Source organism: Micromonospora palomenae (assembly GCF_007829925.1).
In the GTDB taxonomy this organism is placed as follows: Bacteria; Actinomycetota; Actinomycetes; order Mycobacteriales; family Micromonosporaceae; genus Micromonospora; species Micromonospora purpureochromogenes.
In genome coordinates this window covers 287885-345555 of sequence record NZ_VIXA01000001.1, presented here as the reverse complement: position 1 = coordinate 345555, position 57671 = coordinate 287885, and the positions used below count along the sequence as shown (strand labels likewise).

At 71.0% G+C, this 57671-nt stretch carries 50 protein-coding genes (2 of these 50 running past the window's edge); 27 read left to right on the top strand and 23 right to left on the bottom strand.

Annotated features, from left to right (window positions below; all coding sequences use genetic code 11):
• A protein-coding gene (locus FHX75_RS01510) for a glycosyltransferase family 39 protein (RefSeq protein ID WP_154936291.1) crosses the window boundary here: on the bottom strand, positions 1–1082 show its 5' portion. Its footprint begins 82 nt before the window's first position; 1082 of the gene's 1164 nt are visible here — the first part of the coding sequence; the start codon lies at positions 1080–1082; the stop codon falls past the left edge of the window.
• Between the two features lie 284 nt (positions 1083–1366).
• Positions 1367–1879: a MarR family winged helix-turn-helix transcriptional regulator gene (locus tag FHX75_RS01505; protein WP_154936290.1), complete on the bottom strand. Its 513-nt coding sequence runs from the start codon at positions 1877–1879 to the stop codon at positions 1367–1369.
• 112 nt (positions 1880–1991) lie between these two features.
• On the opposite strand from FHX75_RS01505, the gene FHX75_RS01500 reads away from it, so the two are divergent.
• The 3 genes from FHX75_RS01500 to FHX75_RS01490 are packed head-to-tail and all read left to right on the top strand — an operon-like array spanning position 1992 to position 4819.
• Entirely contained in the window at positions 1992–3041 is a 1050-nt protein-coding gene (locus tag FHX75_RS01500) for an LLM class flavin-dependent oxidoreductase (RefSeq protein ID WP_154936289.1), read from the top strand.
• Complete coding sequence (locus tag FHX75_RS01495) at positions 3034–4065, top strand: LLM class flavin-dependent oxidoreductase (RefSeq protein ID WP_154936288.1); 1032 nt, start codon at positions 3034–3036, stop codon at positions 4063–4065. The genes FHX75_RS01500 and FHX75_RS01495 overlap by 8 nt, the downstream gene beginning before the upstream one ends.
• Before the next feature lie 40 nt (positions 4066–4105).
• A complete protein-coding gene (locus tag FHX75_RS01490) occupies positions 4106–4819 on the top strand; it encodes an NADPH-dependent F420 reductase (protein ID WP_154936287.1) in 714 nt (237 codons plus the stop codon).
• A gap of 80 nt (positions 4820–4899) precedes the next feature.
• On the opposite strand, the gene FHX75_RS01485 is transcribed toward FHX75_RS01490, so the two are convergent.
• From FHX75_RS01485 to FHX75_RS01475, 3 genes are all read right to left on the bottom strand, one after another.
• A complete protein-coding gene (locus FHX75_RS01485) occupies positions 4900–5337 on the bottom strand; it encodes a hypothetical protein (protein WP_154936286.1) in 438 nt (145 codons plus the stop codon).
• Between the two features lie 310 nt (positions 5338–5647).
• Positions 5648–5992: a hypothetical protein gene (locus FHX75_RS01480; protein ID WP_154936285.1), complete on the bottom strand. Its 345-nt coding sequence runs from the start codon at positions 5990–5992 to the stop codon at positions 5648–5650.
• Between the two features lie 124 nt (positions 5993–6116).
• Positions 6117–7088, bottom strand: a complete 972-nt coding sequence (locus FHX75_RS01475) for a quinone oxidoreductase family protein (RefSeq protein ID WP_211364288.1) — start codon at positions 7086–7088, stop codon at positions 6117–6119.
• 441 nt (positions 7089–7529) lie between these two features.
• Between FHX75_RS01475 and FHX75_RS01470 the strand changes: the two genes are divergently transcribed.
• On the top strand, positions 7530–8390 hold the full coding sequence (locus tag FHX75_RS01470) for an exonuclease/endonuclease/phosphatase family protein (protein ID WP_246157512.1): 861 nt from the start codon (positions 7530–7532) through the stop codon (positions 8388–8390).
• On the opposite strand, the gene FHX75_RS01465 is transcribed toward FHX75_RS01470, so the two are convergent.
• Positions 8377–8736 carry an MmcQ/YjbR family DNA-binding protein gene (locus FHX75_RS01465; protein ID WP_154936284.1) on the bottom strand — a complete coding sequence of 120 codons (360 nt, stop codon included), beginning with the start codon at positions 8734–8736 and terminating at the stop codon, positions 8377–8379. The two genes, FHX75_RS01470 and FHX75_RS01465, sit on opposite strands and share 14 nt — an antisense overlap.
• A 183-nt stretch (positions 8737–8919) precedes the next feature.
• Between FHX75_RS01465 and FHX75_RS01460 the strand changes: the two genes are divergently transcribed.
• Both FHX75_RS01460 and FHX75_RS01455 read left to right on the top strand, forming a co-directional pair.
• Positions 8920–9396: a heme-degrading domain-containing protein gene (locus FHX75_RS01460; protein WP_154936283.1), complete on the top strand. Its 477-nt coding sequence runs from the start codon at positions 8920–8922 to the stop codon at positions 9394–9396.
• A gap of 173 nt (positions 9397–9569) precedes the next feature.
• Positions 9570–10988, top strand: a complete 1419-nt coding sequence (locus tag FHX75_RS01455; RefSeq protein ID WP_154936282.1) for a WGR domain-containing protein — start codon at positions 9570–9572, stop codon at positions 10986–10988.
• A gap of 13 nt (positions 10989–11001) precedes the next feature.
• Here the strand turns inward: FHX75_RS01455 and FHX75_RS01450 are convergent, their stop codons facing one another.
• The 4 genes from FHX75_RS01450 to FHX75_RS01435 are packed head-to-tail and all read right to left on the bottom strand — an operon-like array spanning position 11002 to position 16362.
• The gene (locus tag FHX75_RS01450; protein WP_154936281.1) at positions 11002–11349 is read right to left on the bottom strand and encodes a nuclear transport factor 2 family protein; all 348 of its coding nucleotides are present in this window, start codon (positions 11347–11349) and stop codon (positions 11002–11004) included.
• Between the two features lie 39 nt (positions 11350–11388).
• Positions 11389–13212 (bottom strand): serine hydrolase domain-containing protein, encoded by a 1824-nt coding sequence (locus FHX75_RS01445; protein ID WP_154936280.1) that lies wholly within the window; start codon positions 13210–13212, stop codon positions 11389–11391.
• A gap of 11 nt (positions 13213–13223) precedes the next feature.
• Positions 13224–14531: an exo-beta-N-acetylmuramidase NamZ family protein gene (locus FHX75_RS01440; RefSeq protein WP_154936279.1), complete on the bottom strand. Its 1308-nt coding sequence runs from the start codon at positions 14529–14531 to the stop codon at positions 13224–13226.
• A 10-nt stretch (positions 14532–14541) separates the two neighbouring features.
• A complete protein-coding gene (locus tag FHX75_RS01435; RefSeq protein WP_154936278.1) occupies positions 14542–16362 on the bottom strand; it encodes a glycoside hydrolase family 3 protein in 1821 nt (606 codons plus the stop codon).
• Positions 16363–16749: 387 nt separating this feature from the next.
• Between FHX75_RS01435 and FHX75_RS01430 the strand changes: the two genes are divergently transcribed.
• Complete coding sequence (locus tag FHX75_RS01430; RefSeq protein ID WP_154936277.1) at positions 16750–17526, top strand: aldo/keto reductase; 777 nt, start codon at positions 16750–16752, stop codon at positions 17524–17526.
• A gap of 2 nt (positions 17527–17528) precedes the next feature.
• A complete protein-coding gene (locus FHX75_RS01425; protein ID WP_154936276.1) occupies positions 17529–18665 on the top strand; it encodes a carboxylate-amine ligase in 1137 nt (378 codons plus the stop codon).
• Positions 18666–18710: 45 nt separating this feature from the next.
• Here the strand turns inward: FHX75_RS01425 and FHX75_RS01420 are convergent, their stop codons facing one another.
• The 4 genes from FHX75_RS01420 to FHX75_RS01405 form a co-directional block, all read right to left on the bottom strand.
• Positions 18711–20495: an N-acetylglutaminylglutamine amidotransferase gene (locus FHX75_RS01420; RefSeq protein WP_154936275.1), complete on the bottom strand. Its 1785-nt coding sequence runs from the start codon at positions 20493–20495 to the stop codon at positions 18711–18713.
• 369 nt (positions 20496–20864) lie between these two features.
• A complete protein-coding gene (locus FHX75_RS01415; RefSeq protein ID WP_154936274.1) occupies positions 20865–21605 on the bottom strand; it encodes an SDR family oxidoreductase in 741 nt (246 codons plus the stop codon).
• 296 nt (positions 21606–21901) lie between these two features.
• Entirely contained in the window at positions 21902–22141 is a 240-nt protein-coding gene (locus FHX75_RS01410) for a tautomerase family protein (RefSeq protein ID WP_154936273.1), read from the bottom strand.
• Positions 22142–22176: 35 nt separating this feature from the next.
• Complete coding sequence (locus FHX75_RS01405) at positions 22177–22893, bottom strand: SDR family NAD(P)-dependent oxidoreductase (RefSeq protein WP_154936272.1); 717 nt, start codon at positions 22891–22893, stop codon at positions 22177–22179.
• Positions 22894–23032: 139 nt separating this feature from the next.
• Between FHX75_RS01405 and FHX75_RS01400 the strand changes: the two genes are divergently transcribed.
• From FHX75_RS01400 to FHX75_RS01350, 11 genes are all read left to right on the top strand, one after another.
• On the top strand, positions 23033–23650 hold the full coding sequence (locus tag FHX75_RS01400) for a TetR/AcrR family transcriptional regulator (protein ID WP_154936271.1): 618 nt from the start codon (positions 23033–23035) through the stop codon (positions 23648–23650).
• Positions 23651–23850: 200 nt separating this feature from the next.
• Complete coding sequence (locus tag FHX75_RS01395; protein WP_154936270.1) at positions 23851–24822, top strand: MBL fold metallo-hydrolase; 972 nt, start codon at positions 23851–23853, stop codon at positions 24820–24822.
• A 251-nt stretch (positions 24823–25073) separates the two neighbouring features.
• Positions 25074–27191 carry an amylo-alpha-1,6-glucosidase gene (locus tag FHX75_RS01390; protein ID WP_154936269.1) on the top strand — a complete coding sequence of 706 codons (2118 nt, stop codon included), beginning with the start codon at positions 25074–25076 and terminating at the stop codon, positions 27189–27191.
• 64 nt (positions 27192–27255) lie between these two features.
• Positions 27256–27438 (top strand): hypothetical protein, encoded by a 183-nt coding sequence (locus tag FHX75_RS01385; protein WP_154936268.1) that lies wholly within the window; start codon positions 27256–27258, stop codon positions 27436–27438.
• A 187-nt stretch (positions 27439–27625) separates the two neighbouring features.
• Positions 27626–28576, top strand: coding sequence for an NADP-dependent oxidoreductase (locus FHX75_RS01380; protein ID WP_211364287.1), 951 nt, complete (start codon positions 27626–27628; stop codon positions 28574–28576).
• Between the two features lie 372 nt (positions 28577–28948).
• A complete protein-coding gene (locus FHX75_RS01375) occupies positions 28949–30328 on the top strand; it encodes a ferredoxin reductase family protein (RefSeq protein ID WP_246157510.1) in 1380 nt (459 codons plus the stop codon).
• A 51-nt stretch (positions 30329–30379) separates the two neighbouring features.
• A complete protein-coding gene (locus FHX75_RS01370; protein WP_154936266.1) occupies positions 30380–30865 on the top strand; it encodes an FMN-binding protein in 486 nt (161 codons plus the stop codon).
• Positions 30862–31596 (top strand): FAD:protein FMN transferase, encoded by a 735-nt coding sequence (locus tag FHX75_RS01365; protein ID WP_211364286.1) that lies wholly within the window; start codon positions 30862–30864, stop codon positions 31594–31596. The genes FHX75_RS01370 and FHX75_RS01365 overlap by 4 nt, the downstream gene beginning before the upstream one ends.
• A gap of 123 nt (positions 31597–31719) precedes the next feature.
• A complete protein-coding gene (locus FHX75_RS01360) occupies positions 31720–34122 on the top strand; it encodes a PEP/pyruvate-binding domain-containing protein (RefSeq protein WP_154936265.1) in 2403 nt (800 codons plus the stop codon).
• A 28-nt stretch (positions 34123–34150) separates the two neighbouring features.
• Positions 34151–34816, top strand: a complete 666-nt coding sequence (locus FHX75_RS01355; protein ID WP_154936264.1) for a hypothetical protein — start codon at positions 34151–34153, stop codon at positions 34814–34816.
• A gap of 52 nt (positions 34817–34868) precedes the next feature.
• Entirely contained in the window at positions 34869–35450 is a 582-nt protein-coding gene (locus FHX75_RS01350) for a TetR/AcrR family transcriptional regulator (RefSeq protein ID WP_154936263.1), read from the top strand.
• 90 nt (positions 35451–35540) lie between these two features.
• Here the strand turns inward: FHX75_RS01350 and helR are convergent, their stop codons facing one another.
• Complete coding sequence (gene helR, locus FHX75_RS01345) at positions 35541–38096, bottom strand: RNA polymerase recycling motor ATPase HelR (RefSeq protein WP_425463463.1); 2556 nt, start codon at positions 38094–38096, stop codon at positions 35541–35543.
• Positions 38097–38220: 124 nt separating this feature from the next.
• Here helR and FHX75_RS01340 point away from each other — a divergent pair, with 124 nt between their 5' ends.
• On the top strand, positions 38221–38838 hold the full coding sequence (locus tag FHX75_RS01340) for a class I SAM-dependent methyltransferase (RefSeq protein ID WP_154936262.1): 618 nt from the start codon (positions 38221–38223) through the stop codon (positions 38836–38838).
• Complete coding sequence (gene yidD / locus FHX75_RS32150; RefSeq protein ID WP_154936261.1) at positions 38748–38996, top strand: membrane protein insertion efficiency factor YidD; 249 nt, start codon at positions 38748–38750, stop codon at positions 38994–38996. The genes FHX75_RS01340 and yidD overlap by 91 nt, the downstream gene beginning before the upstream one ends.
• Before the next feature lie 18 nt (positions 38997–39014).
• On the opposite strand, the gene FHX75_RS01330 is transcribed toward yidD, so the two are convergent.
• Positions 39015–40568 carry a glycerol-3-phosphate dehydrogenase/oxidase gene (locus FHX75_RS01330; protein WP_154936260.1) on the bottom strand — a complete coding sequence of 518 codons (1554 nt, stop codon included), beginning with the start codon at positions 40566–40568 and terminating at the stop codon, positions 39015–39017.
• Positions 40569–40614: 46 nt separating this feature from the next.
• Here FHX75_RS01330 and FHX75_RS01325 point away from each other — a divergent pair, with 46 nt between their 5' ends.
• Together FHX75_RS01325 and FHX75_RS01320 are read left to right on the top strand one after the other, a co-directional pair.
• Positions 40615–42177, top strand: coding sequence for an FAD-binding oxidoreductase (locus FHX75_RS01325; RefSeq protein ID WP_154936259.1), 1563 nt, complete (start codon positions 40615–40617; stop codon positions 42175–42177).
• Entirely contained in the window at positions 42178–43041 is an 864-nt protein-coding gene (locus tag FHX75_RS01320) for a diacylglycerol/lipid kinase family protein (RefSeq protein WP_154936258.1), read from the top strand.
• A 31-nt stretch (positions 43042–43072) separates the two neighbouring features.
• On the opposite strand, the gene FHX75_RS01315 is transcribed toward FHX75_RS01320, so the two are convergent.
• The 3 genes from FHX75_RS01315 to FHX75_RS01305 form a co-directional block, all read right to left on the bottom strand.
• Entirely contained in the window at positions 43073–43666 is a 594-nt protein-coding gene (locus FHX75_RS01315) for a TetR/AcrR family transcriptional regulator (RefSeq protein WP_154936257.1), read from the bottom strand.
• Between the two features lie 92 nt (positions 43667–43758).
• Complete coding sequence (locus FHX75_RS01310; protein WP_170285267.1) at positions 43759–44964, bottom strand: chitosanase; 1206 nt, start codon at positions 44962–44964, stop codon at positions 43759–43761.
• A gap of 196 nt (positions 44965–45160) precedes the next feature.
• Complete coding sequence (locus FHX75_RS01305; RefSeq protein ID WP_154936256.1) at positions 45161–46390, bottom strand: trypsin-like serine peptidase; 1230 nt, start codon at positions 46388–46390, stop codon at positions 45161–45163.
• A gap of 158 nt (positions 46391–46548) precedes the next feature.
• On the opposite strand from FHX75_RS01305, the gene FHX75_RS01300 reads away from it, so the two are divergent.
• From FHX75_RS01300 to galE, 3 genes are all read left to right on the top strand, one after another.
• The gene (locus FHX75_RS01300) at positions 46549–47532 is read left to right on the top strand and encodes a 2-dehydropantoate 2-reductase (RefSeq protein WP_211364284.1); all 984 of its coding nucleotides are present in this window, start codon (positions 46549–46551) and stop codon (positions 47530–47532) included.
• A gap of 475 nt (positions 47533–48007) precedes the next feature.
• Positions 48008–49831, top strand: a complete 1824-nt coding sequence (locus tag FHX75_RS01295; protein ID WP_154936254.1) for a glycosyltransferase family 2 protein — start codon at positions 48008–48010, stop codon at positions 49829–49831.
• Positions 49832–49867: 36 nt separating this feature from the next.
• Positions 49868–50980: a UDP-glucose 4-epimerase GalE gene (galE, locus tag FHX75_RS01290; RefSeq protein WP_154936253.1), complete on the top strand. Its 1113-nt coding sequence runs from the start codon at positions 49868–49870 to the stop codon at positions 50978–50980.
• Between the two features lie 37 nt (positions 50981–51017).
• On the opposite strand, the gene FHX75_RS01285 is transcribed toward galE, so the two are convergent.
• Both FHX75_RS01285 and FHX75_RS01280 read right to left on the bottom strand, forming a co-directional pair.
• On the bottom strand, positions 51018–51605 hold the full coding sequence (locus FHX75_RS01285) for a DinB family protein (protein WP_154936252.1): 588 nt from the start codon (positions 51603–51605) through the stop codon (positions 51018–51020).
• Between the two features lie 149 nt (positions 51606–51754).
• A complete protein-coding gene (locus FHX75_RS01280) occupies positions 51755–53380 on the bottom strand; it encodes a right-handed parallel beta-helix repeat-containing protein (RefSeq protein WP_154936251.1) in 1626 nt (541 codons plus the stop codon).
• A gap of 394 nt (positions 53381–53774) precedes the next feature.
• On the opposite strand from FHX75_RS01280, the gene FHX75_RS01275 reads away from it, so the two are divergent.
• A complete protein-coding gene (locus FHX75_RS01275) occupies positions 53775–56048 on the top strand; it encodes a hypothetical protein (RefSeq protein WP_154936250.1) in 2274 nt (757 codons plus the stop codon).
• Positions 56049–56153: 105 nt separating this feature from the next.
• On the opposite strand, the gene FHX75_RS01270 is transcribed toward FHX75_RS01275, so the two are convergent.
• On the bottom strand, positions 56154–57275 hold the full coding sequence (locus FHX75_RS01270) for an FUSC family protein (protein ID WP_246157509.1): 1122 nt from the start codon (positions 57273–57275) through the stop codon (positions 56154–56156).
• Positions 57276–57557: 282 nt separating this feature from the next.
• Positions 57558–57671: the 3' portion of a hypothetical protein gene (locus FHX75_RS01265; protein WP_154936248.1), read on the bottom strand. It continues 825 nt past the right edge of the window; the window shows 114 of its 939 coding nt (coding positions 826–939); the start codon falls outside the window, past its right edge; it ends in the stop codon at positions 57558–57560.

Genomic DNA, 57671 nt, shown 5'->3' with positions numbered 1-57671 from the left:
AGATCGCCGGTCGCCTGCTCGCGGCCCTCCGGCGCCGGCCGGGCCAGCTGTGCCGGCGCACCGAGCACCGCGATCGCCACCAGGGCGACCGCACACCATCGGGCACGCACCCGGGCGAGGGCGACCGCCCCGAGCGTCGCCCACGCCGGAAGCGTGAAGAGCAATACCTCCGGCAGCCAGATCGGCGTCGCCTGCGCGACGAGCAGCAACCCCAGCGGGGGCACCACCGCCCACGCGGTGTAGACGGCGGCGGAACGCCGCAACGGAAGGCTGAACAGCGCCAACCCGAGCAGCACGATCCCCAGGGCGGTGACGCCGAACAGTTCCCGGGGGGTCGCGGCCAACACGTCCGGGGTGAGCTTCGATCCCGCGATCGGCGCGCCGGGTTGCCCGCCGAACAGTCCCAGCGCGGCGGCCGCGGGTAGCGCACCCAGGAGCGCCACCGCCGACCAACGGCCGGCCACGCCGCGCCGGAAGGCGAAAACGGTCCAGCCGTGTCCGGCCAGCAACAGCAGCGCGAGACCGTGGGAGAGGCCCAGCAGCAGCACCGCGGCGCCGTAGCCGGCGAAGCGGCCGAACGTCGGCCGGTCGACGGCCAGCACGAGCAGGAACGTGGCGAGCACGGCGGCGAACACCGTCAGCGCGTACGGCTGGACCTCCTGCGCGTACCGGGTCGATGTCGGCAGCAGCGCGAAGATCACTCCGGCCAGCAGGCCGACCCGCGGCGTGAACAGTCGGGCCGCCAACAGCCCGACGAGGGCCGCCGCGGCGGTGATGGCCACCATCGACACCGCCCGCACCGCCGGGCCCGGCGTGCCGAGGAACTCCGCCCACCAGCGCATCAGCGCTGAGCCGGCGATGCCCCAGGTCGGGGCGTCCTCGGTGGGCGGGACGGGCGCGCCGGCCCGGACGAGGCAGAGCGCGACCGTCAGCAGTGCCGGTACCAGCCAGGCGGCGACCCGCCACCGGACGGGGTGGGTCGCCGGCTGGGGGGCCACGTCGTGGCCTTCGCCCCAGGGATCCTCGACGTCGACCTCGGTCGACGCCAGCCTGGGCAGGACAATGGTGTCCGCGTCCTTCATCGTGTCTCACGCATCTCTGTCGGAACCGGCGGTCGCGAGCCGTGGCAGGGGCGTGCTGCGAGGCGACGCCAGGCCAGCGGTCCGTGGCGCGGGCAGGACGCGGCGCAGGACCGGCCGGAGTCCTGGATCGAGTAGGAATGTCACCTGGAGCATAAGGAACATCGGCGGACAGATATCCCGGATGCGTCATAAGCACCGAATCGGGAATCAACCACCGCTTAGCGGCTGCGCTCAGCCGCTGGATGCTTGGTCCCAGCATCACCAGTGCGACGAGAGCTCTGGGCTCACGGGACGTTTCGCGGCGCCTGAGGAATCTGGTGCGTGTCGAGGTGCGCGCGCAGCGCTGCGGCGATCTCGCCCGCCGCGACGAGCTGATCCGGCGTGAGAGCGTCGACGAAGAGTTCGCGGATGGCGCGCAGGTGCGGAACGGTGGAGCGCCGGAACGCGTCGGCTCCGGCCGGCGTGAGCAGGACCTCCGCCCCGCCGCGATCGGTGGCGCACTCCTGGCGTCGGATGAGCCCGCGCCGCTCCATCCGCCCCAGGTGGTGGGAGAGCCGGCTGCGCTCCCAGCCGATGTGGGCCGCGAGTTCGGAGGAGCGCATCTGCCGTTCCTGCGCCTCGGTGAGAGCGAGCAGCACGGCGTAGTCGCCCGGGGAGAGGGAAGACTCGGTCTGGAGGCGGGACGCGAGCTGGGACCTGAGTGCTTCCGCCGTCTCGATGTAGTCGCGCCAGGCCCGCAGCTCCGCCGCGCTCGGGAGCTGTCGTCCCTTCCGCCGGTCAGGTGTGGCTTTCGTCATCTCCCGCTCCTGGTTGACATGTCAATCCTGAGGCTAGCATGGTTGACGTGTCAATCGTCGAGGGCTTCCTGCGGCGAGATCGCCGCCGGGGAGCGAGCGTGAGGAGGAGGCGATGACAGCTCAGGGCTTTGAACTGGGGCTCAACTCGTTCGGGGAGGTCGCCACCGACGGCGGCCGGGTCCTGAGCGACGCCGAGACGGTGCGGCTGCTCATCGACGAGGCACGGCTCGCGGAGTCGGTCGGCCTCGACGTGTTCAGCGTGGGCGAGCACTACCGGGAGGGCCACACCGACTCGGCGACGCCGGTGTTGCTCGCGGCGATCGCGACGGCGACCGAGCGGATCCGCCTCGGGACCTCGGTGACGGTGCTCAGCACCAACGACCCGGTCCGGCTCTACCACGAGTTCGCAACCCTGGACGCGGTGTCGAACGGCCGGGCCCAGCTGGTTCTCGGGCGGGCGTCGGCGACCGAGTCGTTCCCGCTGTTCGGCTACGACCTGGCGGACTACGAGCGCTTGTTCGAGGAGAAGCTCGACCTCTTCGTCCGGCTTCAGCGGGACGAAAAGGTCACCTGGTCGGGCACCGTACGCAGCCCGCTGGTCGAGCAGCGCCTGCATCCGCGGATGCCGGCGGGTGGCATCCCGACGTGGATCGGTGTCGGCGGGAGCCCGAACTCGGTGGTCCGCGCCGCTCGCTACGGCCTTCCGCTCATGCTCGCGATCATCGGCGGGCGCCCGCAGCGGTTCGCCGGCCACGTCGACCTCTACCTCCGGGCGCTCGAACAGTTCGGGCATCCAGTGCAGCCGATCGGGCAGCATTCGCTCGGCCTGGTCGCGGACACCGACGAGGAGGCGGTGGAGACCTGGTGGCGGTACTGGCAGCCGGTGGTGGCGCAGATCGCTGCGGAACGCGGCTTCTACAAGCCGGACCGCAAGCGCTACGAGGCCGAGCTCGACGGCGGCGCGCTCTTCGTCGGGTCACCCGAAACCGTCGCGCAGAAGATCGCCACCATGGCCCGTGACCTGCGGCTGAGCCGCTTCGACCTCAAGTACGACATCATGCACCTGCCCCGCGAGGCACGCGCGCGCACCATCGAACTGCTGGGCAGTGAGGTTGCGCCGCGGGTCCGGGAGCTGCTGGCGAAGGAGCCCACCCATGTCTGATCTGGAATTCGGCCTCGACACCTTCGGCGACGTGCCGGAGGACGACTCCGGCAAGCTCGTCTCCTACGCCGCGGCGATCCGCCAGGTCGTCGACGAGGCGGTGCTGGCGGACGACCTGGGGGTCGACGTCATCGCCCTCGGCGAGCACCACCGGCCGGAGTATTCGGTGTCCACGCCGGAGACCGTGCTGGCCGGGATCGCCACGCGTACCTCGCGGATCCGGCTCGCCTCCGGGGTGACCGTGCTGAGTTCGGACGACCCGGTCCGGGTGTTCCAGCGCTTCGCCACGGTGGACGCGCTGTCGCACGGCCGGGCCGAGGTCATCCTCGGGCGCGGGTCGTTCACCGAGTCCTTCCCGCTGTTCGGCTACGACCTGCGCGACTACGACGTGCTCTTCGAGGAGAAGATCGAGCTGTTCGTGAAGCTGCTGGACGAGAAGCCGGTCACCTGGAGCGGCACCAAGCGCGCCCCGCTCGAGCGCGCCGACGTCTTCCCGAAGACCGAATCGGGACGCCTCACCACCTGGGTGGGTGTCGGCGGCTCGCCGCAGTCGGTGGTGCGTACCGCCCGGTACGGCCTGCCGCTCATGCTCGCCATCATCGGCGGCGCTCCCGAGCGCTTCGCGCCCTACATCGACCTCTACCGCCGGGCCGCCGAGCAGCTGGGCACGACGGCGCACCCGGTCGGGATGCACTCGCCCGGCTTCATCGCCGACACCGACGAGGAGGCGAAGGAGCTGTACTGGCCGTACTACCGGGTCATGCGGGACCGGATCGGCGCGCTGCGCGGTTGGCCGCCGATCCGTCGCGCCGAGTTCGATGCCGAGGTGGAGCACGGGTCCCTCTACATCGGCTCCCCGGAGACCGTCGCCCGCCGGGTGGCCCGCGCGATCCGCAGTCTCGGCGTCGGCCGGTTCGACCTCATCTACACCGCCGGAGCGCAGCCGATCAGCGCCCGGATGCGCGCGGTGGAGCTGTACGGCACCAAGGTGATCCCCATGGTCCGTGACATCCTGGCCAGTTGATCGGGCCCACGGACGCCCGATCGGAGAGCGGAAGGACGACATGAACGACAGCGCCCGGAGCGAGCCCCGGACCCTCGGCATCCTCGGTGCCGGCAAGGTGGGCACCGTGCTCGCTCGACTCGCCCTCGCCGCCGGTTACCGGGTGCTGATCGCCGGCTCCGGCGACCCGGAGAAGATCGCCCTCACCATCGAGGTGCTCACGCCCGGCGCGGTCGCCACCACCGCGGTCGACGCCGTGGCCGGCGCCGACATCGTCATCCTCGCCCTTCCGCTGGGCAAGTACCGGAGCATCCCCGTCGAGGCGCTGCGCGGCAAGCTCGTCGTCGACGCGATGAACTACTGGTGGGAGATCGACGGCATCCGCGACGACCTTACCGACCCGCGCACCTCGTCGAGCGAGACCGTCCAGGCGTTCCTGGCCGGCTCCCGCGTCGTCAAGGCGTTCAACCACATGGGCTACCACGATCTCGAGGACGGGGCGCGGCCGAGCGGCACACCCGACCGTAAGGCCATCGCCATCGCCGGCGACGACCCCGCTGATCTCGACGTCGTCGCGTCCCTGGTCGACCGGCTCGGCTTCGATCCGGTCGTCGCCGCCCCCCTCGCCGAGGGCGTACGACTGGAACCGGGCAGCGAGTTGTTCGGCGCCAACGTGAGCGCCGACGAGGTGCGGGCCATGCTCGACCGCTTCGCGGAGTCGGAGCGTGGGCGGGTCGTCGCCCTGGCCCGGGCGGCCACGCCGAAGGCGGGGTGAGCCTGGCTTCATCGCCCGGCAGCCCGCACGTGCCCGGGCCACGCTGGTCGCGCGGCCCGGGCCGTGCTGCGCGGTCCGGGTCAGTCGACCGGAGGGGTGTACGTGTCGCAGACCCGGCCACGCTCCGCCCGGGCCACCGTGGTGCCGACGCACAGCCGGAGCCGTGGCTTGAAACCGCCCCACAGCAACTCGGAACGGGTCTGGGCGGTCGTCTTACCAGGAGTGCACAGCGCGGCGAAGGTCCGCCAGACGAGCTCGTCAGCCGGCCCGTTGGTGGCGATCTGGACCACGCCGCACCGCCCGGGAGCGTTGACCGCGAGCGTCCCGTTGACCGCCACCGGCGGTACCGGCCGCTCCGGGATGCTCATCATCATGTCGTAGCTGCCGTAGGCGCTGACCCCGGCGCTCTCCAGTGCGAAGTCGCTGTCGGCGGAGGCCGTGGCGGGTGAGGCGCCGGCCGCGAGAGCGATACCGGTGACGGCGACCGCACCGAGCATCTTGACACCGAGTGACGTCATTGTGCACTCCCTTTCGAAAGGGCCCACCGATCGGGTGGGCGAAATGGGCAGCGTCCACCATGGTCGCGGGCCAAGGGTGAATGGCACGACCACGATGACGGGACGCCGGACGGCGCCGGCCGTTTGATGATTCGTCGGCGCCGGCCCCGATGAGATCGCATCACGGATACGCCGTCAAGAAGGCCCGGGAGATTTCCGGCGGCGCGGCAACTGGCGCGACGCGACCCTTTCGCTGTTCAGCGTCGGCGCCGCCGACAAAACAGCGCCCACGGATGTGTCCTGCTTCACTTCGGCGCCGCTCCGCACGATTTCACGATTGTCGCAGCGAATTCTTCTCATCCACATATTCGCTGCCGGCGACGTTGACGACCGCCTCCCGGCGGCGCACCGAGGGCGGGCTCGGCGAGTTCCGACCCATCCGTCTGCTCACCCACACCTGCAGCACGTCCGACGCGATCGCCGCCACCGGCGGCCGCACGGCAATGAATGGCGAGGCGGCAGCTACACCGAAATCGCCGACGGACGGACGAGCCGACCCGGCGAACTCGGCGATGAAAGGAAATGCTCTCTTCCTGCTGACGAAATAATGGCGATCGTTACGCGGGGACCCGCCCCGCTCGGCCTCGGGCAGCTCCCGAAGCCAGTCCCCGCTCACCGCAGGGTGGAAATGTTCTCGACCTCGCCATTAATAGCTGGGCTACCCCGGTCTGCGCAGGCTCGACTATTTCCGGAACCACCTGCTGTCGCCAGCATCAGTCGGTCGGTGCCGCGGCCGGCGGTCAGACCACCGTGAGCAGCAGCCTGCCCGAGAAGGAGGTCTGCAGGCGACGGTGCGCCTCCGCCGCCTGCCCCAGCGGGAACTTCTCGGCGACGTGCACCTCGAACGGTCCCGCCTCGATGAGCTCGTTGAGGCGCTGCAACTGCCGGGGCCCGGTCTCGCCGTCGTACGCCCGCACCGTCACGCCGGGCCGCTCGCTCGGTTCCGGCTGCACCCCGTGGGGGTACCCGAGCACACCGCCGTCGCGCAGCGCCTCGGTGAGCTTGTCCAGCGTCTTCCCACCGGCCATCGCCAACAGGCCGTCCATGCCGTCCGGCGCCACCTCCCGGATCCGGGCGAGCACCTCGGCGAGGTCACCGTGACCGTCGACGGCCAGATCGGCGCCGAGCCGGCTCACCAGCGCCACGCCCTCCGCCCCGGACGCCACGGCGACCACGTTGAGCCCCTGCCGCTTGGCCAACTGCACGGCCAGGTGACCCTGTCCCCCACTCGCCCCGAAGATCAGCAACCACGCGCCGGCGGACAGGTCCAGCACGTCCAGGCCCGTCAAGGCGGTCAGCGCGTCGGTGGGCATGGCCCCCGCGTGCTCCACCGGCAGGCCCGCCGGCAGCTTCGCGACGTACTCGGCCCTGGTCGCCGCGTACTCGGCGTAGAAGCCGCCCTTGGGCCGGGTGTAGCCGTACACGTAGATCACGTCGCCCACGGCGACGTTGGTCACCTGCTTTCCGACTGCGGCGACGCTGCCGGCGGCCTCGGCGCCGGGCACCATCGGGAAGGTGGATCCCTCGGGCACCAGCGTGCCCTCCCGTGTCATGGCGTCCCAGACCCCGACGCCGGCGCTCCACACCTTGATCAGCACCTCGTCGTCGGCGATCTGCGGCACCGGCAGGATGCACGGGGTGATCACCTCCGGACCGCCGAACTCGTCGAAGGCCGCGGCCTGCATCTGCTCCGGCACGTCGCCGTCTGCCATCTGGAATCCTCTCCACCCCGGTGTCGTGCGGGCACCGCCTCGTCGAAGGCAGCATGCCGGTGCACCCGTCGCCGGGGGTCCCCGCGCGAGCGCCGTTCACCCGGTCGGGCTACCGGCCGCGAGCCCACCGCGCCTGCGCCCCGGACCAACTCCGCGCTCCTGGCGCCCGGAACACCTCGGCCTGCACAGCGTCCGGCGACCGATCGGCAGCAGTAAGATCGCTGCCACCCGGCGAAGACACGTCCTCCTCCACCCGGAGTCCGCATGTCCGAGCAGCCCGCCACCGACGTCACCCGCCCCCGCGGGTGCCGTCGTCTGCGTGGTGCGGCCCTGGTCGGACTCCTGCGCCGGAGCGGGGCTGCTCGTTCGTACCGAAGTTTCCGCCCGGCCCTGGTCGTGGTGTGCCTGATCGCCGTGGCCGGCTTGCCGGCCGGATCGTCGGTGGCCGACTCCACCGGATCCACCGCCCTGCGGGTGCTCCAGCTGAACCTCTGCAACAGCGGCCGGGCCGGCTGCTACACGGGCCGATCGGTGACCGAGGCCGCGGAGGTGATCCGGGCCGAGTTGCCCGACCTGGTCACCCTCAACGAGATCTGTCAGGACGACGTGGCCGCGCTGGAGCACGTGTTCGCGGCCGTCCACGGCGGCGGCACGGTCGTCTCCGCCTTCAAGGCTGCCGGTGACCGCCCTACCGGCGCCGTCACGGAGTGCCGCAACGGGCAGCCGTACGGCGTCGGGCTGCTGACCCACCTTGCCGCGCCGTACCCGGGACACACGGTGCACAGCGGGATCCACCCGACGCAGGATGTCACGGACCCCGAGGAACGCGCCTGGCTCTGCGTCCACGTCGCCGGCCTGCTGCACGCCTGCACCACACACCTGGCGGCCACCAGTGCCACCGTCGCGCTCGCCCAGTGCGCCCACCTGCTCGCCACGGTCGTACCGATGATCCGCAGGAGCACCGGATACGCGCCCACCGTGCTGAGCGGCGACCTCAACCTCCGGCACGGCGGCTCCCCCGACGTGCGGTCCTGTGTGCCGCCGGGCTACCTGCGGATCGACGACGGCGCGGTGCAACAGATCATGGCGACAACCGACGTCACGATCTGTTGCAGCAGGTCGATAGGCATGCGCGGGGCGACCGACCACCCCGGGCTGTTGGCCACCCTCACGATCGACGACGACCAACGCCCCGCCTGGGCCGCCACCGCGCCGGGCCGGGCACCCGCCCGCGTCGCCCCGCTCCGGCGAGCGCGGTGGGCGCGGCACCGCGCCGGTCAGGCAGCCGTCAACGGTCGCTGACCAGCGCGTCCGGGGCCCGCATCCGCCACGCGTCGGTCACCAGCTCCCGAAGGCGCTCGACATCGACCTCGGCCAGGCGCAGCATCACCAGCGGCCACCCCTCGTAGCCGGGTGTGGTGAAGAAGAGGTCCGGCTCGCCGAGGAGGAGAGCCTGCTTCTCGGCCTCGTCGCCGACGAACAGCACCGCGACGTCGGTCCGGATCACCCGTGCCTTCCCCGGCACGCGCTCGGGATAGGACCAGACGAATCCCTTGTCGGCGACCCGGAAGTCGAAGCCCTCGCTGTCGATCTCCGCCACGTGCGGCAGGGCCAGGGCTATCCGGCGGACATCATCGGCGTCAGCCATCGGGGTCCCTCCCGGGTCGGATCCTCACCGGGCCGAGGTTACGCCTCGGCACCGACATTGATCATGTACGCACGTGTCGCCGGCGTCTGGCCCATCGCGGAGGAGGCACCCATCCGGTTTGCGACAATCAACCTGCACGGAACACCCCGGCGCAGTCCGCCACTCGACCAAGAAGAGGTACGTATGCCACTTGACCATGACGCGTGGCCGACGCTGGAGGAGCTGCTGCGCGAGGAGGGCGAGTTGGAGCTGCCGGCTCTCTCGGAGTCGGACGCGTACGAGTTGGGGATGCGGGCGGTCGCCGCCGCGAGGGAGCGGGACCTGCCGATCTCCGTGGGTGTGTGGCGGACCGGGCGCCAGTTGTTCCACTGTGGCCTGCCCGGTTCGACGCTGGACAACGACGGGTGGCTGCGTCGCAAGGGACGAGTGGTGATGCGGTTCGAGCACTCGTCGCTGTACATGGCACGGCTGTGCCAGGACAAGCAGGTGACCCTGGCGGACAGATTCGGACTGCCGGCCGCGAAGTACGCGGCCGCCGGGGGCGCGGTGCCACTGCGCGTGCGCGGCACCGGCGTGGTCGGCTGGTTCGGCGTCTCCGGACTTCCGCAACTGGACGACCACCGCTTCGTCGTCGAGGTGCTTCGCGGGACCTCGCGATAGTCGTGCACCGGGGCGGTGAGTGACCCGAGTCTTAGCGGGCACGGATCGGGGTTGACGGGCCGCCACCAGCGGCTCGTCAACCCCGACGATCTTGTCGGGGGTAGCGGTTAGCGTGTGGTCACTGTCGCCGCGCCGGCCACGTCGGGCCGGTCGCTGACCCCTCGGAGGCCCCCATGTCGCAGGAGACGACCTACCTCGAACTGTCCGAAGTGGACGGTGCGCACAAGTTCTACGAGGTCGTCGTCGAGGACGCCACGCTGACCGTGCGCTACGGCCGGATCGGCGACCAGGGGCAGGTCAAGGCGAGTGCCTATCCGGACAACGCGCGGGCCCGGGCGGCCGCGGCGAAGAAGATCGGAGAGAAGGTCCGCAAGGGGTACGCCCCGGCGGTCCCCGGCGTCAGAAAGAAGCGCAGCGTCTCCCGACGGCAGATCGTCAGCACCCGCTCCACCGCCCGCACCGCCCCGGTGCTGTGGCGCTACGACTCCGGTGCCCCCGCCTTCGGCATCTTCGTCGACGGGCAGCACTGCATGGTGGGCAACGAGCACGGCGTGATCACCACCCTCGGCCACGACGCCCAGGTGCGCAGCCAGGTCCGCCTCCCCGACGGGGTGAAGTGCATCGTCGCCGACGACGCCTGGATCTACGCCGGCTGCGACGACGGCAACGTCTACGACCTCTCCGGCAAGGTGCCCCGGGTGGCGTACGCGATCGCCCCGGAGATCGACATCTACTGGCTGGACATCCACGACGGCGTCCTGGGCGTCTCGGACGCCGACGGCGGGATCGCCGCCATCGACCACGAGGACGAGTTCCTCTGGCGCCGGCCCGGGCGGGGCCGCTCCGCCTGGATGGTGCGCTGCGACACCGACGCGCTCTACCACGGCCATTCCCAGGGGGTGACCGGCTACGACTGGCGTACCGGCCGCGAGCTCTGGCACACCAGCACCGGCTCGGTGCTCTTCGGGTGGCAGGAGCGCGGCAGCGTGTTCGCCGGGACGAGCACCCGCGAGGTGGTGCGGCTGGCCAAGGACGGTCGGGTCGAACGCCGCTACCGGTGCGACGCCCCGGTCTTCTCCTGCGCGACCGCGCAGGGCGGCCGGTACGTCTTCGCCGGCGACAGCCAGTCCTCGATCTACTGCTTCGACGCGGCGGGCACCCGGCTGTGGAAGCTCGGCACCGGCTGCGGCTCGGCGTACTCCATGCAGTACCACGACGATCGGCTCTATGTCGTCACCACCGGCGGCCATCTGGCCTGCATCGACGCCAGCGAGCCGGCGATCCGGGCGGCCCAGGTCGGCGACGTGCCGCAGGTGCTGGACGTCAAGGCGCCCCGCCAGGCACCGCGGACGGTGGAGCCGACGGTGGTCGAGGTGACCAGCGACGCCGGCGCGGGCGTCGTCGTGCAGTGCCTGGACGATCGGGGGCGGCTGCGGGTCCAGGTGGTTTCCGACGGCTACCGGCGCGACTGGTCGGTGCAGTTCCCCAAGGGCATCCGCGAGCCGGGCGCCCGCTACCTGGTGACCGAGGTCCGCGAGTCCGGCCGAGGTGGGTTCTACCGGGCGTACGGCGACATCCGCCGGCTGCGCTGAGCAGGGCGCGTGGTCAGGTCGGTCGCACCTGCCCGCCGAAGAAGACCTGGATCTCGACGATCTGGCCATCGCGCACCGTGATGTATTCCGTATTGCGGTGCCGGTCGCCGGTCTTCAGCTCGTACTCGTACAGGATGAAGACACCGTCTCCGTCGCCGTCCACGACCTCCAGGATCTCCTGGGAGTTGAGCCGGCCCGCCGTGGGAAAGCACCGTTCGAAGTACGCGGTCCGGTCGATGTGGTCGTCCTGCGGGCTCGTGAACACCAGGTCGTCCGCGTACAGCTGGTTCGCCGCGTCGCGGTCCTGCGCGAGGTAGGCGTCGAACGCCGCGCGGACGGTGTCGACGTTGGAGAGTGGCACCGTGGCCTCCTTGAAGGCGTCGAGGCGAGGAATGGCCGGTCAGCTGCGGGCGGGTGACCACCCGTCGGCGACGAGGAGGAAGGCGTCGACGCCCTCGCCGTCGAAGAGCACCCCGTCCCGGTCCCCCGCGACGACCCGGTCGACGTACACGCCACGACCCTGGCCGGAGCCGTCGGTGCTGCTGCTCCACCGCAGGTGGGTCGCCTGGTCGGGCAGCGCCACCGAGGTTTGCCACCAGACCCGGTCGCCGTAGCCGGTGACCGTGCCGTCGCTGGTCCAGCGTCGGTCCCCGTGCCGCAGCAGCATCCGCGCCGGAGCCCACGTCTGCCCTCCGTCGGTGGAGACATCGAACCGCATGCTGTCGTAGCGGGGCTCGGTGTCGTACCAGAGCAGGAAGCTCGCGGCGCCGCCGCCTTGCGCCGCCCGGCGCAGCGGGGCGGTGAGGGTGACCGTCGCGAGGTCGCGCGGGTCGGCCCGCCAGGCCTCCCGCGACCGGGGCCGCACCGGCATCGCCTCGGCGAGGTCACGCGCGACCGCGCGCCGGGCGACGTTGTTGCTGCCCCAGCCGCGGTCGGGGTGCACCCGGTTGCTCAGCAGGATGACGAACGAGTGGGAGAGCGGGTCGATGACGATGGACGTGCCGGTGAAGCCGGTGTGCCCGAACGCCACCGGGGAGGAGAGCCCCATCATGTACCAGTGCTTGTTGAGCTCGAAGCCGAGCCCGCGATCGCTCTCCGGGTAGGCCGCCTCCAGCGGCGCGTTGTAGTTGACCAGCATCGCGCGCACCGTGTCCGCCCGGAGGATCCGTCGCCCGCGGTACTCGCCCCCGTTGAGCAGTGACTGGCAGAGCAGCGACAGGTCGGCCGCGGTGGAGAAGACCCCGGCGTGCCCGGCCACGCCCCCGAGCGACCAGGCGTTCTCGTCGTGCACCTCGCCCCAGACCATGCCGCGCCCGGCGTACGGCTGGTACTCGGTGGCGGCGATCCGCGACCGCAGCTCCGGCCCCGGGTTGTAGCCGGTGTCGGTCATGCCCAGTGGCGCGGTGACGCCGTCGCGGACCAGGTCGGCCAACGGCCGCCCGGTGACCCGTTCCACCAGCACGCCCAGCGCGATCAGGCCGAGGTCCGAGTAGACGTAGCGGGTGCCGGGCGTGGCCCCGGCCGCCAGCGGCGTGGCCAGCGCGGCGGCGAACCGCTCGGCCGGCGTCGGGTATCTGCTCCACAGTGGCGTGAAGGCGGGCAGACCCGAGGTGTGGGTCAGCAGCATCCGTACCGTGACCGCCTCCTTGCCGCCGGCCGCGAACTCCGGGACGTAGCGGGCGACCGGGGCGTCCAGGTCCACCCGCCCCCGCTCGACCTGCTGCATGGTGACGATCGTGGTGAACAGCTTCGACACCGACGCCAGGTCGAAGACGGTGTCGGGCCGCATCGGGATCTGCTGATCGGCGGGAAGCTCCACCCCGACCAGCCCGGGCGGCGGTCCGACGGCGGCGTACCGCACCGCGGTGCCCACGGCGGCGTGCTGCACGACCACGCCGTCCTTGGCCGCCAGGACCACCGCGCCCGCGTACGCCGGATATCCGGGGTGGTCCGGCGTCGGCTGGAGATAGGCCGCCAGGTCGGCGGGAAGGCGATCCACGTGCGCGGGGAGCAGACCGACCTCGCGGGCGCTGCCGGGCCGCAGCGTGTCGTGCCGGAAGTGGATGTCGGCGGGGGTTACTGCCGGCGGCCCCGACTCGTCGCGCGGCGGCGCGCCGGCCGCCCCGGCGGCCGGCGCGATCGTACCGAGGATGGCCACGGCCAGGCCGAGCGCGAGCCGGCGGAGCGCGGCCGGGCGGTGCAGCGGGCGGGACGACGTGGTCATGACCACACTCCTCAGTAGAGCAGGTAGGGCTGACGCTGGCGGTCGAACGCGGCCAGCTCGTCGGCCCAGGCGCCGACGACGTCGTCCACGTCGGCCCCGGCGTCGATCTGGGTACGCAGCCGGGGCGACCCGGTGAGCTTGTCGATCCAGTACGGGCGGACGGCGTCCCAGGAGTCGCGCCGCCAGGCGAAAGCCGGGTACTTGTGCGCCTCCACCAGCATCGCCACCGCGGTACGGATCGGGTCGTACACCGCCCGGTCGACGACCTTGACCTCGACGCCGGCGCAGAGCTTGTTCAACAGCGCCGGCTTCTGCCCGGCCGAGGTCGGTGCGAAGTACGCCTCGCGGAACTCGACTCCCGGCAGGTCGCGGGCGTTGAGGCGGTCACTCCAGTGGTGGTCGAAGTCGGTCGCCAGCCCGCCGATCAGCTCGAACGGACGGCAGGTGCCGCGGCCTTCGGTGATCGACGCGACGCCCTCGAAGAGGCCGGTGCCCGGGTAGACCAGCGCAGTGTCCGGGGTGGGCATGTTCGGACTGGGCATCACCCAGGGCACGTCGGTGTCGGCGGCGAGGCGGTCCCGCTTCCAGTGCTCACACCGCACCACGTGCAGGTCCACCGGTCGCCCGGCTTCGACGGGTAGGAACGTGCCGTTGAAGAACCGGGCCAGCTCCCCGACGGTCATTCCGTGCTGCTGGACGATCTCCTTGAGGCCGACCCCGGAGGTGTACGGCGCGGTCATCATCGGCCCGTAGGCCCGCCCGCCGATCGGGTTCGGGCGGTCCAGCACGACGTAGCGTTTGCCGACCCGGGCCGCGGCGACCATCGAGGTGTACATGGTCCAGATGTAGGTGTAGAAGCGGACGCCGACGTCCTGGATGTCGAAGACGACCGTGTCCACGCCCGCCTCGGTGAACATGCTCTCCCACCGGGCCAACGAGGCGCCGTACGCGTCGTAGACGGGGATGCCGGTGCGCGCGTCGACGCCGGTGCCCTCGCTGCCTCCGGCCTGGGCCGAGCCACGGAAGCCGTGCTCGGGGCCGAACGCCGCGGTCAGCCGGACCTGGCCCGAGCCGTGCATCAGGTCGACGAGGTGGCGGTAGGCCCCGTCGACGCCGGTCGGGTTCGAGACGACGCCGACCCGCTGGCCGGCGAGCACGGCGAAGTCGGAGGCCACCAGTTGGTCCAGGCCGGTGCGGACCCGGCGGACACCGGGGCTGCCCGCCGCGGGCGCCAGGGCCGCGCCGACGCCGAGCGCCCCCGCGCCGGCTCCGAGCGCTCCCGCGCCGACCGCGCCGGCGAGGAAATTCCTACGCTGCATGGGTTGCCTCCTACCAGGTCAGGCCGTGGCCGTAGGGGTAGAGCACGGTGCCCGCACCCTCGGCCGTGGGGATCGTGACGGGCAGCCGCCCCCGGGGGGACAGCTCGCCGTGCAGCGCGCGGACGAGCGCGTCCATCGCCGCCCGGGTGTACGAGTAGGTCGCCAGATAGGTGGTCACGCCCGGCAGGTGGGCGATGTCGTAGGGGTCCCGCACCGCCACCACCACCACGGGCTTTCCGGTGGCGACCAGCGCCGCGACGAGGCGCTGCTGGGTGGCCCGCGGATCGGTGACGGTGGTGTCCCACGCCTTGTTGACCAGGACGACGGTGAGGTCGTGCTGGGCCGCCTGGGTGGCCGTCGCGGCGATCACCGCGTCGGACGGCAGCGTCGCCGGCCGGGCGGTGGCCCGGGCGCCCCGGGCGGTGAACCCGTCGGCGACCGTCGCGACCGGAGCGAAGGCGGCGCTGTTCCAGCCGGTGACCAGCACCGACCGGTTGGTGCCGGCCAGCGGCAGCAGGCCGGCGTCGTTGCGTACCGCGGTGAGCGTCGGGTCGGTGACCTGGGTGACGGCGGCGAGGTGCTCGGGCGCTCCGACCGTCCGTACCGCCTCCTCGACGTCGACCAGCGGCGACCGGGCCAGCCCCTGCCGGTACTTCACGCCGAGGATGCGCCGCACCGACTCGTCGATCCGCCGCTCGGTCAGCTCGCCCGTGGCGACGGCCCGCAGCACCGCGTCCCGCGCCAGCGCGAGGTTCGGCGGCATCAGCAACTGGTCGGCGCCGGCCTTGATCGCCAGTACGGGCACCCGCTCGTCGCCGTACTTCTGCCGCACGCCGGCCATGTTCAGCGCGTCCGTGACGATGACTCCCCGGAAGCCGAGTTCACCGCGCAGCACGCCGGTGAGGATCGTCGGCGACAACGTCGCCGGGTCGCCGGACGGGTCGAGCGCGGGCACCACGATGTGCGCGGTCATGATCGATTCGACGCCCGCGCTGATCGCCTGCCGGAACGGCGGTGCGTCGATCCGGTCCCACTCCGCCCGACTGTGGTTGATCACCGGGAGGCCGGTGTGGCTGTCGGTGGCCGTGTCGCCGTGGCCGGGGAAGTGCTTCGCCACCGCGGTCACGCCGGCGCCGTCCTGGAACCCGGCGACCTGCGCGGCGGTCAGCTCGGCCACCAGCGTGGGGTCGGCGCCGAAGGACCGTACCCCGATGACGGGGTTGCCCGCGTTGACGTTGACGTCGGCGATCGGCGCGTACGGCTGGTGGATGCCCACCGCGCGCAGCTCCCGCCCGGTGACGTCCGCCGACGTGCGCGCGTCCCGGGGTGAGCGCCCGGCGCCCAGCGCCATCGCGCCGGGGAACTGCGCGGCGGGAGCGGGCATGCGCAGCACCGTGCCCTGCTCCTGGTCGGTGGAGATGAGCAGGGGAACGCGCCCCTTGCTGCCGTCGCCGAGGGCGGCCCGCTGGAGACCGTTGGAGAGGCCGGCGATCTGACGGGGACTGTCCAGGTTGTGGGACCAGGAGAAGTAGCAGACGCCGCCGAGGTGGAACCGGTCGATGACCTCGGCCGGAGTCTCGACGCCGAACGCGGCGCGGTTCGCGGCGCGGTCGGCGGCCGTGGGCTCGGTGGCGTCACTGCCGTAGACGTAGGTGGAGAAGAGCTGCCCGACCTTCTGCTCCAGGCTCATGTGCCGCAGCGTCGAGGTGACCCAGCCCTGCTCGGCGGTGGGCGGGCGCGCGGGCTCGGCCGAGGCGTGGACGGGGAGCGGCGCGAGGGTGGCCACCAGGGTGGCCACCAGGACGGTCACGGTGACGGATCGGGTCTTCATAGACGACGACCTCTCAGTCCGGGTGGCTGAAACTTAGCTACATATGAGTGAGCAGTCAAGAAGGTTAGCTACGAAGCGTCGGGACTGAGTCGACGCGGCCGGCCCAGCCCGCCTGGGAGGTTCTGGCAGTACCGGTCTCAGCAGGCACTGGCACGACGCGAGCGGTGGGGGTTGTCTGGGTGGTGCCCGGCGCCGGGCACGCGGTCGCCGATCGCGTGTCCGCCGCCCTCCACCGTCGGCACCGGGATGCCGGCGCCTCGCCCTCGTCCTGGCCGGCCACGCTCGTCCCGCGCGACCGCCGGAGCGCCGACGTCACCGACCTGCGTCCCGCCGCCCGCCCCTTGAAGCAGCCCGCACGACACGTTCGCCTACGGAAGGATCACGACTGTGGACAAGCGCATCCTCGGCACCGGCCTTGAGGTGTCGGCCCTCGGGTTCGGCTGCATGGGCATCAGTTCCGGCCTCGGCCCCGCCGCAGACCGGGAGGACGGCATCGCCGTCATCCGCGCCGCCGGGGAACACGGCGTCACGCTCTTCGACACCGCCGAGGTGTACGGCCCGTTCGTCAACGAGGAACTCGTCGGCGAGGCCCTCGCCCCGTTCCGCGGCCAGGTCGCGATCGCCACCAAGTTCGGGTTCGCGTTCGACGCCGACGGCCGGCAGGCCGGTCTGAACAGTCGGCCCGAGCACATCAGGCAGGTCGCCGACGCCTCCCTGCGGCGGCTCGGCGTGGAGTCGATCGATCTGTTCTACCAGCACCGCGTCGACCCGGACGTGCCCATCGAGGACGTCGCCGGAGCGGTCAGGGACCTGATCCAGGCCGGAAAGGTGAAGCACTTCGGCCTGTCCGAAGCCGGTGTGCGGACCATCCGCCGGGCCCACGCCGTGCAGCCGGTCACGGCCCTGCAGAGCGAGTACTCCCTGTGGTGGCGCGAGTCCGAGGCCGAGATCCTCCCGACGCTGGAGGAACTCGGCATCGGCTTCGTCCCGTTCAGCCCGCTCGGCAGGGGATTCCTCACCGGCACGATCGAGCAGGGCGCGACGTTCGCCGGCTCGGACATTCGCAGCAGCATCCCCCGGTTCGCGCCCGAGGCGCGGCAGGCCAACCAGGCGGCAGCACGCCGCCCCGCGGTACTCCAGCACACTGCCCACGATCGGAGGTGACCATGAAGCCACACCGAGTGGCCGCCCCCGCCGCACCCACTCCCACCATCCTCACCCTGGGCGTGGAGGAGGAGTTCCTGCTCCTGGACCCGGCGACCGGGGAGAGCCTGCCGGTCGCCGACCGGGTGTTGCAGACGCTGTCGGGGACCGCTCGGGAGCAGAGCCGGCAGGAGTTCCGGCACAGCATGGTGGAGATGGTCACCCCGGTCTGCACCGACCTGGCAGAGCTGCGCGAACACCTGGTCGCGCTGCGCGGTGCCGCCGCCCGGGCGGCGGAGGCGGCCGGGGCACGCCTCGTCGCGGTAGGGGCCACCCCGGTGTGCGAAGCCCACCGTACGGTGCCGGACGAGCACCGCTACCACGCCATGTCCCGCCGGTTCGGTCCGGTGGCCCACGACCCCGCGGTCTGCGGCTGCCACATCCACGTCGGTGTGCCGGACCGGGAGCTGGCCGTGCAGGTGTGCAACCACCTGCGCCCGTGGCTGCCGGTGGTGCAGGCGCTCACCGCCAACTCCCCCCTGCACGACGGAAGGGACACCGGGCACGCCAGCTGGCGGTCCGTGCAGCTGGAACGCTGGCCGAGCATCGGACCCACCCCGCACTTCGAGTCGGTCGCCGACTACGACGCCACCGTGCAGGAGTTGATCGCCGCAGGGATCATGCTCGACGCGGCGATGGTCTACTGGTACGCCCGCCCGTCCGCCGCGTACCCGACGGTGGAGATCCGGGTCGGCGACGTCTGCCCCACCGTTGACGACACGGTGCTGGTCGCCGCGCTGGTCAGGGCGCTGGTCGCCACCATGGCCGACGAGGTCCGCGCCGGGGTCCGCGCCACTCCGATCCGGGACTGCCTGGTGGCCGCCGCGCACTGGCGAGCCGCCCACAACGGGGTCGACGGTGACCTCGTCGACCTGCGCGGCGGCGGCGCCCGTCCCGCCTGGGACCTGATCGACGAGCTCGTCGTCACCGTCGCGTCCGCGTTGACCCGGCACGGCGATCTCGACCCGGTGCTGCGCCAGCTCGACCGGATCCGCCGGGACGGCACCGGCGCGACCCGGCAGCGGCGAATCATGGCCCGCACCGACGGCGACGTCCAGGCCGTTCTGGATCACCTGACCGCCCAGACCACCGCCCACTGAACCGGCGGCCGGGCCGACTGGCCGGACGAGCAAGCGCGCCGGGAGTCAGTAAATGTCGTGGGCTTGGAGCCAGAGTTCCAGCAGGCCTAGCTGCCAGAGTTTGTTGCTCCCGGCGGCGGCCTGCGCCTGGGCCGGTTCGGCGAGCAGGTCGGCGACGTACCCGGGCCGGAACAGGCCGCGCTCCCGTGCGGCCGGCGCGGTCAGGGCCTCCTCGACGAGGTGTCGCACCGGCCCGTCGACGTTGCGCAGGGCAGGCACCGGGAAGTAGCCCTTGGGCCGGTCGATCACCTCGGCGGGCAGCACGTCCCGGGCCACCTCCTTGAGCAACCCCTTGCCGCCCTGTGCCACCTTGTGCTCCGGCGGGCAGGCCGCGGCGAGGGCGACGAGGTCCTGGTCCAGGAACGGAGTGCGCACCTCCAGGCCCCACGCCATGCTCATGCTGTCCACCCGCTTCACCGGGTCGTCCGACAGCATCAGGTGGGTGTCCAGGCGCAGCACCGCGTCCAGCGCGGTGTCCGCGCCGGGCGCGGCCAGGTGCGCGTCGAGCAGTTCGCGGCTGGCGTCGTGGTCGCACGCGTACGCCGGGTCGACCACCCGGTCCAGTTCCGCGTGGTCATGGTCGAAGAACGCGGCGGCGAACGCCTCGGCGGCGCCGTCGCGGGGTACCCGCGTGAGGGGCTGGTGGTAGGCGTAGCCGGCGAAGACCTCGTCGGCGCCCTGACCCGACTGGGCCACCTTGACCTGGCGGGCCACCTGCTCGCAGAGCAGGTGGAAGGCGACCACGTCGTGGCTGCCCATCGGCTCGGTCATCGCCTCGATCGTCCGGCGGACCGCCGGCACCAGGTCGTCGTTGCCGAGTTGGATGCGCTGGTGGTCGGTGCCGAAGGTCGCGGCGACCAGGTCGGAGTAGTGGAACTCGTCGCCCACCTCGCCGCCGCGGCTGTCGAAGCCGATGCTGAACGTCTGGAGGTGGTGCTGCCCGGCCTCGGCGAGCAACGCCACGATCATGCTGGAGTCCAGGCCGCCGGAGAGGAGCACCCCGACCGGTACGTCCGCCACCAGCCGCCGCCGCACGGCCGTGCGCAGCGCGTCGCCGGCCGCGGCCTGCCAGTCCCGCGCGTTCATGCCGGCGTGTGCCGGGTCCCGTTGGTAGTCGGGCCGCCAGTAGACGCGCTCGCGGCTGCGCCCGTCGGACTCCACCACCCGCACCGTGGCCGGGGGGAGCTTGCGCACCCCGCGCAGGATGGTCCGGGGTGCCGGCACGATCGAATGCCAGGAGAGGTAGTGGTGCAGTGCCACCGGGTCGATGCCGGTGTCCACGTCACCGGCGGCCAGTAGCGCCGGCAGGGTGGAGGCGAACCGCAGCCGCCCGGGCGACTCCGCCAGGTAGAGCGGCTTGATACCCAGCCGGTCCCGGGCCAGCACCAGCCGGCGCCGCCGCCGGTCCACGAGCACGGCGGCGAACATGCCGACCAGGTGGTCGACGAAACGTTCACCCCACTGCGCGTACGCCACGAGGATGACCTCGGTGTCGCTGGTGGAGTGGAAGGTGTGCCCGGCCTCCCGTAGCTCGTCGCGCAGCTGGGGGTAGTTGTAGACGCATCCGTTGAACACGAGCCCCAGCCCCAGGTCCTCGCGCACCATGGGCTGGCCGCCCGCCTCGGACAGGTCGATGACGGTCAGCCGACGGTGTCCCAGGGTGACCCAGCCGTCGTTCCACAACCCTTCGCCGTCGGGGCCCCGGGAGCGCATCGCCTCGGTCATCCGGGTCACCGCGCCGGCGTCGGGGGTCGCGCCGTCGAACCTCGCCTCGCCGCTGATCCCGCACATCTCAGCGGGACCCGACCGCTCGACGTGCACGCAACACGGCAACACTCCTGCCACCGTCGTCTGCCGGTCGGAGATCGGCCGGCGGTACCGGAGCCGGCGACTACCCGATGCCCACCCCGGGAAACCGACCGCCGACCTCGCGTTCTTCGGCGCGCGCCGCCGCACGGCGGCCGATGGGCGGTTGCCCCTCCGTGAGGCCCGGTCGTCGACCGGGTCCGCGGCGCGCTTCGCAAACCGTCCGACGGCTGAGGAACCACGCGCCGACGCAGCCCGGCTGACCGGGAAGCGGGCGGTGAGCATCGGGGGCGACTCCGGCACGGGCCGGGGCGCCCCCGATGTTTGTCGCTGCTCCTGACGGCTGCGCACCCCTCAGCGGGCGGACTGGATCCAGTCCTGGTAGTGGGTGGGTGCCAGGTGGGCGTCCGGGCCCGCGATGAGCACGTCGCCGGTGACGGCCGCGAACATGCCGGCCGTGTCGTCCGTGACGACCTTGCGGTTGTCCTGCTGTGCGGCCAGGGTGACCCGGCCGAGGTCGTCGAGGGCGAAGACGTCCGGGCCGGCGACGTTGCGGATGCCCTGCAGCGGCGCCCCGGTGGCGACGTCGACGACGGCGTCGACGACGTCCGCGGCGGCCATCGGCTGAAGCCGGGTGGCGGGCAGCCGGACGGTGGTGTCGTCGGAGGTCCAGGACAGGATCGCGTTGACGAATTCGAAGAACTGGGTGGCCCGCACGATGGAGTACGGCGTGGGCCCCTGCCGGAGCAGGTCTTCCTGCAGGGCCTTGGCGCGGTAGTAGTCGAGCTCGGGTACCTGATCGACGCCGACGATCGAGAGGACCACCTGGTGCCGGACACCGGCGCGCTCCCCGGCGGCCAGCAGGTTGCCCATGGTGGTGCGGAAGAAGCCGAGCGAGGCCTCGTCGAAGGTCGGCGAGTTGGAAACGTTGACGACGACGTCGGCGCCCTCCAGCGCCTGGTCCAGGCCGTCTCCCGTGAGCAGGTCGACGCCGGTCGACGGCGCCGCGGGGACGGCCTCGTGTCCGGCTGCCCTCAGCTTCTGGACCACCTGCGAGCCGATCATTCCGGTACCGCCGATGACTGTGAGCTTCATGGCTCTCACCCTTCCACGCGCGCCGCGCAGGCACGCCAGATTTGTCGAGGACCCCGCCTCAGCGGAGGTGTGCTCACGTCGGAGCCCCGACCGGCAGCCGGCTCAGCCGGCGCGGTGAGCCCGGTCGCACGGCCGGAGACGATGATCGGCCGGTGGGCGAAGCGCTGGCTTCGCCCACCGGCCGATTGCCTCCCCTTGGTGGGGAAAGCTGCCATCGGTCCTGTCGGTTCAGGTTCACGACGACGTCACCCACTGCCGCTGTCCGCAGCGCACGCCGCGGTACGGCGCAGGCGGTCCTATTCGCTGGCGCGTGACCGCTGCTGTTCGCGGAACTGCTCGACCGGCAGGCCGCCCCGGCCCCAGTTCTCGGTCTCCACCTCGTCGATGACGACGAAGGTCGAGTCCAACGGCTTGTTGAGGACGTCGCGCAGCAGTTCGCTCACGCCCTTGATCAGCGCGGCCTTCTCCTCGGCGGTCGCCGCCGACGCGCCGGGCGTGCTGCCCTCGCGGGTGATCTGGATGTTGACGATCGGCATCGGATGCTCCTGTCTACAGGTTGTGGTGACGGCGGTCAGCGCCCGGCGTTCTGGCCGCCGTCGACGTGCAGGATCTCGCCGGTGACGAAGGGCGCGGATTCGAGGTAGACGACGGCGTCGACCACATCGCTGGTCTCGCCGATCCGGCCGACCGGGTGCAGGCCGGCGAGCGCCTCGTGGGTCTCGACCGGGTGCATCGGGGTCTTGATGATCCCGGGCGCGACAGCGTTGACCCGGACTCCACGACTGGCGTACTCGATGGCCAGCGACTTGGTCGCGGAGCTGAGGCCACCCTTGGTCAACGACGCGAGCGCGGACGGGACGTGCGAGCTGGGCTGGTCCACCAGGCTGGTCGTGATGCTGACGATGTGACCGCCGCCGACTGCCAGCAGGTGCGGCAGGACCCGCCGGGTGAGGTGGAAGAATCCGAGGAGGTTGACCTTGGTGACCTGGTCGAGATCCTCGTCGGTGTAGTCGGTGAACGGCTTGGCGACGAAGATGCCGGCGTTGTTGACCAGGCTGTCGATGCGGCCGAAACGCTCCAACGCCGCGTCGACCACCCGCTGCGCGGTGTCCGGGTCGGCGATGTCGCCCCGGATGGTGACGATGTCCGGATCATGGGCATCGCCGATCGAGCGTGAGGTTGCCACGACGCCGTATCCGAGCTTGCGGTACGCGTCCACGAGGCCGGCGCCGATGCCCTGCGAGGCACCGGTGATCACGGCGACTTTCTGACCCTGACTGCTGCTCATGACGAACCACTTCCTGACTGGCCGAGGCCCTGGTAGGACGGCGGCTGACGGGGCCGGGAGCCGCGATCGCGGCAGCCCGGATGACCACTAGACGACTGGTCGACTAAAAGCTAGCCGACCGGTCGTGTATCGTCAAAGCATGGGTCGGACCAGTGACGCGCGGAACAAACTTCTCGACGCGGCCGCCACGCTGATCGAGCAGCGCGGCTACGCGGCGCTGGGGGTCGCCGAGATCTGCGCGACCGCCGGCGTGCCGAAGGGCAGCTTCTACTACTTCTTCGAGTCCAAGCAGGCGCTCGCCCTCACCGTCATCGACGAGCACTGGGCGACCCAGCGCCGCCAGTGGGAGGAGTTGCTCGGCAGCGGACACGACCCGCTGCGCCGCCTGCGGGACCTGTTCGAGGCCACCGAGGAGGTGCAGCGCGCCGGGCAGCAGCAGGTCGGGCTGGTCGCCGGCTGCCTCTTCGGCAACCTCGCCCTAGAACTCAGCAACCAGGCGGAGGAGATCCGCCGTCGGCTCCAGGAGATCTTCGAGGCCCAGATCGACCTGATCGAGCAGGTGGTCCTCGAGGCGAAGAAGCAGGGCCAGGCCGGTCCGTCGGTCGAATCCCGGGAGGCCGCCCGGTCCATCGTCGCGCAGATCGAGGGGCGGGTCCTGCTCGCGAAGCTGCTCAACGATCCGGGGCAGCTGGAGACGCTGTGGCGCAACTGCCTGGACCTGCTCCAGGTGCCGGCGCACGCGCGGCCGACCGACTGAGCGACCCGGCCGAACTGGGTGGTGCGGAGCCCCCGAGCCATCGGGTGTCCCCTTGCGGATGAGCATCGGGCGATACGGCTGCCGGCCCGAACCCCCGCCGAGGACGATCGAGCGAGCGCCCGGCGGTTCGTCACCCAGCGACCGCGGCGGACGGGGCGGGCACAGCTGGTCAGTGCGGTTGGCGAGGCAGGGAGCCACACGTGTCGGAAACGCCGTACTCGGACCTGGCCGAGCGAGCGCGAGAGCTACCGACGGCCCCGGTGCCGCAGGCCGCCCTGGGCCCCGAGATCCCCGAGGCCGGGTACGTCCTGGAGGAGATCGCCGACGGGGTGTTCTGGCTCAGTGAGGGCATGTACCAGATGATGTTCGTGGTCACGGACGAAGGCGTCATCGCCGTCGACGCGCCACCCACCCTCGGCCACAACATTCTCCGCGCAATCCGCAGCGTGACCAGCCGATCCATCACCCAGGTCGTCTACAGCCACCAGCACTCCGACCACGTCGGAGCGATGTCGGTCTACCCCGAGGACGTACCGCGCTACGCGCACCGCATCACGGCGGAACGACTCGCGCTGCTCCGCGACCCCCACCGCCCGCTGCCGACCCACGTCTTCGACGACACGCTGACCATCGAAGCGGGAGACCACAGCCTCCAGCTCGACTACAAGGGCCCCAACCACGCCGAGGGAAACATCTTCGTCTACGCCCCGACGCAACGCGTGCTGATGCTCGTGGACGTGATCTTCCCCGGCCGGGTCCCGTTCTCCAACCTCGCCGTCTCCGCGAACATCCCCGGCTTCGTCAACGCTCAGGAACAGGCGCTCGCATACCCCTTCGACAAGCTCGTCGGCGGACACGTGACGCGGCCCGGCACCCCGGACGATGTCAGGACGCAGATCGAATACCTGAGAGACCTGCGCTCCACCACCGAGGCAGCGCTCTCCTCGGTCGACGTGCAGAAGATCCTGGCCCCGGTCGACGCCACCAACGCCTGGGCCATCTTCAAGGCCTACCTCGACGCCGTGGCCGCCCGGGCCGCCGATGAACTCGTTCCGCGGTGGAGCCAGCGGCTGGGCGGGGCCGACATGTTCACCCTGCCGAACGCATGGGCGATGGCCGAAGCCCTCCGGCTGGACTACGGCAGCATGGGTCCGTTCGGCATCGCGCCCTGAGCCGTCCGCGGACCCCGCACCGGCAGCGCGACACGAACCCCGATGACGCCGCCCGCGGGTGCCGGGCATGACCCCGAGGCCTCGCGGTCCAGCCCCCAAGGCCGTAGCCAGACAGATGCGCCGATCTGCCTGCAGGACGTGAGGAGCGCTCATAGGCTGCGGACACGCGCCCGCCTTGACGCGAGCCCACCTCGCAGCGGAAGGAGGTGTCGGTGTCGGCAACATCCGGGCGTCCCACACCCGCGGATCCGATGGTCACCGGAACCGCCCGGCGCGTGCCGAGCGGCGCATGCCGTGACCTCCCGCCCGAGTTGGGGCCGGATGCGATCGGCGTGTTGGAAGGGCGCACCTTCATGTTCTCCGACGCCGTGGGAAACGTGCCGGACGGGTCCATCGGCGGGCTCGTGCACGACGACACCCGCTTCGTGAGCAGGTGGGTGCTGACGATCGGCGACGCACCGCTGCTGGTGCTCTCCTCCGGCACCGTCGACCCGTACTCGGCGGCCTTCTTCCTGGCCAACTCGGAGCTACCCGGGCTGCCGGCGAACCGGGTCGGCGTGCGGCGGCAACGGTTCGTCGGCGACGGGCTCTACGAGCGCGTCGAGCTGCGCTACTTCGGCATCGAGCCGGCACAGGTGCGGCTGCGGCTCGCGGTGGGCACCGATTTCGCGGACCTGTTCGAGATCAAGGAGTCCGGCCGGGACCGCAGCCCGCACATCGTCCGTCGGCACGCGCCGGACGGGTCGGCCCTCGAGTTCGCGTACCGCAACGGCGACTACGCGGCGACGGTGCGGATCGAAGCTGATCCGCCGGCCGACCAGGTGGACGGAGACACACTGGAATGGAACTTGAGGCTGGCGCGCGGACAGCAGTGGGGCTGTGAGCTGTGGGTACCGCTGCGCTGCGGCGAGGAGGACTACCGCCCCACGCCCCGCGAGTTCGGACAGGCCATTGACCACGGCATGGAGGATCCGTCGACCCGGTGGGCGGCGAGCAAGCCGCACCTGCACGCGGACGCCGACCTGGTCCGGGACATCTACCACAAGTCGGCGGTGGATCTCGTGTCGATGCGGATCGAGAAGACCATCGCCGGGGAACCAGTCATACTGATCGCCGCCGGCCTGCCGTGGTTCCTGACCGTCTTCGGCCGGGACACCCTGATCACCGCCTACCAGACCATGATGTGCGGCCCCGACGTCGCCCGCGGCGCCCTGATCGTGCTGGCCGCCCACCAGGCCACCACGTTCGACGAGTTCACCGACCAGGAACCCGGCAAGATCTTCCACGAGTACCGGTCGGGCGAGCTGACCCGGCTCGGCCTCAAGCCCTACCGCCCCTACTACGGCGGCGCCGACACCACGGCGTTGTGGCTGATCCTGCTGTCGGAGTACTGGCGGTGGACCCGCGACGACGAGCTCGTCCGCCGGCTGCGCGGCAACGCCGACGCCGCCCTGGGCTGGATCGACCACCACGGCGACCGCGACGGCGACGGCTACGTCGAGTACGCCACCCGCTCCGACCAGGGCCTGGGCAACCAGTGCTGGCGGGACTCCCCGGACGGCGTGCAGTACGCCGACGGGACCGTCCCGGTCCTGCCGATCGCCACCTGTGAGACGCAGGGCTACACCTACGACGCCAAGGTGCGCCTCGCGGAACTCGCCGACGGGCCGTGGCAGGACCCGGACCTGGCCCGCCGGCTGCGGGCGGAAGCCGACCGGCTGCGTGAGCAGTTCGACCGGGACTACTGGATCCCGCGGCGGGGCGGCTACTACGCCGTCGGGCTGGACGGGGACAAGCGGCCCATCGACTCGATGACCTCCAACATGGGTCATCTGCTGTGGAGTGGCATCGTGCCCGAGGACCGCGCCGGGCACATCGCCCGGCAGCTCATGTCCGACGAGATGTTCTCCGGCTGGGGGGTCCGGACCCTGTCCACCGCCGACACCGGCTACAACCCCATCGGCTACCACCTCGGCACCGTCTGGCCGCACGACAACTCCATCATCGCGGCCGGCCTCGCCCGCTACGGCTATCGGGACGAGGCGAACCGCATCGCCATGGCCATGCTGGAGGCCGCCCGCCACTCCGAGCACCGCCTGCCGGAGGCGTTCTCCGGCTACGACCGGTCCTTCGGCCGCCAGCCCGTGCCCTACCCCACCGCCTGCAATCCGCAGGCCTGGGCCAGCGGAGCACCCCTGCTCCTGTTCCGCACCATGCTCGGCCTGCAACCGCAGGCAGACACCCTCGTCGCCGACCCACATCTGCCCGACGAACTCGGCCGAATCCGCCTGCACAACGTGACGGCCGGGGGCCGGCGGTGGAACGTCGACGCCATCGGCTGCCACACCACCCTCACGGCAGCGGAGTGACGGCCGGGAGCGGAGGGGGCGGGCGGCGTCGTTTCTTGTCGGTCACCTGTTCTTCGCCAACCGGATGCGACTCGGCGTGCACGTCGGGCGGCTGGTCGCCACGGCCGTGCTGCTGGGCTGGCTACCGGCCGCGGCGGTCCTGCCGTCACTGGTCGCGCTCGCCGTGGTGGTGGGTATCCTCGCCGCCCTGATCGCAGGCGAAACCGTCCGGTACGCCGACCTCCCGCGGGCTGTGGGGCACGGGTGAGCCGACGCCAGGTGCCGGCAGAAATCAGGACGCTGGTGACGGTGCTCGGCGACGCTCGTCTGCGCCCGAGATCGCGGAAGTTCGGCGGGGGGCTGCCGAACCGCCACATAATGCGAAAGTCAGCCTGGGTTCATCCTCCGGGGCTGCTGGGCTGATCGCCATGCCTCGGGGAGGGAGCAGCCGTCGGATGAGCACGATGCACGCCGTGAGGGCTCACAGCCGGGGCGGCCCGGAGCAACTCGTGTACGAGGAGGCGCCGCGGCCCGAGCCGGGGCCCGGTGAGGTGTTGGTGGCCGTGAAGGCTGCGTCCATGACACCCCGCGAGCTCACCTGGCCGGAAACCTGGACCCACAGCTCGGACGGGACAGGACCCGAGCGCACCCCGATCATTCCGTCGCACGAGTTCTCCGGAGTGGTCGCGGCGTGCGGCGCGGGGGTGGAGACCCCCGCCGAGGGGGAGGCCGTCTACGGGTTGATCCCGTTCACCCGGGATGGCGCTGCCGCCGAGTACGTCGTCCTGCCCGCGGCCGTCGTGGCGGCCAAACCCACCACCGTCGACCATGACCACGCCGCGGCGCTCCCACTGGCTGCGCTGAGTGCCTGGCAGGCACTGGTGGACCACGCCGATCTGCAGGAAGGCCAGCAGGTGCTGGTGCAGGGCGGCGCCGGCGGCGTGGGGAGCTACGTGGTGCAGCTCGCGGCCAGCCTCGGTGCTCGCGTGAGCGCCACGGCGGCGGCGGCCGACCTGGAGTTCGTCCAGGGCCTGGGTGCCGAGCAGGCAATCGACTATGCGCACGACCGCTTCGAGGATCACGTCCGCGACCTGGACGTCGTCGTTGACCTCGTCGGAGGAGCCACGCAGTCGCGGTCCTGGTCAGTGCTGAAGCCGGGCGGCATTTTGATCAGCCTCGCCACGCCTCCGGACGAGCAGGAAGCAGCCCGGCACGGCGTGCGCGGGGTGTACTTCATCGTCGAGCCCGAGCGGAACGCGTTGGGTTCCATCGCCGAACTCGTCGACCACGGCCACTTGAAGCCGGTGTTGGACCGGATCCTGCCTCTCGCCGAGACGCGCTCGGGTTACGAGGCGCTCGAGACGGGCAAACGCCGCGGCAAGATCGTCATCCACGTCGCCGACTAGGCATCGGGGCGTACCCGGGACGAGACCGTCGCCGACGGCCGCCGCGGTCCGGACGGTAGGCGTCCGTGGGCGGTTCGCTTCCGATCCGTCATCGACAACTCGACGCTGCCCACGGCCGGCGCCTGACCGCCGGTTCGCTCCCCCGCTGACATGAACGGCGCGGATGCGGGAAGAAGCGGTTTCCCTGTGGGCGGGGACGCCCGGCAACGCGCGTGAGGAGGGTTGCTTCCTGACTCGCCGGCTGATAGCCGCGATCGCGCTCAATCAACATTGTCCGGTGCGATGTTTTCTGACCGATTCTCCGATCGCACCACCGCCCGCCGCCGGAGCCCCGAATGGCGATGGGGGCAATCCGACGCGGAAGGGGGTGTCGTGACGGGAGAGGCGCGGGCGGCCACGCCCGTACGAACCACCGCGTGGGCGTGGTGGGCCGATGCGATCGCCTCGGCCGCCGCGGTCAGCCTTCTGGTCGTCGTCGCGCTCTGGGTACGGGGCGGCGGTGTGCAGGCTCTTGGTGGCTGGGCGGCGGGCCTGACGTCGCTCGGCCGGTTGACCGGGCTTGTCGCGGCCGACCTGCTGCTCATCCAGGTGCTGCTGATGGCGCGTGTGCCGTGGATCGAGCGCACCTACGGTCAGGACAGGCTGGCCCGTTGGCACCGCGTCGTCGGCTTCACGTCCTTCAATCTGATGCTCGCGCACATCGTGCTGATCACGGTCGGGTACGCCGCGACGGATGGGGTTTCCGTGACAGGCGAGGCGTGGTCGCTCGTCACCACGTACCCGGGAATGCTGCTGGCGGCCGCCGGGGCGGCCGCCCTGGCGATGGTCGTGCTCACCTCCCTGCGAGCCGCGCGGCGGCGGCTGCGCTACGAGGCGTGGCACCTGCTGCACCTGTACGCCTACCTCGGCGTCGGCCTGGCGCTGCCGCATCAGCTCTGGACCGGGGCCGACTTCACCAGCTCCCGGGCCGCGACCCTGTACTGGTGGACCGCGTACATCGCGTGCGCCGGCGCGGTGGTCGCCTTCCGGCTCGGGCTGCCGGCCTGGCGGACCCTGCGGCACCGACTCACGATTGCCGCAGTCGTCCCGGAAGCTCCCGACGTGTACTCGATCTACATGAACGGACGCCATCTGGACCGGTTGCCGGCCCGCGCCGGGCAGTTCTTCCAGTGGCGCTTCCTCAGCGGCCCGGGTTGGAGTCGCGGCCATCCGTACTCGCTCTCCGCGGTACCGAGTGAGGACACGCTGCGGATCACGGTGCGATCCCGCGGCGAGGGCAGCGAGCAGGTATCAGAGTTACGGCCGGGAACCCGTGTGCTGATTGAGGGGCCGTACGGCCGGCTGACGGCCGCCCGGCGCACGGCTGCGCGGGTCACCATGATCGCGTCCGGTATCGGAATAACCCCGCTGCGGACGTTGTTGGAAGAGTTACCGTACGCGCCAGGCGAAGCCACGCTGCTGTACCGGGCGCGCTCGGCAGAAGACCTGGTGTTTCGCCAGGAACTGGAGCGCCTCGCGGCCGTCCGTGGCCTGCGCGTGGAGTACCTGCTGGGGCCGCGCGGGCGGACGGGTTCATGGTTGCCGGCCGGGTTCGGCGACGACGCGAAAGCCCTGCGTGAGCTTGTCCCGGACATCGAGCAGCACGACGTGTTCGTCTGCGGACCGGACGAGTGGATGCAAACGGTCGTACGGGCGGCTCGGCAGGCAGGCGTGCCGGCGGAACGCATTCATCTTGAACGCTTCACCTGGTAACTCGGCCACCCATTCCGCATGGCGCTCACAATCCGACCCGAGGAGGACGACATGCGTAAGATCACGATGTGGTTCCTCGCCACGATCGCCGTGGTGGTACTTCTCTTCAGCTACAAGACGTCGACCGGACCCGGCAGCTCGCTTTCGGCCGGAACCGTTGACGGCGCCAGCGCGCCGGGCGTGGGGATCGGCGCCGGTGCGCCGGCGGACCCCGGGACGTCAAAGGGCACCGTCGCACGGTCCGGTTCCACCACCGTCGCCGACGGCCCCGTGGTGCAGACGAAGCGGGGGAACGTCCAGGTGCAGGCCAGCATCAGCGGCGGCCGGATCACCGACATCAGCCCGGTGACGGTGCCGAACGACAACAACCGCTCCCGCGAGATCAACAAGCACGCGGTGCCGCAGCTGCGCACGGAGGCGCTCGCGGCGCAGAGCGCGCAGATCGACGCGGTGTCCGGGGCGACGCTGACCAGCGAGGGCTACACCGAGTCGCTGCAGGCCGCGCTGGACTCCGCTCAGTTCAAGGCCAAGCCGTGACCAGGCAGGCGTTCGTCGAGCAGATCATGGGTCTGCCCGTCAGCGTGCACCTACGTGGCCCCGACGCCGACTCCCCGGCGGCGGCACACGCCGTCGCCGGGGCCTTCGCCGAACTGCGCCGGATGGACGCCATCTTCAGCACGTACCGCCCGGACAGCCGGGTGAGCGCGCTGAACCGGGGAGAACCGGTACACCATCCGTTGGTCGACGTCGTACTCGACCTGTGTGAGCAGGCGCGACAGCGTACCGACGGCTACTTCAACGCCTACCTTCCCGAACCGGGCGGTGGCACCCGCTTCGACCCGTCCGGCCTCGTCAAGGGCTGGGCCGTCGAGCGCGCCGCGCAGCACCTGGACGGGTACGAGTTCTACCTGAACGCCGGCGGGGACATGACGGTACGCGGATCCTGGCGCGTGGGCGTGGAGGATCCGGCACAGCCCGATCAGCTCCTCACCGCCATCGAGGTCGTCGACGGGGCCGTCGCGACCTCGGGCAGTGCACACCGCGGAGCGCACATCGTCGATCCGCACACCGGCGCCCCCGCCCGGGGCCTGCGCTCGATCACCGTCATCGGGCCGTCCCTGACCTGGGCGGACGTGTACGCCACCGCAGCGGCCGCGCAGGGGCCTGAGGCAGTGACGTGGCTCGCCACGCTACCCGGGTACGAGGCCCTGCTCGTCGGCGACGACGGAGCCCTACTGGCCACGCCCGGCTGGCCACTGCCCGCCTGACGCGGGGAGCTCGGGCGGCGGGCTTGCCGAGGATGACCCATCCTCGCGGTGACATTGCAGTCGCATCGCCAACCGGGTAGCGTGGGACGCAATGCAGATGCATTGCATAGAGAGAAGGCCCACATGCACGTGATGGCGTTGTCCGAGGCAACCGCCGAAATGGTCGACCTGGTCGGCGGCAAGGCGGCCGGCCTGGGCGAGCTGATCCGGCGAGGCGAGCGGGTCCCCGAGGGGTTCTGCGTCACCGCCGAGGCTCACCGGCTCGGCGTCATTCCGGAGGCGGAGATCGTCGCCGCGTACGAGCGGCTCGGTGCGGGCCCGGTGGCGGTGCGCTCCAGCGCCACCGCGGAGGACCTGCCGGAGGCGAGTTTCGCCGGCCAGCAGGACACCGTCCTGAACGTCACGGGCACCTCGGACCTGATCGCCGCGATCAGGAAGTGCTGGGATTCGCTGCACACCGTCCGCGCGACCGCCTACCGCGACGCCCGCCAGATCGATCATCAGGCGGTGCGGATGGCCGTCGTCGTGCAGCGCATGGTCGCCCCTTCTGTGGCGGGGGTGTTGTTCACCGCGAACCCGGTGACCGGTCGCCGCGACGAGATGGCGGTCGACGCCGCGCCGGGTCTCGGCACGACGGTGGTGGACGGGGCGGTGACGGTAGATCACTACGTCCTCGACGGTGTGACCCGAGCCGACGGTGGATGTCTGACATCCGCGCACCTGGCGGAGCTGCGAGCAACAGGTGAGCGGCTGCAGGGTCACTTCGGCTGCCCGCAGGACGTGGAGTGGGCGTTCGACGGAGACGGCGTGCTGTGGTTGCTGCAATCGCGGCCGATCACCAGCCTGTTCCCCCTCCCTCCGGAGACCGGGAAGCCCCTCCCCCGGGTCTACCTGGAGTTCGGCCACGTCCAGGGGATGCTGCAACCGGTCACCCCGATGGGCATGTCGACCCTGCAATCACACATCGCGGCGATGCTCGCCTCGCTCGGCGTCCGGGTCGAGATCGTCGACATCGGCGGTCGCCTCTACGGTGACCTGACCGAGCTGGCCCGGAGCAGGTCATCCCGCAAGCGGCTGGTCAAGCTCCTGGCGGTCGACTTCGGCCCGCGGGCACAAGCGGTGATGCAGCACGTCCTGGCGGATCCGCGGTTCGCGCCGACCAAGGGCAGCACCGAGCGCGGCGCGGCGCCGGGGGCCGCGTCCCTGCGGACGGCCGGCCGCGCGGTGGTGGGGATCGTGCGCGCGCTGGCCCGTCCCGACGCGGCGCGGATTCGAATGTTCCGGGCGATCGAGGAGATGAAAGTGGGGTCGGCGGCCCCCGCCGACCTGCGGACCGCCGCCGACCGGCTCCGCTTCCTGCAGGCGCGGGGCTCCGAGAACGGCGCTGACGCGATCATGTGGCCGATCGTCACCGGGATGCTGGCCGCCGCGTTGCCGGCTTCGTTGCTCAAGGGCGTCGCGAGCCCGGATGAGATCCACACCGTGCTGGGCGGGATGCCGCACAACGTCACCATCGAGATGAACCTGGCGCTCTGGCGGCTCGCTCAGGGCGCGGGGGAACACCGTCAACTCCTGCTCGACACCCCGCCGGACGAGCTGGCCGCGCGGTATCTGCGCGGGACGCTGCCCGACGTCGGGATGGACGGCTTCCTGGACGCCTACGGTCATCGCGGCGTCGCCGAGGTCGACCTCGGCGTACCGCGCTGGGCGGAGGATCCGGCACCGGTCTTCGCGGCGATCGCCAACTACCTGCGGGTCACCGATCCGCAACAGGGGCCCGATCGGCGCTTCCAACGGGCCGCCGCCGCGGCCGAGGCCGCTCTCGAGGAGCTGATCAGGCGGGCCCGCCGTCGGCGGCCGTTACGCGGCACGATAGCCGGGTTCCTGCTGCGCCGGGCCCGGTCGTTGGCCGGCCTGCGCGAGGCCGGCAAGTTCGCTGGCCTGTACCCGCTGCGGGAGACGCGCCGGCAACTGCTGCTCATCGGGGCCGACCTGCACGGCGCCGGGCTGCTGGAGCAGCCCGACGACATCATGTTCCTGACCCTCGACGAGGTGCACGCCGCGGTGCACCGGAGCATCGATCACCGGGTGACGGTCGCCGCCCGCCGGGCGGTACACCGCAGGGAGTCGCGCCGCAGGGCGGTGCCGGTGGCGCTGCTCTCCGACGGCACCGACGTCGAGACCGTACTGCCGGCGGCGCCCGCCCTCGACGGCACCATCGTCGGCGTGGGCGCGTCGGCGGGCCGGGTGACCGGCCCCGCCCGGGTCGTCCACGACCCGGCCACCGCCCACATCGAGCCCGGCGAGATCCTGGTCGCCGCGACCACCGACCCCGGCTGGACCCCGCTGTTCCTCACCGCTTCGGCGCTGATCACCGAGACCGGCGCGGTCATGGCGCACGGCCCCACCGTGGCCCGGGAGTACGGCATCCCCGCCGTCATCTGCGTGCCCGACGCCACGCGGACGATCTCCACCGGTCAGCTCGTCACCGTGGACGGCGGCGCCGGGACCGTCACCGTCCACTGACCGCCCGCTCACTACCGCGAGGACGACCATGACCGACAGGAATGCCCCGACCGGGGCGAAGGTGGGCCCGCTGCTGCGCCGGGCGGCCGCGATGGAGGCCGCGATGTGGCGCAGCCTGTACGTGTGGGCGCGGCGCAAGCCGCTGCCGCTGGCGCCGGGCGATGAGCCGTTCGGCTACCTGGGCGTGGTCAAGCCCATCCTCGGAATCTTCATCGCCCTGTCGATCGTGGAGATTCCGATCTTCGACCTGATCGTCACCAACGTGGTGCCGTGGGGGCCGGCCCGCTGGATCGTGCTCGTCCTCGGCATCTGGGGTCTGCTCTGGATGGCCGGCCTCTACGCGAGCATGCAGATCCACCCGCACCTCGTTGGTGACACCGGCCTGCGGGTCCGGCTGAGTTCGGGCATCGACATCTGGATCCCATGGACGGACGTCGAGGCCCTCCGCAAGCGTCACCGCTCGCTGCCCTCCAGCAAATCCGTGCAGGTCGAGCAGGAAGGGGATCGCCGGGTGCTGTACATCTCGGTCGGCAGCCAGACGAGCATCGACGTCCTGCTGCGCCGGCCGACGACCTTCCACCTGCCCAAGGGCCGGTCCGAGCCGATGGACGAGTTGCGGCTGTACGCCGACGACCCCGACGGCCTCCTGCGCAGCGCCCGGGGCACCCCCGCGACCGGAACCGTCAGCCGGTAGCGCCGCCCGCTGGCGGAGTGTCCGGGTCACCCACTGTGAAACGATCGAGGTCATGCCCAAGAAGGTCGATCGCCAGGAGCGACGCACTCTCATCGCTGACGCCTTGATGCGCGTCGCCGCGGAGCAGGGCCTGGAGGCCGTGAGCCTCCGTCACGTGGCTGCCGAGGCCGGCGTGTCCGCCGGGATGGTCCAGCACTACTTCCGCACCAAGGACGAGATGATGGCGTTCGCGTTGGCCGTGGTCCGCGAGCGTGGCCAGATCCGGGTCACCGAGGCGATGGCGCGACTGGGCGAGAACCCCTCCCCTCGGCTGTTGCTGCGCACGATGATCGCCGCGCTGTTGCCGCTCGACGAGCGGACCCGCGACGATGGACGGGTGGCGCTGGCATTCCTCGCCTACACCGCGGTGCGACCGGCGGCCGCGCCCACTCTGCGCGAGGACACCGCGCAGCTGACCGGGTTCATCGCCAGCCTCCTCCCGCCTCGAAACGCTGTCGCCGCCGCGGCCGGCCTGCTGGCGCTGATGGAAGGGCTGGGCGTCTATCTGCTCGGCGGGCAGTACACCACCGAGCAGGCGTTGGATGCGTTGGATGCCCACCTCGACCTGCTCTTCGGCTCGACGACAGGTGCCTGACCAGCGGCTGACCGGGCAGGTCGCAGATGGCAGGAAGCAAGCTGGCAGATCCGGGGCGCAGGACGGCCGTCCTGTTCAGCGATCACGTTGTCAGGATCTCGTGAGGATGACGAGTTGTTGAGTGGCTCGGGTCATCGCGACATAGCGGTCGACCGCTCCTTCGATGCCTTCGCCGAATGCCTCCGGATCGATGAGGACGACCAGGTCGAACTCGAGCCCCTTCGACAGTTCCGGGGTCAGCGACCGGACGCGGGACGTCGGCTGGAATGTGGGGTCGCCGATGACGCAGGCGATCCCGTCGGCGTGCGCCGCGAGCCAGGCGTCGAGGATCGAGTGCAGATCAGAGGCAGATCCGTGTACGACGGGGACGCCGCTGCTGCGGATGGAGGTCGGCACGTTGGCGTCCGGCAGTACGGCCCGGATGACCGGCTCGGCTTCCGCCATGACCTCTTCCGGCGTCCGGTAGTTGATGCTCAGGGAGGCCGGGTTGATCCGGTCGAGCCCGATCCGCTCGAGCCGTTCCTGCCACGACTCCGTGAACCCGTGCCGGGCCTGGGCGCGGTCCCCGACGATGGTGAAGCTCCGGGACGGGCAGCGCAGCAGCAACATCTGCCACTCCGCGTCGGTCAGTTCCTGCGCCTCGTCCACGACGATGTGCGCGAACGGGCCGGCGAGCAGGTCCCGGTCGGTGCTGGGCAGGGCGGTCTCGTCGACCAGAGCATCCTGGAGATCCAGTTGGCGCAGGCTCGACAGCACACCTTCACCGTCGTCATAGGCGTGGGCCTCGATCAGCTCGTCGACGACCGTGGCCATCCGCGCGCGTTCGACGGCGATCATGGCCTCATGCCGACGCTTACGCCCTGACGCCTCCGGATCGCCGAGCCGCTGCCGTGCCGCGTCCAGGTACGGCAGGTCGGACACCGTCCAGGCCTGGGCGTTGTCGCGCTGCAGCTTCCGAATGTCGTCCGCGCTGAGCCAGGGAGCGCACCTACGCAGGTAGGCGGGCACCGACCACAGGTCTCCGACGAGGTCGGTCGCTTCGAGCAGCGGCCAGGCGCGGTTGAAGGTCGTGAGCAGTTCCCGGTTCCGCATCAGCGACCTGCGGACCAGGTCATCCGGCTCATCGCCGTCGTACTTCTCCAGCAGGATCGTCAGCAGTTCTTCCCAGATCTCGTCACGCGCCTCGTTGTGCGGGGTGCCGGGATCCGGTGCCTCGAACGCCTCGGCCCAGTCGTCGGCGCTCAGCCGGATGTCGGACTCGTCGGTCGTGACCGTCATCGGTGTGGTGGGCGGCTCCTCGTAGAACCTGACGGCCGCCTCGATCGCCTTCACCAGGTCCGCGGACGACTTCAGGAGGGCCACGTCGGGGTCGGTCTCGATGGTTGCCGCCGCACCCTCGGGCACGAGGTCCCGCAGGGTGCAGGTCTGCACGTCCTCCTCGCCGAGGCTGGGGAGGACGTCGGCGACGTAGGCGAGGTAGGGCTGGTGCGGACCGACGAACAGCACGCCGCCCCGGCGGTGACCGAGGCGAGGGTCGGCGTAGCGGAGGTAGGCGGTGCGGTGCAGGGCGACGACGGTCTTGCCCGTACCCGGACCGCCGTCGACGACGAGCGCGCCGCTCGATCCCGCGCGGATGATGGCGTCCTGGTCGGCCTGGATCGTGCCGAGCACGTCCCGCATCCGGGCCGACCGGCTGCTGCCCAGGCTGGCGATGAAGGCGGACTGGTCGTCGAGCGCGGCATGCCCTTCCAACCCGTCCGCGGTGAACACCTCGTCCCAGTAGTCGCTGATCCGGCCACGGGTCCAGCGATACCTGCGGCGGCTCGCCAGACCCATCGGGTTGGCGTGGGTCGCTCCGAAGAACGGCGCCGCCGCCGGGGAGCGCCAGTCGAGCAGCAGCCGGCGACCCGCGCTGTCCGTGAGGCCACGTCGCCCGACGTACACCGGCTCGGGGTTGTCCGCGCTGACCATGCGGCCGATGCACAGATCCACACCGAAACGACGCAGGGCACGCAGGCGGGCGGTCAGCCGGCGGACCTCCTGGTCCCGGTCCACCGCCTGCCGGCCCTTGCCGCCGGGCGCCTTGCGCGCGGCGTCGAGGCGGTCGGACAGATCGGCGATCGACTGCTCCAGGCTCTCCGCGAGGGCCGCGAAGTGCTGCTCGTCGCGGGCGATCAGCGCCGGATCGGCCTTGGCCGCGAGCCGGTCGGGAAGGTCGAACGCGCTGGCGGTCAGCGAATTCACGTCATCAGCTCCGATCTGGTGTGCTGGCAATGGGAGGCGAGTGCGTGGCGTTGATTGAGCGCGCACGGGCGGGCTGCCGAAGCCCCGGTGGTGACCGGCGTTCAGGAACCCCACCAACTCGGCCGGGAGCGGGCGTTCGCCCGGCAGGGTCCACGGGATGGTCTGCGCGAAGTCGAGGTCCGTCGACTCAGTGCGGCGCCGCCGTTTCCCGCGCCGCGTTCGTCGCCGGTGAGAATGTTTCGGTACTCCCATTTCCGCTGGTTCTGGGCTCGGCCGGCAATTCTGCGGCACGACCGGGGTCTTGCCGCAAGCCCCCCGGTGCGGTATATGTTGAAAGTGGAAGGGAGTGTGTACTCCCTTTTTCTCCTGATCGCCGGCGGAACGGTCGCACGGCAGACTCACCCACGTGGCTGACGGATGGGGCATCGACCCTGGCCAGCTTTCCTACGTCGGTTCACTTGTGCACCCGGATTGCCACCAGTAATCGAGTCGGCAACCGGCGCTGAGACTCGTAGCTTGATCCAGCATGAGCAGGGACGACGAGCGTGATGTGGTCCGATCAGGGTACGACGCACTCTCCTACCACTACCGCGCCGATGATGCCGACGACGGCCAGTACGCGCCCTGGTTGGCCGAGCTGCGTCGACGCCTACCGGCCGCAGCAACGATCCTCGACCTCGGCTGCGGCTGCGGCGTGCCGGTCGCCCGCTTCCTCGCGAATGCCGGGCACCACGTCACCGGAGTCGACATCAGCAACGTGCAGATCGAGCGGGCACGCCGACTGGTGCCGACCGGCACGTTCCTGCGCGCCGACGCCACTCGGCTCGAACTGCCACCGATGTCAATCGATGCCGTGGTCTGCCTCTACGCCCTCATCCACATGCCGCTGGCCGACCAGCCACCGCTCATCGATCGGATCGCCACCTGGCTACGCCCCGGAGGCTGGCTGCTGGCCACCGTCGGCCACGAGGCCTGGACCGGTAGGGACGACAACTGGCTCGGCGGCGCCGCCGCCATGTGGTGGAGCCACGCCGACGCCGCCACCTACCGCGCTTGGCTGCGACACGCGGGGCTCACGATCACCTCCGAGGACTTCGTTCCCGAGGGCAGCAGCGGACACACCCTGCTCTGGGCGCAGCGCTAGGCTGCGGAGCGATCTTGACCCTAAGGAGCGCCCCGAGCTGCAGCGTGTACGCGGCCTCGGCGTTTGCACGGTTCGGCTTCTGGCGTGGCCTGGCGCTGACGATCGGACGGCTGTGGCGCTGCCGGACGAACGTCGCCTGGGGTACTCCAAACGGCTAGCCGCCCAGACCGGCGCGTTCAGGCCGACGCTCCGGTGGGGTTTGCCGTGCCGTCGGCAGCCAGCGCGAGGACATCCCGCGCCACGGGCAGCGCGGCCTCGCGGTGTGCCGGGACGAGTCCGATCCGGGTACGTCGGTCGAGCAGGTCGTCGACGGTGAGGGCGAGCTCGTGGCGGGCGGCCCAGAGCAGTTCGGCGCCGGTGACCGGGATGTCGGGGCCGATCGGCCGGCGGAGTTCGGCCGGCGCCTCGGCCAGCACGGCGACCGCTTCGGTGCCGTACCGCTGAACAAGCCGGCGTGGCGCGGGGACCCGGGCCAGTTGCGCCCTGCTCGCGGCGCCGGGCAGCGGGAGGCGGCGGGTGCGGCAGGCGCCGGCGGCGAGGCCGCGCCGGCGGACGGCGGTGTCGACGGCGTCCTCCGCCATCCGTCGGTAGGTGGTGAGCTTGCCGCCGACCACGCTGATGATCCCGTCCGGGTCGTCGATGACGGCGTGTCGTCGGGAGAGGTCGGCGGTCCGGGCGTCCGCGTCGGCGAGCAGCGGGCGGAGTCCCGCGAAGGCGCCGAGCACGTCGGCGGGTAGCAGGGGCTGGTCGAGGACGCTGTTGAGCACGTCGAGCAGGAATGCGACGTCGGCCTCGGCGGGCTCCGGCACGTCCGGCACCGGTCCGTCCACCGCTTCGTCGGTCAGCCCGGCGTAGACCAGACCGTCGGTCTGGGGCAGGGCGAAGACGTAGCGGGTGAACTGCCCGGGTACCGGGATGGTCAGTCCGGTCCAGAGCCCGCCCAGGCGGGCGGCGGACAGGACGATGTGGGTGCCGCGGGACGGGCGCAGGCGTACGTGCGGCGTCAGGCTGCTCGCCCACACTCCGGCGGCGTTGATCACGACGCGCGCGGTGACGTGCAGACGGGCCCCGGTGAGGGTGTCCTCGATGGTGGCGCCGTCGCGGTGCAGTTCGGTGGCCCGACAGCGGGGCAGGATGCGGGCGGATCGCGCCGCGGCGGCGCGGGCCAGGCCGACGACCAGCCGGGCGTCGTCGCAGAGCTGGCCGTCCCAGGACAGGTGCGCTCCGCGCAGGCCGGCCGGGCGCAGCGCCGGTGCCATCGCGCTCGCCTCGGCCGCGCCGAGCCTGCGGGTGCCCGGCAGGGTCCGGCGGGAGGTTCCGGCACAGGTGCGCAACAGGTCTCCGGCGCGCAGGCCGGCTGCCGCGGCGCGGTCCTGCCAACCGGTGGTGTAGCCGGTCGCGGCAAGCAGCATCGGCAGAGGACGCGTCAGGTGCGGGGCGGTGCGGGTCAGCAGGACGTGGCGCTCGACGGCGCTCTCGTACGCGATCCCGACCTGGCCGTGGGCGAGGTAGCGCAGGCCGCCGTGGACGAGCTTGGAGCTCCACCGGGAGGTGCCGTGGGCGAGGTCGTTGGCGTCGACGGCGACCACGGACAGGCCGCGGCTCGCGGCGTCGAGCGCCACCCCGGCGCCGGTGACGCCGAGCCCGACAACGAGGACGTCAACGACGTTGCCGGCGGCCAGCTCGGCCAGGTCCCGGTCACGGCCTGCGCCGGTCAACGATGTGTTCACACACCCTCCTTGCGCTCAAGTGACATCCGATGTAACTCTGTCACACATGGATGTACGAGGGGAAGCGTCGACCGCCGGCTGGGCTCGCTGGGGAACCGCGAAGGACGTGAAGCTGCCGGACTCCGCGTCGCGCCTGCTGGCGCAGGTGCTCGAGCTGACGCCCCCACCGTCGGTCGTGGCACTGGCGGCGGTTGCGGTGCCGGACTGCGAGCTGGACGGCGCGGTCCTCGACGCGCTGCGGCAGGTGGTCGGCGACGGGCACGTGATCACCACCCAGGAGGCCCGGGTACGCCACGCCTCGGGAATGTCGACGCCGGACCTGTTGCGGGAGCGACACGGTGACGTACGCCGGGCCCCGCAGGCGGTGATCCGCCCGGCCGACCACCGCCAGGTGGTCTCCGTCCTCGACATCTGCTCCCGGCTCGGGGTGGCCGTGGTTCCCTTCGGTGGCGGCACCTCGGTGGTGGGTGGGCTGACCCCCGCCGCGACTCGGTACGTCGCCCTCGACCTGGGACGGCTGAACCAGCTTCTCGCCGTCGACCCGGTGTCCCGGACCGCCACCCTGCAGGCGGGGCTGCGCGCCCCGCAGGCCACCGAGCTGCTCGCCGAACACGGATTCACCCTCGGCCACGTCCCCCAGTCGTACGAGTACGCCACCATCGGCGGATTCGCCGCCACCCGCTCGTCCGGCCAGGCGTCGGCCGGCTACGGCCGCTTCGACGACATGGTGATGGGGTTGACCGTCGCCACGCCCCGCGGCACCGTCCGGGCGGGCCGGGCTCCCGCCTCGGCCGCCGGTCCCGACCTGCGACAGCTCTTCCTGGGCAGCGAGGGGACGCTCGGCGTCATCACCGACGTCACCGTGCGGGTACGTCCGCTGCCGGCGCGGTCACACTACGAGGGCTGGCGGTTCGAATCGTTCGCCGACGGCCTGCACGCGGTACGGCGGCTGGCGCAGGACGGGCCGCGACCCACGCTGCTGCGGCTCTCCGACGAGATCGAGACCATGATCGGGGCCGCCGGCTCCGGACGCTCGGAGGGAGGCTGCCTGCTGGTCGTCGGGTACGAGGGCGAGGAGGTCCTGCCCACCGTCGAGGCCACCGCCGACGTGCTGGCCGCGCACGGCGGGGTGCCGCTGGGTGAGGAGGCCGGGCAACAGTGGGCACGGCACCGCTTCGACGCCCCCTACCTGCGGGACGCGCTGCTGGACGCCGGGGCGTTCGCGGAGACGCTGGAGACCGCGGCGTACTGGTCGGCGCTGCCGGAGGTGCACGGCCGGGTCCGCCAGGCGATCCTCGACGCGCTGCCCGACGGGGCACTGGTGCTGGGCCACGTCTCCCACGTCTACGAGACCGGCGCCTCGCTGTACTTCACGGTGATCTGCTCGCCCGGATCGGACCCGATCGGCCGCTGGCGGACGGCGAAGGCGGCGGCCAGCGAGGCGATCGCCGCCACCGGCGCCACGATCAGCCACCACCACGGAGTCGGCGCGGACCACCGCGCCTGGTACGCCGCCGAGATCGGAGACGTGGCCGTTGACCTGCTCCGGGCGGTCAAGCAGCAGCTGGACCCGGCCGGCATCCTCAACCCCGGCATCCTGGTGCCGTAGGTGCGCGCCTTCACCGTGATCCTCGGGCCGGCCGCGCGCCGAGGACTGTCCCGCGTGATGCCGGTGGCCCACCAGCTCCGCGCCGCCGGCGCGCGGATCCGGGTGGAGTACACGCAGACCGCCGAGCAGGCCCGCCAGCGCGCCGCCGCCGCAGTGCAGGACGACGAGGTGGTCGTCGCCGCCGGCGGTGACGGCACCATCCGGCTGCTCGCCGGCGTGGTCGCCGACCTCGGCGGCCTGCTCGGCGTCATCCCGGCTGGACGCGGCAACGACTTCGCCCGCCAGTTGCGGTTGCCGCACTCCCCCGATGCCGTCGCCGACCTGCTGCTGCACGGCCGGCCCCGGCACCTCGACGTGCTCCGCGTCGCCGGGCAGACGGTCGTCGGCAGCGTCTACACGGGCGTCGACGCGGCCGCCAACGAACTGGCCAACCGGTCACGCCTGCCCGCGTCGCTGGTGTATCCCACCACCGGGCTGCGGGCGCTGCTGCGGTGGCCGCGGACCCGGTACACCATCACCGTGGACGGCCGGACGGAGGAGCTGCACGCCTACACGGTGGTGGTGGCCAACTGCGGGTACTACGGCCGCGGGCTGCACATCGCCCCGATGGCGCAGCCCGACGACGGAGCGCTGGACGTCGTCGTGGTCCGACACGCTCCGAAGCTGCTGTTCCCGGTCGTCCTGCGACAGATGCGCGCCGGCTGGCACCTCGGACGCCGGCAGGTCACGTCCTACCGCGGCAGCTCGGTCACGGTACGCGCCGACCGAGCGGTGGTCGCGTACGGGGACGGCGATCCGGTCGGCCGGGGCGACCAGGTGCACGTCACGCTCCGCCCGCGCGCGCTGCGGATCATCTGCGGCTAGGTACTGCGGACACAGCGACTTCGAGGCAGCCCTAGTCCGGCCGCAGGTAGCCGTCGACCAGCCGGGCCAGCTCCCGGTCGAACTCGGCGACCGGCACGTCATCGGCGACCGTGCGGAGGGACAGCACGAAGGACTGCGTGGTCAGGTACACCATGCGGGCCAGCACCTCGGCATCGTCGGCGCGGACCGAGCCGTCCTCGTGGCCATCGACCAGCGCCGCCACGAGGAACCGCAGCATCTCGTCCTGGCCGTTGCCGCGCCGGTCGAGCAGGTACGGCAGCAGCACCTCCGGATCGACGTCGCGGATCTTGCACAGCAACGGGTGACTTCGTAGCACCCGGGCCACCGCCACCACCCGCGAGACCAGGCGGGACCGGGCCGAGCCCGCACGCCCGTCGTCCGCGGCCTCCATCAGCACCTGATGCCACTCCCGGCTCATCAGGTCCCCGATCAGCGACTGCACGTCCGGCCAGCGCCGGTAGACCGTCATCCGCGAGACCCCGGCGCGTCGGGCCACGTCCGTCAGCGTCGTGCGACGCACCCCGTAGGCGAGGACACAGTCCCGGGCAGCGTCCAGGACCGCGTCGTCGACGCCGCGCTCGCCGGGCTGGCTCACCTCCACCACGCGGAATGTCTACCACGCCCCCTGTTCCGGCCGCCCCGGGCGTGGACGACATGCGGTCATGGCGACCGCGGGAGGCGACCGGGGGGCGGGCGTCAGCCGATGCGGTACTGGTCGCCGTAGACGGCGAAGACTAGTGGCGTGTTCAAGTTGAAGTTGCCGTTGTGGAGAAAGACCCGCTGGGCGGTGTCCACGCGGGAGGTGTCCGAGTGGGCGGGCTCCTTCCTCATCTCGGCGACCCGCTCATCAAGAAAGGCGTTCAGCCAGGTCCGCTCGTCGCCGCCCTGCGCCGGCGGCTTCGCTCGGGTGAGGGCACGGCTGCGGATCCCCCGCATGCCCTCATAGCCGTGCATCACCGCCGCGTCGTAGTAGGCGAACTGCCCGAGCGCCCGTACCCCGTCGGCCTTGCCGTCGCGTACCGACGGGTTGAAGTACACCCGGTCCCGCTCGGCCTCCTGCGCGGCCCGGAACACCGGGTCCGCGGCGGCGGTCCGCCAGTCGCGGGGGAAGTACGGGTCGAGGCCGGCGTGCGAGTCTGTGCCGTTGACGGCGCGCAGGGCCGGCAGGTACCCGGCCAACACGTTGCCGGGCTTGGTCCTCGTGTAAGCCTCCACCAGTGCGAGCATGTCGCCCGTGCCGGAGCAGAAACCGATGATGCCGGCGGTGTAGCCCCGCCCGTCGCCGATGTCCTCGATGTAGGAGAACTGCGCGCGCCAGTCGAGCGAGGAGTTCTCCGCCGCCGAGACGAGCTGCATGGCGACGTCCTTCTTCGCCGGGTCGTCGAGGGGGGCGCCGGCCGGGGCCGACGGGCTGGGCGTGGCACCGCCGCCGGGCAGGACCCACCGCTGGTTGGCGTTGCCGGAGCAACTCCAGATCTGCAACCGGGTGCCGTTGGCCGTGCTCCAGTCCGTGGTGTCGAGGCACTTGCCCGAGCCGGTGTTGACCAGCGCGCCGTTGCTGGCGGCCCACTTCTGGGCGCCGGTGCCGTTGCAGTCGTACAGCTGGACCTTGGCGCCGTCGGCGGTCGACGCGGCCGTGACGTCCAGGCACTTGCCGAGCGCGCGGACCGAGCCGTCGGCATTGCCGACCGTCCATGCCTGGGCAGCGGTGCCGTTGCAGTCCCAGAGCTGGACCGGCGTGCCGTTGGCCGGGTTGGCGCCGGCCACGTCGACGCACTTCCCCCCGAGGCCGGTGATCGGCCCGGCCGACGCGGCGCTGGCCGACGACAGGCCGTAGCCAACCGTCGCGGTGGATACCAGCAGAGCCGCTGAAAGGTGGGCGACTGTCCGCTTGCGAAGCATGGGCTCTCCTCGGATGGGGGGTGCGGTGCTACCGCCCTCCGGTTGGTGGCCTGCGCCGCGCCGGACGGTCCCGGTTACCGCCGTGACGCATTAGATAACCTTATTAACAGATATCAGTACGTCTATGCGCTGTCAATCCACCGAGGGCCGCTGGGGCGCGGATCGCGCCCCAACGGCCCGTCGTTGTCAGCAGTCGTCAGCCGTTGTCGATCAGGCTGGCGATCTCGTTGTAGATCAGGTGGGCCTTCGCCCCCTGGTTCGACGGGCAGCCGCCGAGGTGGTGCAGGGCGATCACCCGGTGGCTGGCGTTCAGCACCGGTGAGCCCGAGTTGCCGCCAGAGGTGTCACAGCTGTAGCTGATGTTCCAGGTGTTGTAGTTCGCGTTCCGCACGGTGCACGTCGTGCCACCTTGGGTGTTCTCGTAGATCGACAGTCGCTTCGGGCTGCCGTCGCCGTGCCCCGGGATGTACATCCGCGTGCCGGTGCTGGTGGCGGTCGTCGCCAGGTACAGCGTGCCGAAGCTTTGGATGGCGGTGAAGTTGTTCACCGAGTACAGGGTGTAGTCCAGTTCGCCGGAGCCGCCGGAGCTCACCTTGTAGAGGGTGGCGCCGCTCACCTTGGTGCCGGGCCCAGGGTTCGCGCCGCCACAGGTGGCGCACTGGTAGTTGAACTGCATCTCGCTGCCGCTGACCGCGGACTGCGTCGAGAAGCAGTGCTTGTTGGTCAGCATGCGGTTGGTGTTGCCGACCCGCCAGGTGGTGCACAGCCCACCGCCGCTGATCAGCAGCCGCGCCACCGCGTTGCCGCGGGCGTACTCGGTGGGGTGGCTGTTCTGGTAGCAGACCACATCACGGCGAGCGTCGGTGCTGCAGACGGACATCGTGGAGAAGTTGTGCTGCGTGATCTCCGTGCGGTCGTAGCCGCGCCAGAAGCGGTCGATGGTGGCGGCGCTGCCACGGGAGCGGCGGCTGCTGTGCAGCGTCACCACGGCGGTGTCACCCTCCACCGACATCGCCCAGAAGCCCGGCTGCCCGTCGATGGTGTAGTCCGAGCCGGTCGCCCGGTTCAGGTAGCGGTCGTATCGGTAGCTCTCCTCACCGTCGGGGCTCGACACGGTGACGTGGTCGCCGTCGGCCAGTCGCAGTGAGCTGAAGTGCACCTTGACGTACGCCGCACCGGGGTGCCGAATGATCTGCGTCCGGCCGCCCCGGGCGTAGGACAGGGAGCCGTCGACGGTGCGGAGTTCACCGACCGTGGTGACGCCCTCGGCCGAGAACTGATCCGATTCGGGTGCCCGCTCGGAGTGTGGTGCGAGAGGTCGCACCGAGTACGCCTCGGCGGCGGGTACCGACAGCAGGCTCAGCCCAAGTGTGCAGGCGCCGAGCGCGACCGCCACCGTTCGCAGGCGGCGCAGGGCATGTTTCATCGTCGCTCCTCCCCGGAACCAGCATCCGGACGTGCCTTTGCACCTTCATACACGAACTCAATTGAGACATGCAAGTACGTCGATACTTATGCCCCGGGCGCTTTCGCGGCGCCTGCGGCCACGGCGGCCTGGCTCCACTCAGGTGTAGCTTCGACTCCGTGCGAAATGTCTGCGTGGTCGGGGCGGGCGCGGTCGGTGGGGTGATCGGCGCGCGCCTGGCCCTGGCCGGTCTCCCCGTGTCGGCCCTGGCCAGGAACGACACGCTGGCCTCGCTGCGTACGCACGGCTGGTTGTTGAGCTCGCGCGACGGCGGGCCGCAGGCCGCCCCGGTGGCCGGGGCCACCGACGACGCCGCGGCACTGGGCCCGCAGGACGTCGTGATCCTCGCGGTGAAGGCGCACCACCTGCCCGCGCTCGCGCCCGCGCTGGTGCCGCTGCTCACCCCGGAGACCGTGCTGGTCCCGGCGCTGAACGGGGTCCCGTGGTGGTTCTTCCACGACTTCGGCGGCCCACTGGCCGGCACCGGCCTGGACGCGGTCGATCCCGGCGGCGTCGTGTCGAAGGCGCTGCCACCTGAGCAGGTGATCGGCTGCGTGGTCTACCTCGCCGCCCGCACCCTCCGGCCCGGGCACGCCGTGCACACCGCGGGTGACGAGCTGATCATCGGCGAGCCGTCGGGCGTGGCGTCCCCGCGGGCGGCGGCGGTGGCCACCCTGCTGCGCCGCGGCGGGTTCACGGTGACGGTTTCGGAGTCGATCCAGCGGGACGTCTGGTACAAGCTCTGGGGCAACATGACCATGAACCCGATCTCCGCGCTGACCGGCGCCACCGCCGACCGCATCCTCGACGACGCATTGGTCAACACGTTCGTACAGCGGGTCATGACGGAGGCGGCCGAGATCGGTGTGCGGATCGGCTGCCCGATCTCGCAGAGCATCGCGGAGCGCACGGAGGCCACCAGACGGCTCGGCGCCTTCAAGACCTCCATGCTCCAGGACGCCGAGGCTGGTCGCAGCATCGAGCTGGACGCCCTGGTCACCGCCGTCCGTGAGATCGGCGCACTGACGGGCGCGCCCACCCCGCACCTGGACGCGTTACTGGGTCTCGCCCGCCTCGCGGCCCGCGAACGCGGCCTCTACTGACCGAGGCCCGCGGCAAGGCGCTCGCGTTCGCGGTTCAGCAGGTGCCGGCGCTCACCCTCGGGTCCGTCATGCCCTGCGCCGTATAGACGGGCCGCCAGTGTCGGCGGGCGTGCTCCTCGTCGCGTGCGGCATGGGACCTCCTGGCGATGCCCCTTATATGGCAATCCTCAGGTTTCGCCGCATTGCGCCGCATTGCTGCCACTAGCATCGCTTTAGTCGGTTTCGCGCTGACCGACGATCCCCCTGCCGGACAGAACCGGGACCACTGAGCGCCATTGCATCGGCAATCATCGATATTGATACGGGGACCGCAAGTGCACGTGCAGACTTCGGGGAATCGGCGAGCCGGCGGGCGTCGCCGGGCGGACGCATCCGGTACGGAACACTCCGGTCGGCGCTACCGTCTCGGCGAGGACGTCCGGCGATCGGGTAGACCGCCGGAGATCTGGGCCGGGCAGCGGGCACGGACCGCGGCATGAGCGCTCCGGCTCGGCCAGCACCCGAGACACTCGAAACCGAGATCCGGAATCTCTCGGGCGGCAACGTGCTCCGCGCCGGGCCCGGTGGACCGACCTTCGCGCCCTTCCGGTACCTGCGCGCCACCCGGGCAGCCACCTTCGTATCGGCCCTGCGTTGGCACGACCGGTTGGCCGTCGCCGGGCTGACCGCCGGCTGGGCGACCTCCTTCGTGGCCTTCTGGTTGTGGTGGTGGCAACCCGCGCACCGCGTCGGCTGGGCGGGACTGGCCCTGAACAGTCTGCTGCTGCTGTACCTGACCGCGCTGCCCGCCTACTACCTCCTCGCCGTCTCGCGATTGCGCCAGGTCAATCCCGCGCTCGGGGTGCCGCGGCTGCGGGTGGCCTTCGTGGTGACCCGCGCACCGTCCGAACCCTGGTCGCTCGCCCACCGCACCCTCACCGCGATGCTGGCCCAGCAGTTTCCCTACCCGTACGACGTCTGGCTCTGCGACGAGGACCCGTCCGAGCAGGCCCTGCGATGGTGCGCCGCGAACGGGGTCGGGGTGTCCAGTCGACGTGGCGTCGCCGCCTACCACCGGGCCACCTGGCCCCGCCGTACCCGCTGCAAGGAAGGCAACCTCGCCTACTTCTACGACCACTGGGGTTACCGGGACTACGACGTGGTCGCCCAGCTCGACTGCGACCACGTGCCCCAACCGACCTATCTCGCCGCGATCACGCGACCGTTCGCCGATCCCGCCATCGGCTACGTCGCCGCACCGAGCGTCTGTGACGCCAACAGCGCGAACTCGTGGTCGGCGCGGGGACGGCTGCACCGCGAGGCGACCTATCACGGCCCGGTTCAGCTGGGCCACAACCGCGGCCTGGCTCCCCTGTGCATCGGCTCGCACTACGCCGTACGGACGCAGGCGCTGCGCGACATCGGCGGTCTCGGCCCCGAGCTGGCCGAGGACTTCTCCACGACGTTCCTGCTCACCTCCGCCGGCTGGCAGGGTGCCTTCGCCATCGACGCCGAGGCGCACGGCGACGGCCCGCTCACCGTCGCCGACATGCTGATCCAGGAGTTCCAGTGGTCGCGCAGCCTCACCATGCTGCGCTACGACCTCGCGCCGGATCACCTGCGGCGGATGGGCGCCGCGATGCGGCTGCGCTTCGCGTTCCAGCTGTCCTACTACCCGCTACTGGCGATCGCGACCGTCATCGGTCTCGCCCTGCCCCCGTTCGCCGCGGTCACCGGGCTGCCGTGGGTCAACGTCGACTATCTGGAATTCCTGGCCCGCCTGGCTGCGGTGTCGCTGTGGCTGCCCCTACTGACCCTGCTGCTCCGCCGGCGCGGGCTGTTACGCCCCCGATCCGTGCCCGTCCTGAGCTGGGAAGGTGTCCTGTTCGCCCTGACCCGCTGGCCGTACGTCGTGTGGGGCGTCCTGGCCGCCACGCGGCTGAACGCGCGGCCGAGGCAGGTCTCGTTCAAGGTCACCCCCAAGGCGCGCACCGGGCTGGAGCCACTCCCCACCCGGCTCGTCCTGCCCTATGCGGCGATCACCGTGGTGCTGTCCGCGGCCGCCCTGCTCGGCGAGCGGTCGGCACACACTCCGGGGTACGTCTTCCTCTGCATTCTCGGCGCCCTCTGCTACGCGGCGGCCGGCCTCGCCGTACCCGTTCTGCACGTGGTGGAGGCGGCCCGGGCCGCCGGGCTGCGCGTGCGGTCAGCCGTCCCGACCGCCGCCGGCCCCCTGCTCGTCGGCGTGCTGGCGCTCCTCCCGCTCGCGGCGGCCATCGCCGGCTACTCCTACGCCGACGTGCCGCTCCATATCCGATAACGCCCCGCTGCGCGGACGCACAGGAAGGAAATTCCCATGTCTGGTCTGAAGACTGTCCTGGTGACCGGCGGCGCCGGCTTCATCGGGAGCCACACCTGCGTCGAGTTGCTCGAGCATGGCTACGAGGTGTGCGTCGTCGACAACTACTCCAACAGCTCACCGGCGGCGCCGAGCCGGGTCGAGAAGGTCGCGGGCCGCCCCCTGCTCGGCGTCTACGAGGCCGACGTACGTGATCGTCGGGCGCTCTCGGCGATCTTTGCGGAGAATCCCATCGATGCGGTCATCCACTTCGCCGGGAGGAAGGCGGTCGGCGAGTCGGTGTGGATCCCCGTCGACTACTACGACACGAACGTCGGTGGCACGACGAGCCTGCTGCGAACCATGCGGGAAAACGGCGTGCACCGCCTGGTCTTCTCCTCATCGTGTTCCATCTACGGGGAGGCGGCCCGGATCCCGATCGACGAGCAGGCCCCGGCACGGCCGACGAACCCGTACGCCAGATCGAAATGGATGTGCGAACAGATCATCGGCGACGCCTGCCGGCAGCACCCGGAGCTGGCGGCCTATGCGCTGCGATACTTCAACCCGGTCGGCGCACATCCCGGCGGATTGCTGGGCGAGGACCCCCGCGGCATCCCGCAGAACGTGATGCCCTATCTGATGCAGGTCGCCATCGGCCGGCTCGAACGGCTGAGCATCTTCGGCCGCGACTACGCCACCGCGGACGGTACGGCGGTGCGCGACTACATCCACGTCATGGACGTCGCCCAGGCGCACCGCATCGCACTGGAGCGTCTCGACGAGGTGACGGGACTGGAAACCCTCAATCTCGGCACCGGCGTGGGGACCTCAGTCCTGGAGCTCGTCCGGGCGGTCAGCGCGACCTGTGGAAAGTCCCTGCCGTACGAGATCGTCGAACGGCGGCAGGGTGACGTGGCCAGACTGGTTGCCGACCCTGGCGCGGCGGCCCGGAAGTGGGGCTGGCGCACGACCCGGAACCTCGCCGCGATGTGCCGGGACGCGTGGCGCTTCCAGCTGCTGAATCCCGCCGGATTCGACGACGACCTGACGAGGGCGGTCGCCATCCCGACGGCGCGATCGCTCGATGCGGACGCGATGCCCAGATCACCTGCACCCGACCATCGTTGACGCTCGACGGCGACGATCACCGCTCACGACCCGCGCCTCAGGCAATGGTAGGACCGGCTGCCTTGGCGGCCCGCTCGATCTGCGCGCGCCTGGCTTCCCAGAAGGCCGCGTCGGGCTTCAGGTTGGCGTATCGGGCTGCTGTCCCGGTCAACCCGTCGAGCTGTTCGCGCAGGATGTCGGCGTGTCCGGCGTGCCGGTTCGTCTCGGTGAGCACATGGACCAGGATGGCGAAGAGCGTGACCTGTGGGCGCGGCCACCAGGGCACGTAGCCGGGCGAATCGATGTCCAGGGCGATGATCGTCGCGTCTGAGTGCTCCCACACGCGACGGTAGCGGTCGATGATCTCCTCACGCGTCTCGTGCTCGGTCGCCCACATGTCGCTGCCGCGCGCCTCGGCGTCGTCCCAGCGACCCAGGGGTTCGGGGAACGGCCGCCCGAAGACCTCGCCGAAGTACCTGGCCTCCCAGACCGACAGGTGCTTGACCAGGCCGAGAAGATTGGTGCCGGTCGCGGTCAGGGGGCGGCGGATGTCGTACTCGCCGAGCCCGTCGAGCTTCCAGAGGATCGCCTCGCGAACCTCACGCAGGTCGCTGTGCAGATGCGTCTTCGCGAAGTCGTCGATCATGGGGCAGGAGCCTGCCACGTGCTCCCGGCGGCCTCAACCCGCGACCATCACAAGGGGCCAAGCCTGACCGACGTCGTGTCCCGACCGCCACCATGGGCCGACCGCAGGCGCCGTCGACAACGGTGTCCCACGCAGTGGCGAGACGTCGCTCAGGCGGCGGGCTGGATGGCCCCGACGGTGCCGGCCCCGACGAGCGGCCGGCCGAGGAAGTCCACCGGTCCCGGATCGACGTCGAAGAGCGACCGGAGGTTGAGGGCGCGGCCGGCCAGCGGCGAATCGCGGCGCGGCGTGAGCGCTTTCGCCCGTTGGGCCGGCGAGCCGGAGCGATCGGCCCTCCCGAAACGCGGGTCTGCGCTCGATCCGCCGACCCTTGCCCCGAGGCGTTCCTGCCCAGTCGCCGCGCGCCAATCTTCCAGGTTGGCATAGGACGCGCCGGCCCACGAAACGGCCCAGCTTCCCGATTCGGCGAAGAAGTTGTTGCCCTGCAACAGGACGTCGGCCGTCGAGAACTCGTCGGCGAGCACGAGGTTGGTCCCACCCGAGACGATCAGGTTGTTGCGCAGGACGACGTTGGACAAGCCACCAAAGAACTTCTGCAAGCGGATGGCCGCGGGGGCCCAGCTCTTCGCCTCCATCACCACGGTGTTGTGGTAGACCTCGGCGTTGTTGACCGACCCGGCCAGGTGGATACCCGCGTACTCCGGCAGCTTGCGGGCGTCGTTGATGCTGATGTTGAAACGGACGACGTTGTCGGTGTGCGCGGTGTTGGACTGGCCGCTGTAGAGCAGGTACCCGGCGCCGTCGTTGTCGTAGGACAGGTTGTACTGCAGGACCGACAGGGACACGTTCTGGTCCATGTCGAAGCCACCGCCGTCCTTCTGGCCGGCCGTGTGGTTGCGGAATGAGACGTTGCGCTCCATGACCACGGCGGTCGAATCCCAGGTCCAGATGCCGACCGGCCCTTCGGGCGCCGCGGCCGACGACCCGTTGTCGTGCGCACTGGACCGCTCGATGCGCCCGCCTCGCACACTTCCGAGCGCGATTCCGCTGCCCGTGTTACTGAAATGATTGGTCGGGTCGCCCGGGTTGTGGTGCGCCTCGACCTCCGACACGACAACGTCTTCGTGCGCGTAGCGCGGCGCCGCGGCATTGAAGCGAGGCCCGAAGCTGGTCAGTCCATTCTCCGTGTTGCCGTGCAGATTGGCAGCACGGATCCGTACGCCACGGAAGCCGGTGGAATTCGGGCCGGCGGCGATCTGGATTCCGTTCTTGAATCCGCTCACCTCGACCCCGGTGATGTGCACGTGGTCGAGTGTCCGGCCGTCGGTCACGTCGGAGTAGAACTCGATCCCGCCGGTGGTCCTGTTGTCCGCCCCGCCGCCGACGACCACCAGGTCCCGGATCTCGATGCCGGCCGTGTTGTGCACCCTGATGCCCGCGCCGCCGACGGCGTCGATCGTGGCACGGCCGGCGCCGTACGTGCCGACGACGACCGGGTTTGCCGCGTCACCCGCCTCGCCAGGCCCGAAGGTCAGGCTCCCACGAAAGTGCGCACCCCCTTCGAGCAGGAGTTTGTTTCCCGGCTTGAAGGCGAAGGCGGCCGCCTTGTCCAGCGATCGCCATGCTCTGGCGGGCGAAGAGCCGTCGAGGGCGTCGTCCCCGGTCGGGCTGACATGGAACGTGTGGATCACGGGCGGAGCGGCTTCCCGATGCGACCGGAGCTCGAGTACATGCGCAACCAGGGGGAGGAACACCGCCAGTGCCAGCACCAGCACCGCGCCGATTCGCCGACGTGAACGTCGGGTGGCTGGTGGGCCTGACAGGGCCGCCTGCAGATCAACCTCACTCTGTTGCCTATCTGTGCCGGCTAGCAAGAACTCCTACCGCCCTTCCCGTACATACCTCCCGAAAAACACCCTATATCGGGATTTTAGGCTGCTCTGGTACCTGTAGTCGTCATCCGCCCGGACTCCGCCGGATTCACGTACGGGTTCCGGACACACGTCCACTCCTTGTGCGAGCACGGCCCACGCGCGTACCCCCGGAGATGCCGGCCTTGTCCCGGGGTTAGAGCCCGCCGGGTGGGGTAGATCCGCCTTCCACTCGGCCGGCGGGACCATCCTCAGCCCGCCACCTGCGGTGGGGCTGCCGAGATGTCTCGGAGGGTCGATGGCAGATGAACCAGCGGGAGTGAGCGGGCCGGCGACGCCGAACGACGTGGTGGAGTTGCGGGTCCACGGGATCGCCGCCGCAGGTGCCGCCCAGGTGTTGGACCGACCGAACGTGCGGCAGGTCGCGGGGGATCGCAGCGCGGGCTTCTACCGGCCACGACCCGGCTGCTCGGAGGTCAGCGGCCCGAGCGGGGCGACCCTCGAGGCGTACCGGTGGAGTGACCTGCCCTACGACACCGCGGTTCGGACCCTCTCGCTGCTGTTCCTGCTGCCGTTCCTGCTGCTCAACGTGGCGATCTGGATGCGCCCGGGAAACCCGGCTTCCGACGCGGTGGTCAGATCTCTGTGTCGGGTGCTGGGCCTCACCCTGACCGCGCTCTACGTGCTTGCCGCCGTCGGCGTCGCGCTGGACCTCGTCGCCTGGCAGTGCATGTCCTCCTCGACCTGTCTGTCTGGTCGTAGCTGGCTGTCCTGGCTGGGTGAACGTCCCACCGGGTTGCGGCTGGCGGTGCTCGCGCTGGTCCCGGCCGCCGCCATCGGCCTGATCTGGTGGGCCAGCACGCGCCCGGGGCGGTCGTTCACGGCGTTCCGCCCGCCGGAAAGCCTGGTGTCCAGGCACCCGCTCAGCACGGTGGGCCAGTGGGACGCCGAGCCACTGGTGGGACGGCTTCGCTCGATCCACGTCGCTGCCGCGTTCGCGACGCTGGGCGGCAGCCTGCTCGCCGCTCGGGCCGCGCAGGGCGCCTCAGCCATCACCGCCGTGTTGGCGGTGGCAACGGGAGCCGTCCTGGCCACCTGTGTGGCCCTGCTCTGCACTCCCCCGCTGATCGACCGGGCCCCCGCGAACCGGCGGCTCGACGGCGCCGCCCGCCTGCTGCGGACGATCGCCGTCGGTCTCACCATCGCAGTCTGCGCTCACGTCCTGGCCAGCCCCGCGCGGTGGCAGGAGGGGGGTGGCCTGCCCGGCTACGGCTCGACCCTCACCTGGCTGTTCGTCGCTCATGCCGGGCTGCTGGCCGCCCTGGCCGCCGCGCTGCTGTGGCGCCGGGACCGACAGCCGAATCACCCGCCGCTACTCGGGCTGGGCGCGCTGGCGACCGGGACCGCGGCCGCGGGTATCGCGGTGGCGTTCTCCGCCGAACTCGTCCACCGGGTGGCCGACTACCTGGACCGCACCGCATCAACCCCACCAGACCTGGTCCCCCGCCCACCAGCGGCGTACACCTGGGCGATCTACGGCTTTTTCCGGGCGGCGCTGATCACGCTGGTCCTCACCGGCCTGGTGATCCTGATCTCCCGACGCGGCCGCTCCCGCGCGGCGGCCGCGATCGTCGCACGCGACTTCCCGGACCCGCCGGCGGAGGCGGCGCCCCGGCTGCGGCAGGTGCAGCAGGCGATCGTCCGGGCCCGGTTCACCGAATGGCTGATACCGCTGGCCGTGGTCTACGCCGGCCTCGCCGGACTCAGCGCGGCAACCACCGCACTGGACCTACTCGGGCTGTATCCGGGCGACGCAATCGAGCGGTATGCAGGAGTGCCGGCCGGCTTGGTCAACTTCGGCATCGGGATGGGCAGTTACCTGATCGCGGCGACCATGCTCAGTCTGGTCATCGGCGGAATCTTCGCCTACCGGACCGCCGGGTTCCGCCGCCACGTCGGAGTTCTCTGGGACCTGACCACCTTCTGGCCGCGCGCCGCCCACCCCTTCGCGCCGCCCTGCTACGCCGAACGGGCCGTGCCGGAGCTGGTACGACGCATCACCTACCTGGTCGAGAGCGGCAACGCCGTCCTGCTCGCCGGGCACAGCCACGGCTCCGTACTGGTCACCGCCACCGTCCTTCAACTGCCGCCCCACGTCAGCCGCCGGGTCGCCCTACTCACCTCTGCCTCACCACTGCGCCGGCTGTACGCCCGGCTCTACCCCGCCTACATCGACGACGACATGCTGCACGAGGTGGGTGGTCGAGTCGGCTGGCGATGGTTGAACCTGTGGCGCGACACCGACGCCATCGGCGGATGGATCTTTTCCGCCCACCGGCCGGACGAGCCGCTCACCGTCACCGGCCCGGCTGCAGCGGTGGACCGCCGATTCCGAGACCCCAGCGACGTGGTCGTCCCACGCAGCGACAGCGTCCCACCACCGATCAAGGGACACGGGCCCCGCGAGACCGACGAGCCGTACATCGAGGCGGCGCGCGATCTGGTCGAGCGCCTCCGCAAGCCGATGGATCCAGAACCTCATCCGGCCGACCACCCACCGGCCGGACAATGAATTCAACGCCCCGCCTCCCGATCAGGCCCGGTCCCTGACACCCAGGCGCTGAGGTCTGCTTCCACGCCGGGGCGGGCTGCTCCAGGCCGGTGGCGGCCTGCCGGATCAAAGCCGCCCGGCCGACGCACCCGGCGTCAGGCGCGGATGATCGGCGCCCTTGCCGGTAGGCCCGCTTCGCCGAGCTTGTTGCGACGGATCCGGCAGCCTGCCGAAGGCGCACCGGACCTGCCTGTTGGCTTCCGCCTGAGAGAGGCCGGACGCGACGAGCAGGTCGCTGGCCGTGGTGCGTATCTGGGCGAGGACGACGGTCCCGGAGAAACCAATGTCATCCCCGTAAGCTGCGCCGGCGTGTTGGACGGCTTGCAGGGCTTTCGCCCGCGCATCGTGCGGCTCACGTCGAGCCGCAAACTCGTCCCGAAGTGTCCGCACCGTCCCGGCAAGAGCGAGAACCGCGTTGATCATCGCTGGCGGGACTGGCTCCTTGTCCTCAATGGCAGTGACAGCTCGACGGATCATTGTCCCGCTGTTGCTCATCGCCCGCTCCAACGGCTCGGCGGTGCGGGCGTAGTGACTGAGCACGCCGTGTCGGTGCCGCCATGACAACGGAGACAGCCGGGTCACCTCCCGCGCGCCCGCCACCGCCTCCCGCAATACCCGAAGTTCCTCCTGGTTACCACGCAGTCGGTCCCGGGCACGGATCGCCCGCTCGATATCGCGCTCGCACAACGCCGCTGCCGTCTCCGTCAGTTGTTCGACCAGCGTTCGCAGCGCCGGTCCGGCAGCACGCCTGACGACTCTCAACGGGTTGACCGGCAAGAGGATCGCCGTGGCCAGTGCGACACCACCGCCGAGCAGCGCGTCAACGAACCGGGAAAACTCCACGTTCGGGGCCTGCGGGCTCAAGGTGGTGATCAGCACTGCGGTGCTCGCCGTCTGGATCACCACCGCCGCCCGACTGCTGAGTGCAAAGGCTGCGAGGATCGACATGACGACAACCAGGCCGAGCTGCCAGGGCCCGATGCCGATGAAAGACAGCAGCGCATCACCCACAAGCACCCCCAGCGCCACACCCACGACCAGCTCGACGATCCGCGGTACCCGCTGCCCTACAGACACGGCCAAAGTGCCGACCGCAGCAAGCGGAGCAAACACGGGACTGGGATTGCCGGTCAGTTCGTGCGACAGCAGCCAGGCGGTTACCGCAGCGATGCCCGCCTGTAGGGCCACGATGCCTCCGCCGTACACCCGGACCGCCCGCTCTCGCACCTTGAGTCGTTGGACGAGCCGGTCCTCGGCGGCACCCCGTCCACCCGCCCGCACGAGCCGTTCCCAGCGCGAGCCGGGACTCCGCTTCAGGTCTCGGCGCCGTGGCACCTGTTGACGCATGCTGCGCTTTACCCGTGAGTGCGCGCCACACACGGCCAATGACGATCTGCGAGCGGAATACCGCGACCGTACGAACAACGGCTGATCGACCGATCGAGGGAGAGCCGCCCGATGACGACCGGACTACGGGTCGTCGGTTTTCGCAGGCGCGCTGAGGCGGTCCCGGATCAGCGCGATCACGGTGTCGGCGGTGCGGTCGAGGTAACTGCGGCCATCGGGTAGCCGGGCCTCCGGGCT

Bases quoted from the DNA above. Each gene is read 5' to 3' on its own strand.
- FHX75_RS01505 (WP_154936290.1), bottom strand. From the start codon at position 1,879: ATGACGAAAGCCACACCTGACCGGCGGAAGGGACGACAGCTCCCGAGC.
- FHX75_RS01500 (WP_154936289.1), top strand. From the start codon at position 1,992: ATGACAGCTCAGGGCTTTGAACTGGGGCTCAACTCGTTCGGGGAGGTC.
- FHX75_RS01495 (WP_154936288.1), top strand. From the start codon at position 3,034: ATGTCTGATCTGGAATTCGGCCTCGACACCTTCGGCGACGTGCCGGAG.
- FHX75_RS01490 (WP_154936287.1), top strand. From the start codon at position 4,106: ATGAACGACAGCGCCCGGAGCGAGCCCCGGACCCTCGGCATCCTCGGT.
- FHX75_RS01485 (WP_154936286.1), bottom strand. From the start codon at position 5,337: ATGACGTCACTCGGTGTCAAGATGCTCGGTGCGGTCGCCGTCACCGGT.
- FHX75_RS01475 (WP_211364288.1), bottom strand. From the start codon at position 7,088: ATGGCAGACGGCGACGTGCCGGAGCAGATGCAGGCCGCGGCCTTCGAC.
- FHX75_RS01465 (WP_154936284.1), bottom strand. From the start codon at position 8,736: ATGGCTGACGCCGATGATGTCCGCCGGATAGCCCTGGCCCTGCCGCAC.
- FHX75_RS01460 (WP_154936283.1), top strand. From the start codon at position 8,920: ATGCCACTTGACCATGACGCGTGGCCGACGCTGGAGGAGCTGCTGCGC.
- FHX75_RS01455 (WP_154936282.1), top strand. From the start codon at position 9,570: ATGTCGCAGGAGACGACCTACCTCGAACTGTCCGAAGTGGACGGTGCG.
- FHX75_RS01445 (WP_154936280.1), bottom strand. From the start codon at position 13,212: ATGACCACGTCGTCCCGCCCGCTGCACCGCCCGGCCGCGCTCCGCCGG.
- FHX75_RS01440 (WP_154936279.1), bottom strand. From the start codon at position 14,531: ATGCAGCGTAGGAATTTCCTCGCCGGCGCGGTCGGCGCGGGAGCGCTC.
- FHX75_RS01435 (WP_154936278.1), bottom strand. From the start codon at position 16,362: ATGAAGACCCGATCCGTCACCGTGACCGTCCTGGTGGCCACCCTGGTG.
- FHX75_RS01425 (WP_154936276.1), top strand. From the start codon at position 17,529: ATGAAGCCACACCGAGTGGCCGCCCCCGCCGCACCCACTCCCACCATC.
- FHX75_RS01420 (WP_154936275.1), bottom strand. From the start codon at position 20,495: ATGTGCGGGATCAGCGGCGAGGCGAGGTTCGACGGCGCGACCCCCGAC.
- FHX75_RS01415 (WP_154936274.1), bottom strand. From the start codon at position 21,605: ATGAAGCTCACAGTCATCGGCGGTACCGGAATGATCGGCTCGCAGGTG.
- FHX75_RS01410 (WP_154936273.1), bottom strand. From the start codon at position 22,141: ATGCCGATCGTCAACATCCAGATCACCCGCGAGGGCAGCACGCCCGGC.
- FHX75_RS01405 (WP_154936272.1), bottom strand. From the start codon at position 22,893: ATGAGCAGCAGTCAGGGTCAGAAAGTCGCCGTGATCACCGGTGCCTCG.
- FHX75_RS01400 (WP_154936271.1), top strand. From the start codon at position 23,033: ATGGGTCGGACCAGTGACGCGCGGAACAAACTTCTCGACGCGGCCGCC.
- FHX75_RS01390 (WP_154936269.1), top strand. From the start codon at position 25,074: ATGGTCACCGGAACCGCCCGGCGCGTGCCGAGCGGCGCATGCCGTGAC.
- FHX75_RS01385 (WP_154936268.1), top strand. From the start codon at position 27,256: ATGCGACTCGGCGTGCACGTCGGGCGGCTGGTCGCCACGGCCGTGCTG.
- FHX75_RS01380 (WP_211364287.1), top strand. From the start codon at position 27,626: ATGAGCACGATGCACGCCGTGAGGGCTCACAGCCGGGGCGGCCCGGAG.
- FHX75_RS01370 (WP_154936266.1), top strand. From the start codon at position 30,380: ATGCGTAAGATCACGATGTGGTTCCTCGCCACGATCGCCGTGGTGGTA.
- FHX75_RS01360 (WP_154936265.1), top strand. From the start codon at position 31,720: ATGCACGTGATGGCGTTGTCCGAGGCAACCGCCGAAATGGTCGACCTG.
- FHX75_RS01355 (WP_154936264.1), top strand. From the start codon at position 34,151: ATGACCGACAGGAATGCCCCGACCGGGGCGAAGGTGGGCCCGCTGCTG.
- FHX75_RS01350 (WP_154936263.1), top strand. From the start codon at position 34,869: ATGCCCAAGAAGGTCGATCGCCAGGAGCGACGCACTCTCATCGCTGAC.
- FHX75_RS01340 (WP_154936262.1), top strand. From the start codon at position 38,221: ATGAGCAGGGACGACGAGCGTGATGTGGTCCGATCAGGGTACGACGCA.
- FHX75_RS01325 (WP_154936259.1), top strand. From the start codon at position 40,615: ATGGATGTACGAGGGGAAGCGTCGACCGCCGGCTGGGCTCGCTGGGGA.
- FHX75_RS01310 (WP_170285267.1), bottom strand. From the start codon at position 44,964: ATGCTTCGCAAGCGGACAGTCGCCCACCTTTCAGCGGCTCTGCTGGTA.
- FHX75_RS01305 (WP_154936256.1), bottom strand. From the start codon at position 46,390: ATGAAACATGCCCTGCGCCGCCTGCGAACGGTGGCGGTCGCGCTCGGC.
- FHX75_RS01295 (WP_154936254.1), top strand. From the start codon at position 48,008: ATGAGCGCTCCGGCTCGGCCAGCACCCGAGACACTCGAAACCGAGATC.
- galE (WP_154936253.1), top strand. From the start codon at position 49,868: ATGTCTGGTCTGAAGACTGTCCTGGTGACCGGCGGCGCCGGCTTCATC.
- FHX75_RS01285 (WP_154936252.1), bottom strand. From the start codon at position 51,605: ATGATCGACGACTTCGCGAAGACGCATCTGCACAGCGACCTGCGTGAG.
- FHX75_RS01275 (WP_154936250.1), top strand. From the start codon at position 53,775: ATGGCAGATGAACCAGCGGGAGTGAGCGGGCCGGCGACGCCGAACGAC.